The sequence below is a fragment of the Acinetobacter sp. YH16053 genome, assembly GCF_013417035.1.
Lineage (GTDB): Bacteria > Pseudomonadota > Gammaproteobacteria > Pseudomonadales > Moraxellaceae > Acinetobacter > Acinetobacter towneri.
Map to the genome: position 1 here is coordinate 1 of NZ_VPEP01000015.1, position 56,694 is coordinate 56,694.

Here is a 56,694-nt window from a genome sequence, read left to right on the forward strand (position 1 = left end):
TTGTGCTGGCGACAATAGCAAGAGTGAACCACCTGATCCCTTCCCGAACTCAGAAGTGAAACCTCTTCGCGCTGATGGTAGTGTGGGGTTACCCATGTGAGAGTAAGTCATCGCCAGCTCATTATTCTAAACACCCTCAACTAACGTTGAGGGTGTTTTTTTATGGAGGAATAAAGTGAAGGAGATAATAGTAAAAATAAGATATTTAAAACAATAAATCATGTGAAAAATAAAATAACTAGCAAATTATAAGAAGTGTATTCAAGTCTATTTGGTCGAGTTTATCTACAACTTTAGTCTAAGTTTTTGAGAAAAGTATTCAGAGTTAAGTTTTTGCTGTAGACAAAAAATGAATAATGATTCATTTTATATACAAAAGTGAATAATCATTCATTTTTTATAAAATAAAAATCTCACAATTGGAGGTGAGGGAAAAATGACAGCAACAACAATGAATGTGAATGCTGTAGTGGATCAAGCAAAGTTTAAACCTTTTCATTTAAAAATTGTACTTTGGTGCGTATTTGTCGTTATTTTTGACGGTTATGATTTGGCGATTAACGGTGTGGCTTTACCACTACTGATGCAAGAATGGAATATGACCGCTGTGCAAGCAGGCATGCTTGCCAGTACTGCCTTGGCGGGTATGATGTTTGGTGCCATGCTATTTGGTATGTTGGCAGACAAAATTGGCCGTAAAAATGTCATTCTGATCTGTGTGACTTTATTTAGTGGCTTTACCTTTTGGGGAGGCTTTGCTTCTACCCCAACAGAATTTGGTATTTTACGCTTTATTGCAGGCTTAGGGATTGGTGGTGTGCTGCCAAACTTGGTTGCCTTGACTTCTGAATATGCACCGCAAAAAATGCGTAGTACTTTAGTTACCACTATGTTTAGTGGTTATGCAGTAGGTGGTATTTTAGCTGCTTTACTAGGTGCTTGGTTAACCCCAAGTTTTGGTTGGGAAATCATGTTCTATATTGCAGGACTGCCTTTATTGGCATTGCCTTTATTGTGGTTTTTCTTACCAGAGTCATTAATATTTTTGGTGAAAAAGCAACAACATGAGCGTGCACGTCATATCGTTCAGCAGATCAGTCCGCAAGAAAATATCAGCAGTCAAACACAGTTTGTATTAAATGAAGTACAAACCGCAGATGCCTCAATTGCAGCCTTATTTAAAAATAACCGTGGCATGAGTACTTTGCTGTTTTGGTGCTGCTTCTTTATGTGTTTGTTGATGGTTTATGCTTTGGGCAGTTGGTTGCCAAAACTGATGATGGCAGCGGGTTACTCGTTAGGTAACAGCTTAATGTTCCTGATGGCAATGAATATTGGTGCTGTAATTGGTACTATTGGTGGTGGTATTTTAGCAGACCGTTTCCATCTAAAGCCTGTGATTATTGGCATGTTCTTGCTAGGTGCTTTCTCGCTAGTCGGATTAGGCTTTAACTCACCACAGCCTGTAATTTACCTATTGGTTGCAATGGCAGGTGCTTCGGCGATTGGTAGTAGTATTTTGCTGTATAGCTTTGTTGCGCAGTATTATCCACTGACCATTCGCTCTACAGGGATTGGCTGTGCTTCGGCTGTTGGTCGTGTTGGTGCGATTGTAGGACCAATTATTATTGGCATTCTTTTAGGCATGGATTTGCCGCATAAAATGAACTTCTTGGCGGTCGCAATTCCAGCAGTCATTGGTGCGATTGCTGTGGCATTGATTCGTTTACAAAGTGCATCACAGGTAGTGACTGAGCCAAGTGTGGTTAAAAAAGCCAGTCGATCTTATAGTTAATGACGCATGAATGTCACTGAACATTAAAATTAAGGAGCATTGCTCCTTAATTTTTTGCTTTTAATATCTGAAATTTAAAATTTTTCCTACATTTGGCCTAAATAAGGTTTGGTATTTATGGACTATCATGTCATGTGATAAGAATACAATAAACAATACAGGTGCTAAAAATGCGAAACATATATCAAAGCAGCAGTTTATGTGCATCGTTGTTATTACTGTGTTTTACGACAGGATGTAGTGCACAGATAGATACTGAGCAGCACAATAAGGCGGTTGCTGCAGCATCTAACTCTCCGCAAAGCTTACAAAGCTATCAAGTACACGCTATTGCAGATTTTAATGAACCATGGGCGTTCGTAGAATTACCCAACGGCCAGTTATTAATTACAGAGAAAGCAGGAAAATTAAAACTTTTTAATCCCAAAACCCGCCAAATTTTAGATGTTCAAGCTGTGCCTCGAGTGGCCTATGGTGGTCAGGGTGGTTTGGGGGATGTCGTATTAGACCCCGATTTTCAGCAGAATCAGTTTATTTATTTAAGCTATGCTGAATCAGGCATGGGTGGCTACGGTGCTGTCGTGATTCGAGCCAAGCTTTTATTGGATGTAAAATCTGCCCCAAAATTAACTCAAATTCAGCGAATCTGGCAGCAAACGCCTAAAGTATCTGGGCAGGGGCATTATGCACACCGTATGCAATTCGGTGCTGATGGTAAGTTATGGATTAGCTCTGGTGAGCGGCAAAAGTTTGAACCTGCTCAAGATTTAAAAGGTAATTTAGGTAAAATTTTGCGCTTAAATGCAGATGGCACATCACCCAGAGACAATCCATTTCAGCAACATGGAGAGATTGCTAAGCAAGTCTGGAGTTTAGGGCATCGTAACCCTTTAGGTATGGCGTTTGATGCTAAAGGACAGCTATGGGTTGCAGAAATGGGTCCTAAGGGCGGTGATGAGCTGAATGTAATTGTAAAAGGCGAGAATTACGGTTATCCCTTGGTGTCAAATGGTGATCATTATAATGGCTTGCCTATTCCAGACCATGCTACACGGCCTGAGTTCAAAGCCCCAGTGTTGGATTGGACCCCAGTGATTTCACCTTCAAGTTTGATTTTTTATACGGGGGATGTGTTTCCACAATGGAAAGATAAAGCTTTGTTAGGTGGCTTGTCATCTCAAGCAATCATTGTGGTTGACACACATACAAAGCCTGTGCAGGAAATACAACGTTTACCAATGGGACAACGAATTCGTGGGTTGTTACAAGCCAAAGATGGCAATATTTGGGTAATAGAAGATGGAAAATCTGCCAGATTACTAAAATTAACAGCCAAATAAGCCCAAAAATCAAATTTGGGATAGAAAAAAGCCCCAACTTCATGTCGGGGCTTTTTCAGATTTATTACTCGGTATTACTCCTGTTATACCTTTCAGCGTCCTGCCGTTATATTGATTTATTATTGTTATTCTTGCTTTTAGAAACTTCCTGTTTCTGTATGACTTAAATATAAAATTAAAACTGTGATTTGCCAAGCGTCAATTTTCTGCAGTTATTGTAAGCTAAAACGTACAACGGTATATTCGTAAAATGAAGATCAATAAAGAGGGTTATTAAAATTTAAGTGATTGATTGTATTTAATAATTGTCTTATTTAATAGACTTTTATCATCAATCCTTTTAAGAGCATAATTTAATACTCCCTCATCTTAGCCTCCTCTCAAGGAGAAGGGATTTTCAATACTAATTTGATTGATCATTTATGATCAATTTTTGATTTATGAAAGCGTGTTAATAAAAATACCCCAAGTAAAAAATCATTCACTTAGGGTATATTTTGCAGGATGGGTTTAAATTGAGTTCAATTACATCAACTTAATGCCTTGTTGTCCTGCTGGTGTCACTCTAAAAATTTCGACTTCAAAGGTAATATTTTTACCTGCTAAAGGATGGTTAAAGTCTACTTCTGTCACATCATCGTTTACAGATTTAACCACGCCATACAGACTTTGTTTGGCTTTATCTTCAAATTCAATCATGTGCCCTTCAATTGGGCGCTGTTCAAATTTAACCGTATCAAATGTTTGGACATTTTCAGGGTTCCACGGGCCAAAAGCTTCTTCTGGTGGAAGGCTCACGGTACGACGGTCACCTGCACGTAAGCCAAATAATGACTTTTCAAAACCTGGTAACAAGCTACCATCGCCCATTACCAAGCTAACAGGTTCAGCACGGCTACGGGTGTTGTCAATTTCTACCCCATCTTCAATGGCCACTGAAAAGTGCAACTCGACTTTTGAGCCATCTTCAATACGGGTTTCGTCATTTGGGTTAATTAGTTCAGTCATGTTGCGCCTGCGCACGTTCAATTCGGTGTTTTTCTAGGAAAAACGTATCAATTAACAACAGAATGGTGCCAAGGGTGATGGCACTGTCTGCAATATTAAAGGCAGGGAAGTGGCTGTTGTTGTAATACACGTGAATAAAATCGACCACGTAACCGAGGCTGACCCGATCAATTAAATTCCCAATCGCACCGCCTAAAATTAAGGCAATTGCCAAAGGCAGCACGATGATGTTTTTTGGCATACGCATCAGCCAAAATACAAAAATTACAGACACTAAACCTGCCAGTGAGGTAAAGAAATAGCGCTGCCATCCACCTGCATCGGACAAGAAACTAAAGGCTGCGCCATAGTTATGCAATAACGTCCAATTCAAAAAGGGCAATACAGGTACAGGGTCTGCATAGTTTAGATGCGAGACTGCAATCCATTTGGTCCATTGGTCGAGAATAATCGCGACAATGGACAAGCCAATCCACCATAAATTGTGCGGATAAAACTGGAATAAGCCCTTTTTGTGTTGTGGATTAGGCATATTTTCTCTCTTCGCCTTGACCTGTTGGAAGGTTGATAATACAACGTGAGCATAAGCCTGGATGTGCAGAATGTGTATTCACATCTGGTAAAACGTGCCAGCAACGTACACATTTTTCACCATCTGCCGCAGAGACTTTCACATTTAAACCTTCAAGGTCTGAAGCTTCGCCTTGTGCTGTATCAAAGCCATTCACAATCACTTGAGAGGTAATGAGGACAAAACGCAATTCATCGCCCAGTTTATCCATGACGGCTTTTAGTTCATCACTAGCCCAAAGTTCAACTTTTGCAGACAGATTTGAGCCGACTGTTTTAGCCGTACGTGCTGCTTCAATGAATTTGTTCACCGCAGATTTTACGGCAATCAGGGTTTGCCATTCGGCTTCTGCTAACATGTTTGCTTCAGAAGCTACAGGAATTTCGTACCATTCTGCTGTGAACACATATTTTTCTGATTGCTCAGGAATTAGCGGCCATGCTTCTTGAGCAGTAAAGCTTAAGATAGGTGCCATCCAGCGTACGAAAGCCTGAACCAAGTGATACAAAGCTGTTTGTGCAGAATGACGTGCTTGAGAATCGGCTTTGGTGGTGTACTGACGGTCTTTGATGATGTCGAGGTAGAAGCCACCCAAATCGTTAATACAGAAGTTAGTCAGCGCACTGGTTACGATATGGAAGTTCATATCTTCATAGGCTTGCTGAATGGTTTTTTGCACTTCAGCGGCACGTTGTAGGATGTATTGATCTAAAGCAATCAATTGATCTACAGGAAGCGCATCTGTTGACGGTTTAAAGCCATTCAAGTTGGCCAACAAGAAACGCAAGGTATTACGGATACGACGATAACCATCTGATGCGCGGCTAAAGATTTCCTTACCTGCGGTCATTTCATAGCGGTAATCTGCAGATGCGATCCAGAAACGTAAGCCGTCTGCACCCATGTCTTTAATGATGTCTTGTGGGGTGATGATATTGCCCAATGACTTCGACATTTTACGGCCTTTTTCATCGACCACGAAACCGTGTGTCAACAAGCCTTTGTATGGTGCACGTTCATTGATAGCAATTGAGGTCAGTAATGAAGACTGGAACCAGCCACGGTGTTGGTCTGAACCTTCAAGGTAAAGATCGGCAGGGTCTTGTAGTTCTTCACGCTCACGTAGTACGGCGTAGTGGGTTGTCCCTGAGTCGAACCATACATCTAATGTATCGCGCACTGCATTGTAGTGCTCGGCATCATCACCAATGAAGTCTTTGGCTTCACGGTTGTACCAGCCATCAATCCCTTCTTGCTCGATCAGTTTCGCGACTTCTTCAATCAATTCAGGTGTGCGAGGGTGTAATTCGTTGGTGTCTTTGTGAACGAAGAATGGAATTGGCACACCCCAAGTACGCTGACGTGAAATACACCAGTCTGGACGGCCTTCAATCATGGCTTGAATACGGTTTTTACCCCAATCTGGCACGAAGCTGATCTCATTTTCGATCGCATTCAATGCACCTTGACGTAAACCTTGGTTATCCATGCTGATAAACCATTGTGGTGTGGCACGGAAAATAATTGGGGTTTTATGACGCCAGCAGTGTGGGTAGCTGTGCTTGATTGGGTGATGTGCCCAAAGCTTATTGCTTTCTGCCAAAGCAGCAATAATTTGTGGATTGGCTTTGTAAATGTGCTCGCCTGCAAAAATTGGTGCAGTTGGTAAATAAACACCATTGCCACCAACCGGGTTATCGACTTTTAGGTTGTATTGTAAACCGACTTTATAGTCGTCCACACCGTGTCCAGGTGCGGTATGTACTGCACCAGTACCGCTGGCAGCGGTGACGTGTTCCCCTAAAATGACAGGTACTTGACGCTCTTGAATCAGTGGATGTTGCAAGATCAGGTTTTCAAGTTTGTCACCAGTAAAGTCTGCCAACACTTCATAGCTGCTAAAGCCATAGCGTTCAGTTACAGACTGTACTAATTCTTTGGCCAAAATAAAGTTTTGTGCTGCTTTTTCGTCGCTACGTGCTTTTACCAATTGATATTCAATTTCGGCATGCAAAGCAACAGCTTGGTTGGCAGGCAATGTCCACGGTGTTGTGGTCCAAATCACGATATCTGTTGCATCGGTAATTTGAACGCCCAAACGTGCAGATAAATCGGCTAAATCAACAACAGCAAAACCGACGTCAATCGCATCGGATTTTTTATCTTCATATTCAACTTCGGCTTCTGCCAGTGCAGAACCACAATCTAGACACCAATTCACAGGTTTTAGACCAGGTTCAATATGGCCTGCTTTGGCAATTGCACCCAATGAACGCACGATGTCGGCTTCTTGCTTGAAATTCATGGTGAGGTAAGGGTTATCCCAATCACCAAATACGCCCATACGCACAAAGTCTTTTTTCTGTAATTCAACTTGGGTGTAAGCATATTCACGGCAGGCTTTACGGAAAGTTGAGGCATCAACTTTAACGCCAACTTTACCGACTTTTTCTTCTACTTTGAGCTCAATTGGTAGACCGTGGCAGTCCCAGCCTGGAACATAAGGGGCATCATAGCCATCCAAGACACGGCTTTTAATGATGATGTCTTTGAGGACTTTATTGACCGCATGACCTAAGTGGATTTGACCATTGGCGTATGGAGGGCCATCGTGAAGCACATATTTTTTCTTGCCAATACGCGATGCACGAATCTGCTGATAAATGTTGTCGGCATACCACTCTTCTAACCATTTCGCTTCACGTACTGCCAGATTTGCTTTCATTGCAAATTCAGTACCTGGGAGGTTCAGCGTGGCTTTATAATCCACTGCATTTTCAGGAGTTTGCTTATCGCTCATGCAAGTTGTCTTCCAGTTGAATCAGCCCATGGACTGACGCGTTTTACATTAAATATTCAGGGTAAAATTAAAAAGGGAAATCGGGATGATCTTGTCGAAATTCAAGAAGTTTTTCAACATCATCATCAATTCCCGCTTTGAGTGCTTCAAGCGAAGGGTAGTTTTTTTCGCCATGTAAATAGTTTAAAAACGTGACCCGCATTAACAAGCCATACAGATTAGCAGAAACATTGGGGAAATGTACTTCTAATCGCCATTCGGGATGTTCTTGCTTGATGGCAGGTCGTGTTCCGACATGCCCTGCACCAAATAAACTGTTTGGGCTGTAGCCTACAACACCTGTTTTGCTAGGATGTGCATTGCTGACTGTGTCGGTTAAGGAGGTGGTTTCACAGACCACTTCAACACCATAAATACCGTTCAAACAAGGACGATGACGGTTTAAGCGTACGTTAATGGTGGGGAAATCCAGGGTACGACCAATTTGATCGCCATATTGTATGCGCCCCGTAATACTATAAGGACGTCCGAGCAGTTGGGCAGCGAGAGCCAAGTCACCTGCTTGTAGGGTTTGGCGAATACGTGTAGAGCTTACCCGTTCACCCGATAAATTTACGGTGCTTAAATTGGTAACTTGAAAACCAAAGTCGCGTAAAAAATCACTGTTGCCTTGACGGTTTTTGCCAAAATGAAAATCATCACCCAAAACCAAATGTGTGGCATTTAAACTATTTTTTAAAAGGTGGGCAAAGGCTTCAGCACTTAAACTGCGGAAGTGATTGTCAAACTTGGCCACGGCAATATAGTCGATGCCCAATTCGGTCAGATATGCAACTTTTTCCCGCAAAGAACTGATACGTGGCGGGGCATCATAACCTTTAAAAAATTCCAGTGGTTGTGGTTCAAATAGCATCACCACAGTTTTTAGTTGTTGTGCGGCAGCCACTGCTTTGAGTTGTTGAATCATCGCCTGATGACCGACATGCACGCCATCAAAATTGCCAATGGTCACGGCAGTTTGAGCTAAGTCGGTGGTAGAAGATAAAGCATTCAGGCGGAGCAGCTGCATGGTCGAATGAAAGTTGAAAATTTGTAAGAGCTATATATTGCCATATTCTCGCGCTTTCGTCTTGCTGTTGTGTTTTTAACCTGAAAAATTATCTGAAAATCAGGCAAAATCCGACTATTTGAGCGCGAAAGGTGAACTGGATTTGCACCGCACCAGATTTTCTTTTCTAATGTGCTCAGTTTCAATGATCTGCACGAGTAAATAGTGATGAATTCTGATTTCGCTTTAATTATGGCATTGCCCAGTGAGTCTAAAGGCTTGTTTGAGCAGGCTGGGATTCAGGTGCATTACAGTGGTATTGGTAAGGTCAATGCTGCATTTAAAGCCTTTGAAGTGATTCAAAAGACTGGTTGTAAAACTTTATTGAATTTAGGCACAGCTGGCAGCTCACATTTTGATGCACATGCTTTGGTGGAAGTGTGCCAGTTTGTGCAGCGCGATATGGATGTTTCTCCGTTGGGTTTTCAGGTGGGAGTCACGCCAATGGATCAGGAACATCCTGCAGAAATTCATTTGGAACGCTATTTTGAGCATTTGCCGAGTGGCATTTGTGGTACGGGGGATAGTTTTGAAACGGGTACGCCCAAAGTGCCATGTCAGTTGGTTGACATGGAAGGCTATGCGATTGCCAAAGTCTGTAAAAAATTAGGGGTGCGGATGCTGTCGGTGAAATATATTACCGATGGTGCCAATGATACAGCGCATTTAGATTGGGAAGAAAACTTGTTGTTGGGTGCACAAAAACTATTGTCTTTGTATCAGGGTCTTAAATAATATCGTTACCAAAACGCCACGACCCTAGTCATAACTAGGGTCGTGAGTAAAAGTGCGTATCTTAGTTAGTGCTGTGCAATTAGTCTTCTGATTCTTGTTCATGTGTGGCTGTGACCACAGCGGCTTGAGGTGCATCCACTTCGTCCTGACGCGGCATAATACCGTAGAGCATCATGTGAACCGTATGTTGCAAGACACGTTGCAGCATACTGCGGTTACGCAAGGTTTTACCTGTCACCATTTCCATTTGCGTTGCAAAGTCGGCATAGTTTTGGGTAATCGCCCAAATATTCAAAATAAGCAATTCAGGATCAATCTGCTTAGACAGTTTGCCTTGCTCTTGCCACATGGTAATGACTTTGGCTTTGCGTTTGACCAGTTTTTTCAGAGGGCCTTTTAAAATTTCCTGAATATGTGGTGCACCTTGAATCACTTCTAATGCAAATAGACGTGATGCTTTCGGTTGAGTACGTGAAACCTCAATTTTCTGCAGCAGATAATTGGTAATTGCTTCATCAGGCTCGAGTTCAGCTTCGAGCATTTGCAAAGGTGCAAGCCATTTTTGTAGTACTGTAGTTAGTACTTCAACATATAAGGCTTCTTTATTTTCATAATAATAGAAAATATTCGACTTATGCATCTCTGCAATTTGTGCGATTTCGTCCAAACTCGCGCCGCTAAATCCGTATAAAGAAAATACGTCGAGTGCAGCATTGAGAAGCTGATGGCGTTTTTGTGTACTCTTTTTTTGTTCCATTCGTAATTTTAAAACAATGAAAAAAGGGAATTATTAATTGTACGGCAAATCATCAGGCTTGTGCATCCTTTAAAGATGTATTTTTAAAATATTTTTAGTTTATTCTGTAGCTTAGCTATTAAATCCGTTAAAAGCATAGTTACAGAGGGGGAGTATCTTGCTTTTGTATTTTTTGACTGAATGAATAAGTTTTTTGAATTTTTTATATAAATGATAAAAGTAAAGTTTCTTCCTGCCTTGCATCAATTTTATTTAAAAAAACTAAACAGTGGTGTGGATGCTGCCAATTTTGATCATCCGTACAATGTCGTGCTGACAGATATAGGTGTGATGACCTGATTTAATCGGCAGCATGTTCCACGTGAAACATGTTTGGATTTTGGTTGTGCAGTATCATTCAACCTGTCAAAAAACCTCACTTAGAGCCGTTTTTTACACACAATTGAGTTGCGTTGATAGTTATATAAAGCCTGACGTGCATCGGGTAAATCATCGACACTGGCAGGAGCAAAGCCCTGTTCTAGAAACCAGTGTGCGGTGCGGGTAGTTAAAATAAATAATTGCTGAATGCCCATGGCTTTGGCTTTATCTTCTAAATAATCCAAAATTTGGCGGCCACGGTTGGATTTACGATAAGCAGGATGAACCGCGACACAGGCAATTTCGGCAGACTTGAGTTCATGACCTGTGGTTGGAATTGGATATAGGGCGGCACAGGCGAGAATCATGCCGTCACGTTCAATCACTGCAAATTGTCCAATTTCATTTTCTAGACGCTCACGTGAACGATAGACCAACACGCCTTCTTCTTCTAAAGGACGTAATAAACGAATCAAGCCGCCCACATCCTGAATATTGGCCATGCGGACTTCTTCATAGTGTGCATCACTCACCATCGTCCCTGAGCCATCGCGGGTAAACAGTTCTTCGAGTAAAGCACCATCGTAGGCATAGGAAATGAGATGTACCCGATGTACGCCGTTTAATGAGGCATCTTGGGCTGCATCTAAGTGTAAAGCCAACTCTGGATGATGTTGCTGAGCATCTTCAATATAGGGATTTAAATGTTGAGGATGAACTTCACGTTGCAATTGACCTTCGGCATTTTGTAAGCCGTGCTGCGCGCCTAAGAAAATCAGTTTGTCGGCTTTTAATTGAATAGCAGTTTTAGTCGCCACTTCTTCGGCTAATAAGTTAAATACTTCACCTGTGCTGGAATAACCTGTCGGGCCGAGTAACACAATATTATAATTTTCTAAATGGCGTTGAATAGCATCTGCATCTACCGTGCGGACTTCACCTGTGAGTTGATAATCGACCCCATCACGAATACCATACGGTTTGGCGGTAATAAAATTGCCCGAAACCACATCAATCCGTGCGCCGTACATCGGAGAGTTGGCCAGCCCCATCGACAATAAGGCTTCAATTTGCAGACGAATTGAACCCACCGCATTCATCACACAGGATAATGACTCACGTGTGGTGACACGACGTTGCAAATGAAAAGGGGTGTCAATTTGGCTGAATTTCAGATTTTGATTAATTTGTGGACGTGCGCCGTGGACCAAAATCAGACGAATTCCCAGCGAATGCAGCAGGGCAATATCGTGAATAATATGCTGAAAATTTTCATGCAGCACCGCTTCGCCATCGAACATGATCACGAAGGTTTTATTGCGATGGGCATTGATATAAGGCGCAGAATGTCGAAACCAATGCACATATTGTAAGGTTGTGCTGTGAGGGTTTTCTGCTGAAGTCATGCGCTGGCCTATTTCGATGATCGAGTGCTGTCTTTGATTCTAATCAAAAAAATCTGTAGCGGAAGTCTAAATATAAAAAAACACCTGAATGGTGATTCAGGTGTTGGGAATATGCGAACTCATCGTTGAGGCTGAAATATGCTTTTAGCCAATAATACGAATAATACGCTGGGTACGTTCATTAATCAGCACATAGTCACCGTTGACTTTATACCACTGCTGATAGCGGCCTGTGTTAGGTAAACGACGTGCTTCACGATCACTGACTTTGTAGCGGTTTGCATCATATCCGCGTGGGAGGTTTTGACCTACACGCCAGTCACGGCTTGGATTCACACGTTTTTGATCATAACGCTTTTGTTCCCACTGTGCAGGATGACGTGGATTGTCCCAGCGCTTGTCTTGATGTTTATATGCTGCACTCGCTTGATGACGACGATCATCATAACGATGGTCGGGTGCTGCCATGGCCGATGTTGCGATAATTGCGCTTAAAGACAGTGCTAAGGTGCTGAGTAATTTTTTCATGGGATTTACCTTCAGTTTTAAATATGGGTTGATGTGTCCAAATTAATCAAATACTCAAGATAAACGATGGTGGAAATTGAGGTGAATTGTGAATTTTATGGAGAAAACAAGGAGAGCCCGAGCGGGATATTTCACAGCAATGTGATGAGTGTGGGACATCACTCTATAAAAAAAGCCCAAAGTGGACTTTGGGCTATGGATTTAGAGCTTGTGTACGTGTAACAGTAGATCTATAAACCTGCGATACGCAAAATATGGTGGTTTTCGACATCGACCAAAATGTAGTCTTGGTTGATTTTATACCATTGTTGTTTGCGTTCAGGGCGGGGCAAGTTATGTTCCTGATAATCGACTTTATAACCATTGCCACGATAATGCTGCGGCATGACATAACCCGTTTGCCATTTATGTTGCTGTAGACGTTTTACACCACGTTCTTCACGCATGCGGCGTTTGTCTTGCATACGCTCTTCAGCATCGGCACGAAATTCACGTTTATTGTGTGCTTGGTGACGAGGATGGTCAGCTGAGTCTCGATCAAATTGAGGAGCAGCAGTTGCTAAATTACTGCCAAGTAAAGCACTGAAAGACATTGCCAGAACTGTCAAAATCTTTTTCATGTAAACCCCTCATTTCTCATCTCTATTTCACAGTTCATACTTTAGCCATTAAATGCAGAGAAACTGTGAAGAAAGCACATGAATTTTTTAAATAAAGCCTGATGCTACAGTATAGAGTCTATTCTATTATGCGACAAAAAAGCATTTTGAATGTATGTGCATGCAGAAAATATAGGGGAAGGGGTTGGGGTATTATATTTTAGATCGAGCATGACCATAGCAGCGAGCTGCTATGGGATGCATCAGTTCCACTGATCTGCCAAACCTTGTAAAGACTGCACTGCGCTCGCTACACATTCGGCTTTTTCTTTGTCATCTAAGGCAACAATCAAATGTTGGCTCAGTTGTAAAGTTTCAATACTTTGAATCACGGCTGTTTTTCGTTTCATATCCGTCATCGCAATCTACCTCAATACTGTTGAAGATGGATTTAGAATAAAGGATTTACATTAATTTGAAAAACAGTTTAGTTTTATAATTTCAATCCAATAAATCGATTGATGTATTGCCCCTGAGTTTGGTAGCTTCACTGGATTTTAGTAAGCGTAGTTTAAGTCGGTATAGTCGGTCAGTGATTTTTGAATATGTGCATTGATAAATTCGCGTACATCTTCAGTACCCATTGGCGCACCTTGTTTGGTAATCACGTGTTCAATTTCAGGTTGCCCTTCAATTTTAATACGATAAACAAAGTTTTTAACTACTTTGTAGGCATCGTCCAATTTTTCAATGCCTGTGACATAGTGGTAAGCATGTTCAAAATTAAGATCGGTATGTGAAAATACAAACTGATCAAACAGTTTGATTTTCTGACCATTGTCGAGTGCCTGAATGTCATCTACGATGCTGGCTTCAAACTTCATGCCATATTTTTCAGAAATAGGCTGACCATCAATCAGTAAAGACACCATACCATCTTCAAGTGGTGTCACGGTGATGTTGTTTAATTCAGTCATGTTGCTCTCTGCATCGTTGAGGTTGAATTGAAATGTGAAGCATGGCAATCAGGCTTTGTGCTGCCAAAAATAGGCAGGGTAGAAACCTGAAGATGCTTGTGCGATGCCATTTTACCGCAAATCCATGCGCAAAAATTGGCAATATGCTAGGTTAAGTCCATAAAAAAGGAAGCAAGCGCTTCCTTTCTTCGGATCAAACCACAGGACTAATCCTGTGCATCAATACTCTGACCATTCATGTGCAAGCTGTCATCGCCCATTAAATATAAATAGGCAGGCATGATGGCATCGGGTGTAGGTAAAGTTTTTGGATCTTCATCTGGATAGGCTTTGGCGCGCATGGCAGTACGGGTTGCGCCTGGGTTAATGCAGTTGTAGCGAATATTCGGATGCACCTGTTCTTTGGCAAATAACTGGCTCACCGCTTCAATTGCAATTTTAGATACCGAATAAGCACCCCAGCGTTCACGTGCTTCACGACCTACACCAGAACTGGCAAACACCACTGAAGCATGTTCCGATTTTGCCAAAAGCGGCAATAATTCCTGAGTGAGTACAAATGGCGCACGTAAATTCACGGCCATGACATCATCCCAAACATCGGCAGGGTAATTTGCCAACTCAGTTCGTTCACCTAAAATGCCTGCATTATGCAAAATACCATCCAAACGTCCGAATTGTTTGTCTAGGGTATCGACCAGTAATTCATAGTCTCGTGGTGAAGCACTCGAAAGCTGTAGCGGCAAAATAGCAGGTTGCGGTGCGCCTAAACTTTCGATTTCATCATAAATCACTTCAAGTTTATTTAAGGTACGACCATGCAGCACTACGGTTGCTCCGTGTAGCGCATAACTGAGGGCAGCCGCTCGTCCAATACCATCACCCGCACCTGTGATCAGGATAATACGATCTTTGAGAAGATCGGGGCGAGGTTGATATTCTGAATATTTCATGGGCATCCCTCCTGTTCATTTCTTATTGCTTATGGGTTGAGTTTCATGTCATTGCTTTGCAAGACTGATTCAAGCATGGGCACTGCTGTTTTGCGTGGCAGCTTGTAGCACCAATTTGTCCAGAACCGTATGTAATTCAGCGACTGAATCCACTATACAATCTGCTTGCCATGCTGTTAAGTCATCTTTGTGTTGCAAGGGTAAATAACCGTATGCTGCCAAAATGGTATACATATTGGCGTTACGACCTGCATCGATATCACGTGGATGATCGCCCACATAAATAAAATGTTCTGGGGCAATTTCAATCTGTTTGGCCGCCAAATACATAGGTTCTGGGTCTGGCTTGGTACGGCTAACATCTTCAGGGCAGACCAAAACTGCACAGCGTTCAGTTAAATTCAGTGCTTTGAGCAGTGCTTCGCTGAGCCAGCGCGGTTTATTGGTGACAATTCCCCACGGAATTTGACGCTGTTCCAACGCATCAAGCAGTGGATACATGCCTTCAAACAGATCAGTTTCGACTGCAATATCTGCGCCGTACAGGTCTAAAAAGCGTTGTCGATGCGCAAGAAATACAGGGTCATCTACTTCAAGTTCTGGATAGACCAGTTTTACCATCGCCCGCGCACCTTCAGATACCTGTGTGCGAATGGCGTCTGCTGCCACAATCTCACAGCCTTTATCGCGGCACATATCTTGAATGATGCGAATAAAATCTGCAGCGGTATCAATTAAGGTGCCATCGAGGTCGAATAAAACGGCTTTCATTCTGTTGCCTCATTGACCGTGTAAACCATGTAGTTCACATCAACATTAGGTGCCAACCAATAGCGTTTAGTCAGTGGGTTGTAGTGTAAACCCGTCATATCTTTAAGTTTTAAACCCGCTTGGCGAATGTCGTGTGCCAATTCAGACGGTTTAATAAATTTATGATAATCGTGTGTGCCTTTGGCTAACATGCGCAGCACGTATTCTGCCCCAATAATGGCAAATAGGTATGATTTAGGGTTGCGGTTAATGGTCGAGAAAAATACATGACCGCCCGGCTTGACCAGTTTTTGGCAGGCTTGAATAATCGAGGCCGGATCAGGTACGTGCTCTAACATTTCCATGCAAGTCACCACATCGTATTGACCAGCTTGCTCATCTACCAATTGCTCAACAGGAATTTGGCGATATTCAATATTGTGTACGCCTTCTTGTTCTGCATGCAGGCGTGCCACGTTTAAAGGTGCTTCGCCCATATCAATTCCAAGCACATTGGCACCGCGACGAGCCATGCTTTCTGCCAAAATACCACCACCACAGCCGACGTCTAGCACTTTCTTGCCTGCCAAGCCGCCTGCGTGCTCATCAATCCAGTTTAAGCGCAGTGGATTAATCATGTGCAGGGGACGGAACTCGGAATGCTGATCCCACCATATGGCTGCAAATGCTTCAAATTTGGCAATTTCTTGTGGATCAACATTCAAATGCGACATGGGTGCCACCTCAATTGGGTCGTGATAATTGGAAAAATAGATATAAACCCTAGTGTAGCGTTAATTCTAAAAAAAGCGATAAAAGCTGTAAAAAAGTTCACAGAAGGAAAACGAAATCAGCATAATTGATTTATAGTGTTGCCATACACTAAACAGAATGATTTAGAGGATTATAAACGCAATGAAAAAATTCCTTTTAGGTAGTTTGGCAACTGCCATCTTTGCTATTTCTGGTAGCACTATGGCGGCAAATTTTTTAGCAGGTAAAGATTATAGCGTTGTCGCCAACCCGGGTAAGGTTGATGTACCAGGTAAAATTGAAGTGCGTGAGTTCTTTTGGTATGGCTGTGGTCACTGCTTTACTTTAGAACCATATATGCAAACATGGTTACGCCAGTTACCTAAAGATGTGAATTTTGTGCGTACTCCTGCAGCCATGAATCCTGTTTGGGAAATTAATGCACGTGGTTATTATGTGTCTGAAGCTTTGGGTGTGCGCAAGAAAACTCACTTGCCACTTTTCCATGCCATTCATGACAAAGGTCAGCAAATTTTTGACCAACAATCACAAGCTAAATTCTTTGTGAAATATGGTGTACCTGAAGCGAAATTTAACAGCATGTTTAACTCGTTTGCGATCACCTCTAAAATTTCACAAGCTAAACAATTGGCGCGTCAGTACCAATTGACAGGTGTACCTGCGGTGGTGGTGAATGGTAAATATATCGTTCAAGGCGATAACGGCAAAGTGATTCAAGTAGTGAACTACTTGGTTGATCAAGAGCGTAAAGCTAAGAAATAAGCAGATGCAATAACAAGATGATGCAAGGCTGAATCAGCAGCGCATCGCTAAAAACCGCAATGATTGCAACGTCATTGCGGTTTTTTTAATGCAGGTTAAAAGTGTGTTGTATGTTTAATCTGCGACAGGCTGCGGACGTTGCCAGTGGCAAATGCCACGAAATAATAAATGTACTTGAGTAATGGTTTGTTGAATAAAACGCTGCTGTTGTTCAGGTAATTTTTCGGCTTCAAATTGGCGTTCTAAACCAATCCAGCTCATTGCCCAATTTAACGATAAATTAATTAAAATATTGGCCAGAATGTGAAAATCTTCAGCATGCTGAAAATGTTGTACGCTTTCGACCCGCTGTAAATCATTGGCTAAATCTTCAATTAAAAAATCAATTTCACGGGCGATGGCTTGCCGTAAAATGGTCGAACCGCCCCAGCGTTCGGCAATTAAAAAAATCCATTGTTGTGGATGTTGATCGACAGATTTAAAAAATAGGGTCAATGCCTTTTCGGTCTGTGCATCGGGTTGGTATAAATAAGCTTGTCCCAACTGATACAAAATACCTTTAATGTGCAAGGCAACTTGATCGACCAAATCTAGCCCCAACTCATCCATATCTTGAAAATGCCGATAAAATGCGGTGGGCACCAGTCCAATCTGTCGTGAAATTTCTCTTAAGCTAATGCTGCTAAATGCACGTCCTGCGCTGCTGAGTTGCAGCACTGCATCCATAATTGCCTGACGACTTTGTTGTTTTCGTTCTTCCCGAATCGACATTGTATTTCCTGATTCTGCCAGTGCCGCGCAGTCTAACAAAAACCTGTGTTTCACGATAATACTAAAAGATGAATGAAGCCACTTTGTAAAAATACAGGCAAAATTTACCGAAACAGCACACGTCAAGCTTTGGAAAAGCGACCTGCGCTGTGGCATCTGTTATACTTGCGGGCAATTTATTTGAGCCAAAAATAAGGACACATTATGCGTATTGACCAACGAGCTTTAGATCAATTACGTGAGGTAAAAATTACCCGTAACTATACTCGCTATGCTGAAGGTTCAGTGTTGGTAGAGTTTGGTCATACCAAAGTTTTGTGTACCGCAAGTATTGATAACTCTGTACCGCGCTTTTTAAAAGGGCAGGGACAAGGTTGGGTAACTGCAGAATATGGCATGTTGCCACGTTCAACTCATACCCGTAGTGACCGTGAAGCGGCGCGTGGTAAACAAAGCGGACGTACACAGGAAATTCAGCGCTTAATTGGTCGTAGCTTGCGTGCCATGGTCGATTTGAAGAAACTGGGTGAAAACACCATTACCATTGACTGCGATGTGATTCAGGCCGATGGCGGTACCCGTACTGCAGCCATTACAGGTGCAGCAGTGGCATTGATTGATGCTATGAATGTGTTGCTGGAAAAGAAAAAAATTAAGCATGACCCATTAAAGGGTTTGGTGGCTGCAATTTCTGTGGGCATGTACCAAGACCAAGTGTTATTGGATTTGTGCTATGAAGAAGATTCAAATTGCCAAACTGATTTAAACGTGGTGATGACACAAGCAGGTGAATTTATTGAAATTCAGGGTACTGCTGAAGATAAGCCGTTTAATCGTGTGCAATGTAATGCCATGTTGGAAATGGCAGAAAAAGGTATTCAGGAATTGGTAAAAAAACAGCAGCAAGCTTTAGGTTGGTAAGCTAAGCTTTTTGATGTTTTTCTGCTGTTTAAGAGCGCATCTTCGGATGCGTTTTTTATGGATGAGATTTAGATTGCGATAGGAAGCGTGAAGCAAAAAGCTACAATATTGCAGGATGGGTTCTTTTAAGATGGAAAACTGTATGCAAAGAGCCTGAATGAAAAGAGGAGGAAAGCATGAAACTATTGATTATTTTAATGTCTGCCATGATGTTGTTTTTAACTGCATGTGATTCACGTACTGAGCGTGAAAATGAAGACAATCGTAGTGTACTCGGTCAAGCTTCTGACAACGACAACGACAACGACAACGACAACGACAACGACAACGACAACGACAACGACAACGACAACGACAACAAGGACGATGATTAAATTCAAAATTGAGGCATAAAAAAAGGAGGCTCATTTGCCTCCTTAAAATCAATTTTTGGAAAAAATTAAGGGTGCAGATTGCACCCTTAATTTTAAAAGTAATCGTTTACGCATTAAAACGCATTGATAAATCCACAGCTTTGACATCTTTGGTTAAAACACCCATCGAAATATAATCTACGCCTGTACTAGCCACTTCACGTAAATTTTCAATGGTGATGTTGCCCGACGCTTCAAGTTTACAACGACCTGCCACATGCTTGACCGCATCAATCATTTGTTGCTGGCTAAAGTTATCCAACATCACAATATCAGCTTTGGCTTCAAGGGCTTGATTTAGTTCATCCCAAGTTTCCACTTCAACTTCTACAGGTTTGCCCGGAGCAATGGCATGTGCTTTGGCAATTGCCTGAGTAATGCCGCCTGCTGCCATAATGTGATTTTCTTTAATCAAAAAGGCATCAAATAAGCCTAAACGATGGTTTTGTCCACCACCGACCGTGACAGCATATTTTTGTGCAATGCGTAAACCTGGTAAGGTTTTACGGGTATCTAGCAGTTTGGTATTTAAGCCTTCAAGTTGTTGCACATAGGCTGCGGTTTTAGTCGCAACAGCAGACAGGGTTTGCACAAAATTCAGCGCAGGGCGTTCTACCGTTAACAGGCTGCGTGCAGAACCTGCCAATTTCAAAAAGGCTTCATTGGCAGCAACGTGGTCGCCATCATTTTTTAACCACGTGACTTGCACATTGGAATCGTATGCTTGAATCAGGGCATTTACCCACGGTTGACCTGCCAAAATCATGTCTTCACGGCTAATAATGGTGGCAGTGGCCTGCTCATCTTCAGGGGTCAATAATGCGGTAATATCACCATCGCCAATATCTTCTTGCAAGGCTTGCTGAATATTGATTTGGATGGATTGTTCAAGCAAAGCTGGAGAGATGCTCATAAGATTTTCCGTGTCGATCTTGCCCATGAAAATTGCGCGTTATATTAACACTGTTCTGCGTCAGGATGTGTTTTTTAGCCACGTTCGGGTGTAATTTAAGATGTTCATTGTCACGCGTTGGCATTAAACTGAAATTTCTGTTCTATTTTTCTATTCTAATGGTTTGGGGATTGCCTTATGCAGCATGTGCCGTCGTTTCAGGTGGTTGAGGGTCAATTACAAGGGGCAAGACAAGTCCCATCTCCGAATTTCAACGCCCGTCCGACAGACCAAGAGATTCAATTGCTGGTCATTCACAATATTAGTTTGCCGCCGTCACAATTTGGTGGTGGTTATATTGAGCAATTTTTTCAGAACCAAATGGATTGGTCGCAGCATCCTTACTTTCAGACCATTCAGGGCCTGCAGGTTTCGGCACATTTGTTGATTTTAAGAACAGGCGAGGTGCTGCAATTTGTTAATTTTGCAGATCGGGCGTGGCATGCGGGGCGTTCTAGTTATTTGGCACAGCCTGAATGTAATGACTATTCAATTGGGATTGAATTAGAGGGCAGTGATGACTTGCCTTTTGAAACAGCGCAATATCAGAGTTTGGTGCAGGTGGTACACAGTTTGCAGCAGGCCTATCCGAGTATTCAACAGCATATTGCAGGACATTCCGATATTGCACCGGGACGTAAAACTGATCCGGGGCCGTATTTTGACTGGCAGTATTTTCGTGAACAGTTATCTCAACTTAAAGCTTCGACATCACAGGAAAAATTGATCAATCAATAACAAAACTTTGTTGATGCTTTGATTACAATAGCGACTAAATTTTTAATTGGGTGGTAACGATGGCGCTTTGGCGATCGACCTTTATTGTCAGTGCAATGACCATGCTGTCACGGGTGCTAGGATTAGTCCGTGATGTGGTATTGCTGAATGTGTTTGGTGCAGGTAAAGATTTCGATACCTTTGTGGTGGCGTTTCGTATCCCCAACTTTTTCAGGCGACTGTTTGCCGAAGGGGCGTTTTCGCAGGCATTTATTCCTGTATTGACCGAATATAAAACCAGCCGCACTCATGCCGAAGTACAAATTTTAATTAGTCGGGTTTTTGGCTGTTTAATGACGGTAATGACAGGGCTAACCTTTACCGCCATGGTGGCTGCGCCTGCGGTGATGTATATCTACGCACCAGGTTTCCATAGCGACCCTGAAAAGTTTGCGCTAGCCACCGATATGTTCCGCCTGACCATTCCTTATTTGTTGTTTATGTCGCTGACGGCATTTGCCAGCAGTATTTTGAACAGCTATGGCTCATTTACCACGCCTGCCTTTGCGCCTGTATTGCTGAATGTGGCGATGATTGCAGGTGCATTATGGCTCACACCGTACATGGCAGAGCCGATTATGGCACTGGGTTGGGCGGTGATTATCGCGGGTGCTTTACAACTTGCGATTCAAATTCCAGAACTATGGCGTAAAAAGCTGCTGATTCCCCCTAAAGTTGATTTCAAGCATGAAGGGGTGGATCGGATTATGAAGCTGATGCTGCCTGCTTTATTTGGGGTATCGGTCACGCAAATTAACCTGCTACTCAACACCATTTGGGCATCTTTTATGCAGGATGGTTCGGTGTCGTGGTTGTATAGTGCGGAACGTATGACAGAGCTACCTTTGGGCTTAATTGGTGTAGCGATTGGGACGGTCATTTTACCGTCACTGTCTGCGCGTCATGCAGAACAAAATATGGATAAATTCCGCGGCATGATGGACTGGGCTGCACGGGTGATTATTTTGGTAGGTGTCCCTGCCAGTATTGCACTGTTTATGTTATCAACGCCTATTATCCAAGCCTTGTTTGAGCGTGGTCAGTTTAGTTTTAAAGATACGCAAATGACCGCTTTGGCCTTGCAATGTATGAGTGCAGGGGTGATTTCATTCATGCTGATTAAAGTCTTTGCACCGGGTTTTTATGCACAGCAAGACACCAAAACACCAGTACGTGTGGGTTTAATGGCTGTGGCTGCCAATGCGATTTTAAACGTGGTGTTTATTGGCTTCTTTAAACTGATTGACTGGCAAGCTGAACACATGGCATTGGCACTGGCATCATCAGGTTCGGCTTTGGTGAATGCAGGCATGTTGTATTTCTATTTGCATCAACGCAAGATTTTCCGTTTTGGTGCGCACTGGAAAAAACTCATGGTGCAGTTTGCAGTGGCAAATGCCGTGATGATTGCTGCGTTGTGGTATGCCTTAACTTGGTATAACGGTGATGTATCACAATGGATGCGTGTGGCAGAAGTCACTGCGCTGTGTGTGGTGGGCGTAGTGGCCTATGGGGTTGGATTGTTGGCAACGGGTTTTAGACCACGTCATTTAAAACCTTAATGAAGCGAAGTTGATCTGAAAAAATACCGCAATTTAAATTGCGGTATTTTTTTGTTTAAAGATGATGCGGCTTTGGATTATTTTACAATTTCTAAAAGTTCCACATCAAAAATAAGCGTGCTGTTTGGCTCAATTGCATCGCCTGAGCCAATTTGACCGTAGGCTAGAGCAGCAGGAATAAAGAAGCGATATTTGGCACCAACTTTCATGAGTTGTAAGCCTTCAGTCCAACCTTGAATGACTTGGCTGACCTGAAATTCTGCAGCTTGATCGCGGGCGATAGAACTGTCAAATACCGTACCATCAATTAAACGACCTTCATAATGGACTTTAACGGTAGAGGTGGCTTTGGGTGATTTGCCCGTACCTGCCTGTAAGACTTGATATTGCAAGCCAGACTTGGTGACTTTGACCCCTGCCTTTTTGGCATTATTGTTTAAAAAGGCTTGCCCAATTTTAGCATTGCTATCGGCTACTTTTTTAAGCTCAATCAGTTGTTTGGCTTCGGCTTGCTTTTTGAATTGAGTCAGCACTCGTGCCATTTCTTCATCGCTTAAACTGGCGGCTTGGTCTTGTGTTGCCATTTTTAAGCCAGCAATGAAGGCTTCGAGATCAATATCTTTTAAGGTTTCCGCATTGCTGCGCCCCATTAAATAACCAAAGCTATAACCGACCTGATCTGCAACAGGACTTTTATTGGTCACGGTTTTGGCAAAACTGCCACTGCTGAGCAGTGCGATACACACAAGGGCAAGGTGTTTTTTCATTCTTTTCGTCCTAAGACCATACAGGAGAGCCAAGCTCTCCTGAAAGGGTGATGTTGTTATTTCACTTCAATCAGTTCAACATCAAAAATTAAGGTGCTGTTGGCAGGAATCATGCCTGGTACACCTTGTTCGCCGTAGCCCAGTTTCGATGGAATATACAGCGTAGCTTTACCGCCTTCCTTCATGAGCTGTAAACCTTCAGTCCAGCCCGGAATGACTTGATTCAGTGGGAATTCAATTGGCTCACCACGTTGTACCGAGCTGTCAAATACTTTGCCATCGACCAGTTTACCCGTGTAGTGCACTTTGACCACAGAGCTTGCCGTTGGCTGTTTGCCTGTGCCTTCTTTAATCACTTGATATTGCAAGCCAGAAGCTGTGGTTTGTACGCCTGCTTTTTTGCCATTTTCAGTTAAGAATGAATCACTGGCTGTTTGTGCAGCTTGCGCTTGAGTGGCTTGTTTTTGTTGCAACTCTTGCTGGAATTGCTCATAGGCTTTTTGTAATTCTTCTTCGGTGTAGGCAGGTTGTTTACGCGCATGACCTTCACGCACACCTGTTACAAAGCTGTTGATGTCTAGCTCTGGTGGGGTTTGATGTGCCACTTCATAACCCAAAGCGTAGCTGATTTTTTCAACCGCAGAAGCATTTGCCGACGCTTTAGAGGTCGCCACTGCTGGGTTTTGAGAGGCATAATAAACAGGAACAAGTGCAGCACCGCCTAAAATTACAGCAACAGCGATGGGTAAGGCTTTACTCATAGGTTTTCTCAAATTCATTTTATAGTTAAAAAAGCAGCATTCATCTTAGCAGACTTTTTCACAGACTTTTCTAGTTTGGCACGTGGCTTTGCAGCCTGTGTCGATTCAACTTTTTAATATATGCTGCTTACGCAGTTTATTCTATAACAGACTGAATATCTAAAACATTTTTTATACATAAATCTTATCAATTCAGGACTAGATGTGGGTCATTTAAGAAAAGTCAGATTGCGTTTGGGCTGTAGGTAAATTTTTATTGTAATCGCATAAATGATCAAGACAGCGTCCTGATGGGTTGTTGTCCAATAATAGGATTAACCTTCGGTTCGACCCACTTTTGTTTCGGCAAAAGTGGGCAAAACCATTGTCATCCACAAAACCTGTTTAATTCTTGTATCTCATTCATTATTTCGCAGAAACAATAATGGTCTAATGCTACGCAGGTTGTGGATGATACTTCCGAGTATCCTCATGTGATCTAGGTTTTTAGATGAGCGGTTTTACCTAAATAAAGATAGAAATATATTTGACTATCATGACTTATCTTAAAAGTCAGTCAAAGTCGGCCTTTAACACCACCCGATAGCGTGCCTTGCCCTGATGCAAATGTTCAATTGCCTGATTGATTTGTGACATCGGAAAAACTTCCACCTGTGGGGCAATCTGTTTGCGTGCGGCAAATTGTAGTAATTGACGCAGCGCTGCAGGCGAACCTGTCGATGAACCAGTAACCGATTTTGCACCGCCAATTAAGCTGCCCGCCTTAATTTGCATGGGTTCTAGCGCTACACCTAGCATGTGAATAGTGCCATGTGGTGCAAGCGTACTTAAATAAGCATTCCAGTCCAAGCTTACGTTTACCGTACTTAAAATCAGGTCAAACTTGCCACGCTGGGTTTTAAGGGCAGCAGCATCACGGCTGTTCACTACATGGTCTGCACCCATAGCCAGTAATTCTGCGGTTTTGTCTGGATTGGAACTGAACGCCGTAATTTCACAGCCCCATGCTTTTAATAATTTGATGGCGATATGCCCCAAGCCACCAATACCAATCACCGCAACATGATGTACTGCCTGAATTTGATGTTTCAAGATCGGATCAAATACGGTAATTCCACCACAGAGCAAAGGCCCTGCACTGACAGGATCGACCTCATCGGGTAATGGAATGACCCACTGCCAACCTGCACGGACTTTATCGGCAAAACCACCTGCATGTCCCACAATGGTTGCGGTGGTGCCATTGCTGCACAGCACTTGTTCGCCTGCAATACAGGCATCGCAGTGTTGGCAACTGTCTGCAGTCCAGCCAATGCCTACACGTTGCCCCACGGTTAAACCTTTGGCTTCACTGCCCAATTGAGTAATCGTGCCAATAATTTCATGTCCTGCCACCACAGGATATACTGAGGAATGCCAGTCATTTTGAATGACTGAAAGATCGGAATGGCATAAGCCACAATATTCGACTTTGACTTCTACCTGATGCGCCTGCAGTTCACCCGCATCAAATTGATAGGCTTGCAGGGCTTCACCTGCCTGCATTGCGGCATAGGCTCGAATGGTATTACTCATATTGCACCGTCCTTGTCATAAGGCTGACTGTATTGATTGGTGATCTTGCTATTATGGGTTGAGCAGTTTTGAATACTAAAGCTTGGATGTTGCTTTAAGATGTTGTTTTAAAGTGACAGTGATTTTCATGATCATCGACCATGCCTACAGCTTGCATAAAAGCATAGCAGGTGGTCGGGCCTACAAATTTAAAACCATTTTTCTTTAGGGCTTTCGACATGGCAACACTAGCGTCGGTTTGTGCAGGCGCAAGACGATAGTCAGGTACATCATTCCTAATAGGTTGCTGTGCAACAAAACCCCAAAGCCATGTCACGACGTTTATATCGGCGTCTTTTAGTTTTTGCCATGCACGTGCGTTGTCACGAATTGCTTGTAATTTACCTCGATGTCGAATCAATCCAGCATCTTGTAATTTGAGCGCAATATCATCATCACTGAAGGCGGCAATTTCAGCAATGCTGTATTGAAAAAAATGCTGACGATACGCTTCACGTTTTTTTAATACAGTAATCCAAGACAAGCCTGCTTGCTGTCCCTCTAAACACAGCATTTCAAATAAATGCACTTCGGCAAATACAGCTTGTCCCCATTCTAAATCATGATAGGCAATATAGAGCGGATCATCGGAACACCAGCCACAGCGTTGTATCGTCATGGGTCATGCTCCTTGTTGAATAGATAGCTGAATAGATGTGAATGGGACAGGCTTAAAGCTGAAATGCTGCCCATTGGTCATGTTGGTTATCCCAATAATATAGTTCTGCCTGTTGCAGATCGTGAAAGGAAATCCAGTTGTCTTTACCAACTTTATCTGAATAGCCTGTGCTGATGAGCAGGGCATCTTCAGTAATTTCCATGACCCAGCCTTGATGGACTTGTCCTGCCAATACAATTTTTTGTTGATTGCCAGATTCTGCAAATTCCACCAATCGATTTATCAAGGCTTCAGACATGAAATGTTCCTAACAAAATTAACGTAAATAAGGATAAGGATTGACCGCACCGCGTCCTTTACCATTTAAATAAAGTCCGTAATGCAAATGTGCGGCAGTGTGTCGGGCGTTGCCTGTATTGCCGACATAGCCAATATGCGTTCCTGCCTTGACATAATCGCCCACGTTTAAACCGCGTTTATGTCCATCCAAGTGTGCATAGTAATGCCAAGTGCCTGCAGGCCCTAATATCCAAATTACTTTACCACCTAAGCGATTATCGCGTAAGTCTGCAATTAAACCTTCTGTAGCGCTATACACTTTGCTGCCTTTGGCGGCAAGAATATCAATGCCTTCATGCAAACGTCCGCTACTACGAGATGCACCCCAAGTGTCATTCAACTGATGCGCTTTAATGCCCTGCACAGGAATGGGCAAGCGAGTTTTTAAACTCATTTGATTGAGTTTTTGCACCAAGGCAGGCGGGAGTGGGGTACTAGGACGTTTCGGTGCAGAACTACAGGCCGCAATCAATAAGGTAAAGAGTGACAGGCTTAAAACAGCAATCCATCGAAACATAAGACATCCTTGTAATGGCAGTGAAAGCAAAGATTTCATTCATCACGATGCTTGACTATGTCACAGATTGATTGCCGAGATCAATTTTTTCATGGCCGTCGGAATGCCCAAATCGCTGGCTTGTTGCGGACTATACCAATCTGCATTCAGTTCTATTGCCAAGTGTTCTTGTAGATCAGCATCGACCTGAAAACACAGTGCTTCAAGCTGCCAAGTGAAATGGGTAAAGCTATGTGAAATCTGTGCGCGTTGCTGTACCTGTTTAAGGCTCAAGCTTTGACACAGTTGCTCAAAAGCCTGTGCATCTTCAATGACAGGCAAACACCATAGTCCACCCCAAAGTCCTGTATTGGGACGTTGTTGCCATAACCACTGATCTGCGCATTGCAGTACTAAGACCTGTGCAGATTTAACGGGTACGGCTTTTTTCGGTTTTTTAAAGGGCAATTCCTGCTCTAAACCTTGTTGATGTGCTTTGCAGTGTTGTTGCATTGGGCAATATAAGCACAGTGGTTTTTTGGGGGTACAAATTGTGGCGCCCAAATCCATAATAGCCTGCGTATAGTCGTGATTACGCACTTCGGGGCAGAGCTGTTCTGCCAGTTGCCACATGGCACGTTCATGTACAGGTTTGGATAAATCATCTTCAATAGCAAAAAAACGTGCTAAAACCCGTTTGACGTTGCCATCCATAATGACGCCGTATTGGCGTAAACCCAGCGACATCATGGCACCACCCGTAGAGCGACCAATGCCCGGCAAAGCCATCCACTGTTCGAGCGTACTTGGAAAATGTCCTTGCTGTGCCACAATGGCTGCGGCTTTATGCAAGTTGCGGGCGCGGGCGTAATAGCCTAAACCTGCCCAATACGGTGCAACTTCATCCCAAGTTGCACGTCCTAAATCTTGCACTGTCGGAAAGCGCTGCAAAAAACGCTCAAAATATTGCAATACGGTTTTGACCTGAGTTTGTTGCAGCATGATTTCAGACACCCACACCGCATAGGGATCATCGGCGACTTGCCACGGCAGGTCATGGCGTCCGTGTTGATCGAACCACGTGAGGAGAGCATCGGAAAATGAAAAAGCAGTCATGCGAACCCAGTTTGTAAAGTAGCGGCTTAGTATAGCCAAACTGGCGTGGGAATTACGTGCATAAAAAAAGAAGATGAGCGTGCATCTTCTTCTTTAGGTTTGGTTTCACTTGGTTTGGGATAAAACGAGTCGTGGTTTAAATTTGACCGCTCATACCCCAACGGTTATCCAATTTTAAGGTCTGACCTTCATAGCGTGGAATAATGTGGATGTGTAAATGCTCAGATTTAGCATCAAACACATCGCCATCATTAAAACCCACATGGAAACCTGCAGGTTGATGACGCAATTGCAACTCATTGCGCGCCAATTCTAATAAAGACAATAAACTTTTACGTTCTTTGTCTGTAATGTCAAAAAAAGAGCCGACGTGACGTAGCGGAATGATCACGCAATGTCCTTTAGACAGGGCATTGGGTTCAGGCAAAATTACCCCAAATTCATTTTTTGCCAAAACATCATAATCATCAAAATTGCAATAAGGGCATTGCTCAGTCATTGTTATATCCTCTTCTTTAAAATTTTCTTGGCTTGCGTTGAGTATATGCTGCGTAATGTGAACAGCAGATTAATCTGCTAAACGACGATCTAGCACTTCATACATGGTAGCTAAACCTTGTTGCTCTGCCGATGCGTTATAGCCTAAATCGACCCCATTGGCTTTGGCACGTTCATCAGCTTGAGGGTTACTAAAGCCGTGTTTGGCATCTTCAAAAATAATCACTTCATGCTCTACTTGAGCCGCGTGCATTTCTTCACGGAAACTTGCGACGTCGTCTAAAGTCACCATGCTGTCCAGTTCACCATGCAACACCAAAATCTCGGCTTGTACCTGACCTTGTTGTGCAGGGGCTTTCGGGCTGAGGTTGGCGTGGAAGGTCACCACTGCTTTTAATGCTGCGCCAGAACGAGCCAAATCCAGAACGACTTTGCCGCCATAACAGAAACCAATTGCAGCGAGTTTATCGCGATTTACTTCAGGTTGGGCAGCTAAAGTGTCCAAAGCTGCAGACGCACGAGTCACAATTGTGTCAGCATCTGCAAAAGTTTGCATCATCCATTCATTGGCTTGGGCTGCGGTGGTGGTGACTTTTTTATCGCCATACATATCAATCGCTAAGGCTGCAAAACCATGTTCAGCCAATTCACGCGCGCGTTGTTCGGTGTATTCGTTACGTCCCCACCATTCAGGTGCGACAATCACCCCCGCGACAGCTTGTGCTGTTTCTGGTGCAGCAAAATAACCGATCAGTTTGCTGCCATCTGCAGCCGTATATTCAATTTCGCGAGTTTTGATTGCTAAAGCCATGCCTTATTCCTTATCGTTTTCAATGCCATGATTAAAGCATAATAATATGGCACGCATTTTTAAAAACAGGGTAAATACTGCCTATAAATGTGAGAAAATATTTTTAAAATAGCCAAATTGGCATTTGTTGCGTAAAAAGCGGACATAAAAAAAGAAGGAAAAATCCTTCTTTTTTATCTGATTTTTAGGAATTTATAGACGAGGTCACTAGATTTTTCCGCGAGAGAGGAAACCAACAATTGCCAAAATCACAGCAATCACCAATAAAATAATGGCAAAGTCTTTGGATAAACCTGCGACACCACCAAAACCAAGTAAACTCGCGATTAACGCAATCACTGCGAAGATTATAGCCCAACGAAACATAATTGTTCTCCATGTGTTTTTATAGCTTCTGAATTTAGTATAGGGAGCTGAACGCAGCACACTGTTTTGTTTTTGTGTATTAAATGTTCAGTTGTTTGAGTTAAGTGTTTGATTCATTTAAAGACTAAACAAAAGCAACAAGTTGAAACAAGGCTGTTATAATGACGCAGTTTTGTTATTTTCTGTGCGCTATGTCTGATCAATTACGACCTGAATTTTGGAAAAACTATCCGCTGAATGCCTTAAATACTGCGGAATGGGAAGCCTTGTGCGATGGTTGCGGTTTATGCTGTTTGGTCAAACTAGAAGATGAAGACACGCAAGAAGTGGCCTATACCAAAGTGGCGTGCAAGTTACTGGACTGTAACACAGCACGTTGTTCAGATTATGCCAATCGCTTTGACTTTGTGCCCGATTGCATTCAACTTACCCCCGAAAAACTAGAAAAAATTCACTGGTTGCCGCCAAGTTGTGCCTATCGTCGTTTAAAACAGGGCAAAAATTTGCCATCTTGGCATTACTTAAATACGGGCTCACGCCAAAGTGTGATTAAAGCCAAAAAATCTGCGGCAGGGCGTTGTATTTCAGAACTGGATGTTGCAGAAGAAGATATAGAAGATTATGTGGTGCGTTGGGTGCGTTAATTCATACTGCAGAATAAACTTTGAATCGTGTTTTAGCGATAAATCGGTACGATTAGAAATACTCCAAAGCTTGAGATCATAGTAGACTAGGTTGAAGTCAAGTATAGAAATAACAAGATGTCAGAGAGTCATATTCCACTGCCTGAGCGTTTGCGTCCACGCGATTTATCGCAAATTATTGGTCAAGATCATCTTTTAGGTGAGCAAGCGCCGTTACGCCAAATGATTGATCAGGGGCATTTGCCTTCAATTATTTTCTGGGGGCCACCAGGGGTGGGGAAAACCACCATCGCTTTGCTGTTGGCGCAGGCGGTAGATCGTCCTTTTATCAGCCTTTCTGCCTTGAATACTGGGGTCAAAGAGCTGCGTGAAATTATTGCCGAAGGCGGCGATTTGCTCACACCAGTGGTGTTTATTGATGAAATTCATCGCTTTAATAAGTCGCAGCAAGATGCCTTATTAAATGCGGTGGAAAAGGGCAAAATCACCTTAATTGGTGCGACCACGGAAAATCCATCTTTTGAAGTCAATAGTGCGCTGCTTTCACGTTGTCAGGTCTATACCTTAAAGGCTTTAGATGCCGATTCGATTCAGACTTTGCTTACTCAAGCCATTCAGCAAGATCAATTCTTAAAAGACCGTTATATTCAGATTGAAGAATTTGATGCTCTGATTCAGTTTGCTGCAGGTGATGCACGCAAGGCTTTAAACCTACTGGACTTGGTGGCAAGCACCTTTGAACCCGAGGTGGAAAATATCATCACCAACGCGATTGTGGTCAAGGTTGCGCAACAAAACATTGCCCGTTATGACAAGTCAGGCGAGCAACATTATGATTTGGTATCGGCTTTTATTAAGTCAATTCGTGGCAGTGACCCCGATGCTGCATTGTATTGGATGGCGCGCATGCTCAAAGGCGGTGAAGACCCGAGCTTTATTGCGCGTCGCATGTTGATTGCTGCTTCGGAAGATATTGGCAATTCAAATCCGAATGCCTTGTTATTGGCAGGCGAGTGTTTCCGCTCGGTACAAGTGCTGGGTATGCCCGAAGCGCGGATTATTTTAGGACAATGTGCAGTATATTTGGCAACCAGTGCCAAAAGTAACAGTACTTATTTGGCAATTAATAAAGCCATGGATTTGGCTGAAAAAACCGCCAACTTACCTGTGCCACTGCATTTGCGTAATGCACCGACCAAACTGATGAAAGAACAAGGCTATGGCGTAGATTATTTGTATCCGCACAATTACCCAGAGCATTTTGTGCTACAGAACTATTTGCCGCCTGAACTGAAAGGCACAAAGTTGTATGAGTCGGCACGTAATAAACGTGAAGTGGAAGGTGAGCGTTTACAACAACGTCGTTGGCAGCAGACTCAATCCTAAGCGATTTGGTATAGCTGAAAAGATATTTGTAAAAGTATTGGCATAAAAAAAGCTCAAGAATCAACTTGAGCTTTTTTAGATTTGTTTGCAGCCTTGAGTGCTGCATTCAAAGGTTTAAAGCGGTTTGATGTTTACAGCATTCGGGCCTTTTTGACCTTGCGCAATGCTGAATTCAACTTGCTGACCTTCGTGTAAAGTCTTGAAGCCTGAGTGTGCGATTTCGCTGAAATGCGCAAACACATCTGGACCAGATTCTGGTTGAATAAAACCAAAACCTTTAGTTTCGTTAAACCACTTTACCGTGCCTTTCATTGTCGGATTTGACATAGGGAAATATCCTGCTGAATTTTAATATGTTGCAATCTAAAAAAGATTTGGAATAACTGGGAAAAAGATGCGACTTAAAATCTGAACAAACGAAGGATTACAAAATAAAACTACGGACTTAGACGATTAAAACGAACTTCATATTTTTCTAGTATGACAACAAGCATACACGGAATTGCAGAATACACAATTTAAATTCAGATAAATTTAAAAATAGGCAGACAGACTGGGCATTGTGGATGGGGCGATTTTTTCAAAGATTTGGTTTGTAAACCCTGTTTGGTCTACAGCAAAATACAAAAAACCGAGCAATGTTGCTCGGTTTTGGGAATTCAGCTTTTAAAATTGAAAAGCTTGAATTAGATATTGTCTAAGTCGATGCCTAAACGTGCAGCAACTTCTTCATAAGCTTCAACCACACCGCCTAAACCTTGACGGAAACGGTCTTTGTCGAGTTTCTTCTTGGTGTCTTTGTCCCATAAACGGCAACCGTCTGGAGAGAACTCATCACCCAACACAATACGGTCGTGGAATACACCAAACTCAAGTTTGAAGTCGACCAAAATCATGTTACCTGCATCAAACAATGCTTTTAATACATCGTTGACTTGGTAAGTTAATTCTTTCATTTTTGCCAATTGTTCAGCATTGGCCCAACCTAAAGCAATCGCTTGAGATTCGTTTACCATTGGGTCGCCAAGAGCGTCATCTTTAAAGAACAATTCAAATGTAGGTGGGGTCAGTTCTTTACCTTCTTCTACACCTAAACGACGGCAGAGTGAACCTGCAGCGTAGTTACGAATAACGCACTCTACAGGAATCATGTCTAACTTTTTCACCAATACTTCGTTTGGTGTAAGTAGTTTTTCAAAGTGAGTTTCGATACCCGCTTCAGCCAATTTTTCCATGATAAAGGCGTTAAAACGGTTGTTCACCTTACCTTTACGATCTAGTTGTTCGATTTTTTCGCCATTGAACGCAGAGGCATCATCACGAAAGACTAAAATCAGGTGGTCTGCACTGTCTGTGGTATAAACAGATTTTGCTTTACCAGTATAGAGCAAGGTTTGTTTTAACATGAGGGAACCTTTTTCAAAAAAAATGCCTAGTACGGCTAGGCTGGCCAATTTTGGTAAATCTGGGCCAACAGATCTGCAGCTTTTTCTTGATCTGCAAAGCTGTTATCGGCATTGAATACAGCTAGGTTGTTGCTCGAACCGACAGAGGTCAATCTTAAGACATAAATCTGTTGATCGACCTTAATGGTTGCCTCGTAACGGTTCTTACTTTGACCAACAATGCTGTAATTCAGACTGCTGAGGGTGGCAAGTGTGTATTGCCAAATTGTAGCAGAATTTCCATCAATTTTGAGCAACGGATTTTGGTTTCCGTCAACTACGGGTTGAGGACGTCCAATTTGCGTACTGTCTTGAACTGTGTTGCTGCTGGCTTGCATGGCTTCAGGACGTGGCATCGCAAAACGGTTGCCACGTGCATTTTCAAGCTTAGGTGCATTTGCCGTTGCTAAAGGGTCAACGCTTGGTGCAGGATACAACGGTGTTGCAGGTCGAACCACAGAACCTTCTGGATATTGAAGTGGTGCTAAAGTAGCGGCGTCTTTATAGTCCAATGAACCATTGTTGATGGCAAGAGAACTACAACCAGCCAAACTCAATACTGAAAGTGCGGCGATAAAACCAAAACGTAATTGCATCATACTAAGCTCTTTTATTGAATGACACCCGCAGCCTGAAGGGCTTCGCGTAACGGTGCACGATATTGTTCTGCAAGCGGAGTTAATGGCAGGCGAATTCCTGTACCAATTAATCCCATTTCATGAAGTGCCCATTTCACAGGAATTGGGTTCGATTCACAAAATAGAATATTGTGTAAATTTGCAATCGCACTGTTTTGTTGCTCTGCACCTGCAGCATCACCTGCGATTGCAGCCGCGCAAACTTGGCTCATGGCTTTTGGTGCAACATTGGCAGTTACAGAAATATTGCCTTTTGCACCGTGCAGCATCAATTGATATGCCGTAGCGTCATCGCCTGAATACACCACCATGTTTTTGCCTGTTAAGCCAGCCAATAATTGCTGACCACGTGGCACATCGCCCGTTGCATCTTTTACGCCCACAATATTTGGGATGTCTGCAAGACGGATGACCGTTTCATTTGACATATCTACACCAGTACGACCCGGTACATTATATAAAATGATAGGTAAATCAACTGCTTCTGCAATTGCTTTATAGTGCTGGTATAAACCTTCCTGAGTTGGCTTATTATAATAAGGCGTTACCAATAAGGCCGCATCTGCGCCCAATTGTTGTGCTTCTTTGGTCAGTTCGATGGCTTCATGCGTTGAGTTTGCACCAGTACCAGCAATGACAGGAATACGCTTATTTGCGACGCGAATAATTTCTGCGATCACTTTGGTGTGCTCTTCCATACTTAAGGTCGATGCTTCACCAGTTGTACCTACAGCAACAATACTGTTGGTACCTTGTTCTATGTGCCACTCAACGAGCTTCTCGAGACCTTTCCAATCTACGCTGCCATCTTCTAACATTGGGGTGACAATTGCGACAATTGAGCCTTGAATGGTCTGTGCTTGCTGAGTCATTTTTTAAAAAGATCCTATTTTTCCATCCACAGAGGTGTAGAAAAGGTAGATGTGGATGGTTGCAGTATTTTGATTTGGGTCAAAATTCAATCAAATTGATTAAATAATGCTTAGCCAAATTATGACTGATTCAGTGTGTCAGAACAATATGCTTTCGTCAAAGCAATCATAAACTTTGTTTAATTTAGTATTTTAGGATCAGCAGCTTGTTGTTCAAAATAAAAAAATAATAACCATCTCCTTTGTACCCAAATTTTCATTGGTATGGCGCAACCCTCATCAGCACTTTTTTAGCCTCAAGTTTGAAATACAACGCTGAATATAGGGTCTGTTGACATTTCATAAATGGCTTGCGCTGTAGGCTAAAACTGAGCAGATCAGGCATGAAACGCAGGGAATAGCGAGACTATTGCCAAGTTTCATAACGCAATCTGAGAAAGTTTTAGCCACATGAGCAAGAACAAAGCGCTGCTTTGTTTGCTGCGCAAGGGGGCGAGCATATTTTTTGCTGCTATTGCGTTATGTGCCAGTCATTTAGAATGACTAAATTTCCTGTCTCATGCCTTATATCAGCTAAAAAATCTTGCGAGATATATCTCTCACGTCGCAAACATAGATGAATTGTCAACAGACCCTAGATATTTATATAAAAAAACGCTCAATTCAGACCTTATAGCTCTTATATCTGACTGTTTTAATCGGGATATTTTGATTTTTGATTCTTAAGAATAATAGCTTTTAAGTCTACCTATGTTGTCGCTGACTTCTTAAATGGTGAGAAATCTTGCGCTGAATTTACTGCTTTAAGCGGGAAAATAGCGTGTAATTTGCCAGATTTATTGTTTTTTTCGCTATGTTTTTTTCTACATGCTGCGCAACACGTTTGCGCTGATCTGAAAAAATTCACTTTGGTCTAACACTTATTGATAGCTATTGCTGCAGTTTAAAACTGCGCAAGATGCAGGCTTTCACATGGCTATCTAATTCTAGTAGAGGGACCCAATGGATAGATCAACACAACATAGCGATCAGCGGCATGCGGTTATTACCGTCGCGATCTGCTTTTTAATTGCAGTGATTGAAGGTCTGGATATTCAGGCAGCAGGTATTGCTGCGGCAGGTATCCGTGAGCATTTTGGTTTAGACAGCTCGCAGCTTGGGGTATTTTTTAGTGCGGGTATTTTAGGTTTATTGCCAGGTGCTTTGGTTGGCGGACGTTTTGCAGACCGTATTGGTCGTAAAAAAGTATTAATCTGGTCTACAGCAGTCTTTGCTTTATTTACCTTATGTACGGTGTGGGTGAATAGCTTTGAAAGCCTATTGGCGGTGCGCTTCTTGGCAGGTGCGGGTTTAGGGGCAGCCATGCCAATTTTAATTACTTTGGCATCTGAAGCTGTTTCGCCACAAAACCGTGGTCGTGCTGTGGGCTTGATGTATTGTGGTATGCCTGTGGGTGCAGCCATTTTATCTTTAATTGCCAGTACAGATTTTGGCTCAAACTGGAAAAACATTTTCTATTTGGGTGGTTTGCTGCCATTTATTGTCATTCCATTGATGATGTGGTTATTGCCAGAATCACGTGAATTCTTAAAAGCACAAGCGGCAGGTAAAGATGTCACAGCACAAAATGCTGCGCCAAAAGCATCTTTTAAAGATTTGTTTAATTCACAAAACTTATTGCGTACCTTATTTATTTGGGTGAGTTACTTCTTTACCTTGATGGTGGTTTACATCATGTTGAGCTGGTTACCATCTTTATTTATGGAATTAGGTTTCTCGCGTAAAGAAGGCAGTACTGCACAGTTCTATTTCATGGTGAGTGCGACAGTCGGTACTGTAATTTTGGGTATGCTGACCGACCGTTGGAAAAAAGCCTACGTGATTTTATTGATGTATGGTGGTATTTTGGCAGGTTTATTTGCTCTAAATGCAGCGGGTTCACTCATGCAAATGTATATGGCTTCAGCTTTGGTCGGTGCTTTTGTGATTGGCTGTCAGGGCGTGTTATATGCTTTTGGTAGTATTGTCTACCCAACCGAAGTACGTGGTACTGGGGTCGGTGTTGCCTCTGCTGTTGGTCGTGTAGGCGCAATGCTTGGCCCTGCTATTGCAGGTCAGTTGTTGGCAGCAGGCTTTGGTGCGGCTGGGGTTATTTCAGCAGCTATTCCATGTATTATTATTTCAGCCATTTTCATGTTGTTATTGGTACGTCGTATTCAAACTGTTTAAAAGGATGAGAACAGTTGAAAGACCAAATAGCCTGCACCTGCAGGCTGTTTTTTTGTATGTTGATCGCTGATTTTTGAGAGAAAATGCTCGAATGAAGTGTGACAAGTACTGTCGCAAAGCTGCCTGTTCTACTGGGTGGCAATGACGCAAGCAGGGTATAATAAGTCCTAAAAAACAGTAAATATAAGAGTATCATTTGAAGCAGAAAAAATTGATTGCAGAATTTCAGTTGGATCAACAGCAGTTTTCGCTGTATCTGATTGAATATGAATTTATTTTAGAACTGAAACGCCATTTTCGAGCAACACGGACTTCTCCAAAACAAAACGCGTGGCTGGCATTTGCCGATCAAGCTACTTATGAAGATGTCAACGCAGGTATTGATGCCTTTCAGGTGATGCGTTTAACCCGACAGCATTTGGTCAATTATTTAACTCGGCATCCACTGCCTTATTTTTATTTTCATGCCGCGACTGCACGCAAAGCCAAAATCTATCCACGTTTTGTACGGCAATTATTGTTACAGCTACCGAACTATCAACATTGTGCCGAAAACGATTCTTTTTATTTTTATCAAAGCGATACAACTCAGACTTAAATTTCAGCTATGCTGAGGGTAGCGTTTAAGATGGGAAAGGAAACAGCATGCAGCAGCTGAATAATGCCTTGATTGTGGTTGATGTGCAAAATGGTTTTTGTCCAGGAGGTAATTTGGCGGTTGCAAATGCCGATCAAATTATTCCCTGCATTAATGCGTTGGGACGTGTGTTTCAGAACATTGTGATCACCCAAGACTGGCATCCTGCAACGCATGTGTCCTTTGCTGCCAACCATGCAGGCAAACAGGACTATGAGCAGATTCAGCTCAGTTATGGCGAGCAAGTGTTGTGGCCTGTGCATTGTGTGCAAGGCACAGCTGATGCTGAATTACACCCAGATTTAGATTTGCCTACAGCACAATTGATTATACGCAAAGGTTTTCACGAGCAAATAGACAGTTATTCTGCCTTTATGGAAGCAGACCGCAAAACCACCACAGGCTTGGCGGCCTATTTAAAAGCCCGTGAAATTGATACGGTTTATATTGTGGGCATTGCCACCGACTTTTGTGTGGCGTGGACGGCAATAGATGCCTGTGAGTTGGGTTTTAGCACCTATGTGATTGAAGATGCCACCAAAGCGATTGATTTAAATGGCTCTTTAGAACAAGCATGGCAACAGATGTTGGCACAAGGAGTACAGCGAGTACAAAGTCAGCACTTACTTGGCTAAAACTAGATAACGAACTGGCCGCGAAAGGGAAGGGCGAAATCTTCCTTTTTGCTATAAAAATAGATTAAATGTAAAATAAAATAAATAAAAATCAATTTTTTACATATACCCAATTTTGACGAAATGTTCTGCGATTGATTGTGGGTGTAACATGATTGTCATAATCTCTACCTACCATGCCTTGCACAGAGGCGAAATAAGCAGACTGTCTTAAAAACAGCATAGAGAAGATATGGAACACTTTCAGCATTCATCTGATACTTATTTTAATCGTGAACTCTCTTTAATTGAGTTTAACCGTCGGGTCTTGGCGCAAGCTTTAGACCCAGAGTTACCTATTTTAGAGCGACTCAATTTTTTAATTATTTTTTCACGTAATTTAGATGAGTTTTTTGAAATTCGCGTTGCAGGTTTAATGAAGCAACTCGATTTGAATGCCATTACCCGTACCCCAGATGCCATTCCGACTGAACAGGTCTTGGTAGAACTGTCTGATAAAGTGCATCAGGCGGTGAAGCAGCAATACGACACTTTAAATTATGCCATTTTGCCGCAGCTGCAAAGTTTAGGGATTCACTTTATTCAATACCATGACATTGTGGATAAACATAAAGCGTGGATTGCCGATTATTTTGCCCGTCAGGTACAGCCTGTTTTAACGCCAATTAGCCTAGACCCATCGCATCCATTTCCGCGTTTGGTCAATAAAAGTCTGAACTTTATTGTCAGTTTACAAGGCAAAGATGCTTTTGGACGTGAAATTGAAATGGCGATTGTGCCTGCGCCACGCTCTTTGCCACGTTTAATCAATTTGCCAAAAGAAGTGGCAGGTAGTGTGACTGAACATATTTTCTTGACTGCGATTATTCAGCAGCATATCAATGATCTGTTCCCAGGCATGAAAGCCACAGGTTGCTATGCGTTTCGAGTGACCCGCAATGCCGACCTGATTTTGGCCGAAGATGTCGATGATTTGGCAGTTGCCTTAAAAGATGAATTATCGTCACGTCGTTTTGGGCGTGCGGTACGTTTAGAAATTGAAGATGATTGCCCGCAAGATATTATTGATTATTTGCTCAGAGAGTTTGATTTAGATGAGCAGCAATTATATCGGATTAGCGGGCCGATTAACCTGTCGCGTCTGACCAGTAGTTTTGACCGACCTGAATTGAAATATCCACCTTTTGCACCTGTGATTCCAAAAATATTTCGGAAGCAAAAACCGATGTTTGAGATTCTGAAAAAGCAGGATGTGTTGCTACATCACCCATTTGACTCTTTTCAGCCAGTGATTAATTTACTCAAAGAAGCGGCGAAAGACCCAAATGTGTTGGCGATTAAGCAAACGCTGTATCGTAGTGGCCCAGATTCTGAAATTGTGCAGGTACTTGCAGAAGCCGCACGTAATGGCAAAGAAGTCACTGCCGTGATCGAGCTACGCGCACGTTTTGATGAAGAATCCAACATTATGGTCGCCAACGTCTTGCAAGAGGCAGGCGCAGTGGTGGTGTATGGCATTGTCGGCTATAAAACCCATGCCAAAATGATTTTGATTGTGCGTCGTGAGCAAGATCAGTTGGTGCGCTATGTGCATTTGGGTACAGGCAACTATCATGCGGGCAATGCACGTATGTACACCGACTATGGTTTGATGACCACACATCCTGATATTTGTGAAGATGTGCATCGGGTGTTTCAGGAGCTCACAGGCATGGGCAGATCGGCAAAATTAAAAAACTTGCTGCATGCACCATTTACCTTGCACAGTGAATTGCTCAAACTGATTGAACAAGAAATCGGGTTTGCACAAGCAGGCAAAGCTGCCCGAATTATCATTAAAGTCAATGCATTGACTGAGCCTGAGTTAATTACGGCTTTGTACCGTGCTTCGCAGGCAGGGGTACAGGTCGATTTAATTATCCGCTCGATTTGTTGTTTGATTCCAAAAGTGAAAGGTATGTCTGAGCGTATTCATGTCCGTTCGATTGTGGGACGCTTTTTGGAACATACCCGCGTGTATTATTTTGAGCATGGTGGTGCAAAAAAATTGTACTGCGCCAGCGCAGACTGGATGGGGCGCAACTTATTTTCACGGGTGGAAACTTGCTTCCCTATTTTGGATGAGAAAATTAAACAGCGTATTGTAGAAGATGGCTTGCTGAGTTATTTGCATGACAATCAAAATGCGTGGGAGCTACAAGCCAATGGCGAATGGCAGAAAGCTGCTGTGGTGGGGCAGGCTGCTGTACACAATGCGCAAATGTATTTGGTCGAGCAGAAGCAGTTGAATGTGTAAATTGGGCTGCAGTAAATGGATGTGATCTAGCATCTGTGAGTATAAAAAACCTGAGTATGTGTGCATACTCAGGTTTTTATGCTTTTAAGGCATCTCATGGATTATTTTAAGAAGCTCTTGAATGTTTGCCTTTTAGAATTTCAGTTCGCAGGCTTTGCGCCAACTCAGCCGATTGGCTGTCCATGCCATTAACCATAAAGGCATGGCGCATCAGCACATTGGTCGGATTTGGCATACTCACCAATTCATAATGCGTAGACAGTTCATCTAGTAATTCATTCGGTAAATGCACTGCATTTTCACGAGCAGATAATTGATGCACCAAACGCTCTGCTGCCTGCACTGCAGATAACTGCATGGCTTCGACTGCGGTTGATAAACCACTGCGAGTTTGCAACACAAAACGCTTTTCTTCACGATAACGCTTATACAGCACTTCAGACAATAACTGGAACACCGTGCCAATCATGGCCATACAGGCTGCTGCATTTGGTGTATTGGCTGCAATACTGAGTGTTGCGCCATCTTCATGGAATGGTTGTACTGTTTGAATGTCGGAACGGTTTAACTTGTAGTGTTGTACGCACAGTTCAATGCTTTTATTTAGAAAAATTTGGCACAGACTAAAATATGGTACAGAAACAGTTTGATTGACGGTGTCTAATAACTGTTTTGGATCATAAAACTGAATATTGAGTGCAATATTATTTTCGGGTTGCGTAGGCTCAATGGCTTTGTTTGCTTTAGGCGACATCACAGGTTTAGGCTGTTGCTGTGCCTGCGCAAGTGCCAAAGCCGTTTGATGTTTTTCTTGTTCAAGGGCTTGCGTCAATAATTGTAATTCGTGTTTAAGGCGAGATTCATTATTAATGCGTGCTAAATATTCACTACGACTTGGACGGGCAATCGCGCGATAAGCCAACCATAACAAGCCATGAACCAATAATGATAAAAGTGTCGCTAACCATTGGGTACGCAGAATTTCACCAATACTTGGCTGAATTAAGGTAATTTCAATAGTGCCGACTTTCTTTTCATTGATGATTGCATCGCGGACAAAGACTTCACCTTCACGGGTACGTGACTGTCCACCTGTCGCCAAGACCTGATTTTGCGCATCTAAAATACGAATAGAAGCAATGCTTGGATTGGTGGCATAACGATTCACCAATAATGCCAGTGATACTGTATTGGCAGGTTCCAGCTCAGAAAGGCTGTCTGTGACCAGTTGGCTGGTCATTAACTGCCCCTGATTGGCGCGGTTTTCATTTAATTGGTGTGTTGTTGCAAGCACCAATAAAAAGGTGTGAAAAGCAAAACTTACAATCAATAGGCTAGCAAATAGCCCTTGTCTAGGCGCATTCAAGGTAAAACTTCCAAGGCATTTATATTCAATTTAGATTATGATTCTCACAATAGTTGTAGCTCAGACCCGAGTCAATTCATGCGAGAAATCATTCTTATATCATTTTTAGGACCTGACCAACCTAATCAGTTTACTCGATTAATGCAGGTATTGTCCGCTCATTCCTTACAAATCTTAGATGTTGGCCAAGCTGTTATTCATAATCAACTGACTTTAGGTATTGTTGTTGCATCAGAAGACCAGACTGCAACTGCTTTAGCCATGAAGGAGATTCTGATTTTAGCACATGATATTGGCTTAACTGTGCGTTTTAAACCAATCTCTGCAACTGAATATGAGCAATGGGTCAAAGAAGGCGGTCGTACCCGTTATATCGTGACTGCACTGGCACCAGAGCTGAAGGCCTCACATTTACAGGCGGTCACGCATATTGTATCTAGCCAAGGTTTTAACATTGAAACTGTAACCCGTTTGTCGGGTCGCCCACAGCTTAATGTAGCCGAAGATGAACCTAAACGTGCTTGCATTCAGTTTGGATTAAGTGGACAAATGCTAGATGCAGTTGCCATGCGTGCTGCGTGTTTAAGCCTGTCGAATGAACTGAGTGTGGATGTCGCGGTACAAGAAGACAATGCCTACCGTCGTAACCGCCGTTTGGTGTGTTTTGACATGGACTCAACGCTCATTGAACAAGAAGTGATTGATGAGTTGGCGATTGAGGCAGGTGTGGGCGATCAGGTGGCGGACATTACCGAACGTGCCATGCAGGGTGAACTGGATTTTCAGCAAAGTTTCCGCGCGCGCGTAGCATTGCTCAAAGGTTTAGATGCTGCTGTGTTGCCTAAAATTGCCGAACGTCTGACCGTGACCGAAGGTGCTGAACGCCTGATTTCAACCCTGAAATCTTTGGGTTATCGCACCGCTATTTTGTCGGGCGGTTTCCAATATTTCGCAGAATATCTGCAGGAAAAATTGGGGATTGATGAAGTGCATGCCAACATTCTAGATGTGGAAAATGGCATGGTTACAGGCGAAGTAAAAGGTCACATTGTGGATGGTGCGCGTAAGGCATTATTGCTACGTGAACTGGCAGACAAAATGGGGATTTCTTTGGAACAAGCCATTGCGGTGGGTGATGGTGCGAACGACTTACCAATGCTTTCTATTGCAGGTTTAGGTGTGGCGTTCCGTGCTAAACCGTTGGTACGTCAAAACGCCAATCAAGCCATTTCAAGCGTGGGCTTAGATGGTGTGCTGTACTTATTGGGCGTGCATGACAAAGACTTGAACCGTGCCTAATATGACAATTCAATGAAAAAAATGCAGCAGTCATGCTGCGTTTTTTGTTTGTATAATCAGCAGATAACGATGAACGGTAAACAAAAACTGTCGATAAAAACCGCAACAGCATTGAATGAAAAAAATATTTTTTAAGGCAAAAAAATAAGGTGTTTTTTTGTAATGACACGCGAATAAAGAGCTAGCTTAGCTTCCCGAAAACTACAAAATTTAAAAAATGTAATGACAATATAATATTGCGACAAGGTGTGTCGCTTTATAAAAATACAAGTCTTTTTTTATCTAGAAAACGCAGCATAATGCAGACATAGAATTTAAATCGACATCCATTATTTATTTAAACGGTATTTGAAGTCGCAGACCAATTCAAAAAGAGGCTGCATCTTTAGACGGAGGTTTTTATGCTAACAGCGAATTTAGCGACCATTGTAGGCTTAAGCCTCGTCGCAGCTGCGTTGATTGCTGTTTTCTTTTCGCCTTATCGTCGCTGGTTAAACTTTATGTTGGCAGGTATGGTGTTTTGGGGTTTATTGGAAGTGGTGCGCTACAGTGTGCAAAGCGTATTTGAACTGCCAATTACCTACAGTTACTTGTCGGCAATTTTCTTGGCGATGACTTTGGTGACTTTATTATTATTACGAGAAGACCGTCGGGCAGAGCGTGCTTTGGCAAAACGTCGCTATATCGAACATACCCCAGTCTATGAAGACGATCAGCAGCAGTGCTCAAGCCGCTAAATCGTACAGACTAAATTCAAAAACTTTAAAAAGATGCAACTGGTTTGCATCTTTTTTGCTTTATCTGTACGGCAGTTTGCGCCATCCAAACAGCGACAAAATTTTAACACCCTCCTAAAGATTGTTATACAAAGCCTTGCAGCAAAAAGCGGGAGTTGTGATAGGATGAGTCTGTTCATTATCCAACAATTACAATAGGCTTCACTGTCATGAAACTTTCTGCAATTCCTGTGGTCAAACTTCCTTTGGTTGATGTCAGCACCGATCCACTTGACCTTCTCGTGGCAGGTTTGGCATTGCGTATGAAACAACTGGCACGTACCAGTCCAAAATTTATTGAGTTGGTGCATGAACGCCAGTTCCGTATTCAAATTGGCACAGACTTGGGTATGGCGCGTCAAATTATTGTCAACAATGGACATATTGACACTGTGGCAGGCGATGCAGAAAAAGCCGATTTTATTTTGCAGTTTGCAGACAGCGAGCAAGGCGTAAAAACCTTAATGAAAGGTGATCCAACTGCATTTATGACAGGCATGCAAAATGGCAGCATTAAAATGGAAGGTGATTTTGGCTTATTGGTGTGGTTTAACCAAGCAGCGAAATTGATTCCACCTAAACTACCAAAACCTGTAAAAGAAAAAATTAAAATGGCACGCCAGTTTATTAAACAAAAAACGGGTAAATAAGCTGCTCAGACCCAAACAAAAACCTCTGATCAATTTTTGACAGAGGTTTTTTTATATGTGATTTATTCGACTTCCAAACAAAAAGTCACAGGCCCGTCATTTACCAAATGCACTTTCATATCGGCAGAGAAAATACCTGTTTCCACCCTGTCAAACTGACTTTTGGCATAGTCCACCAATTGTTCATACAGCGCTTTGGCATCGTTTGGGGGCATCGCAGGGCCAAAATCAGGACGTAAACCTTTTTGAGTCTGTGCCATGAGGGTAAATTGTGAAACCAATAACACACTGCCATTGGCCTGACTGACATTCCAACCCATTTTGCCTTGTTCATCATCAAAAAAACGATATTTTAAAATTTTATCAATCAGCTTTTTGCCTTTCTCAAAATTATCGTCTTTGCCTAAGCCCAAAAATACCAAAATACCCTGTTGAATCTCGCCAGTGATTTCACCATCGACCACGACTTTGGCTTCAAGAACTCGTTGTAATAATGCGCGCATGGGGGACTAATTTTCTCAGTGTGGGGGATGGCTGCAGATTGTAGCAAACTTAGGCACTTTGGCGTGCATTAACATCAATCACGAAAGCATCAGAACGGTAGCTGCCCGCAGTGAGGTAAAATATCTTGGGAAGGCTACACTTCAGCAAAGTTGTAACAAGATTGTCGATAAAAGCCCTTTTTTGCTGAATAAAGTATGCTTTAATGCAAGAAGTACCGCGAAATGATGATCCCTATGACCCCCATTATTCAATCTCTGCTCGATACTGATTTATATAAATTCACCATGTTACAGGTGGTGCTGCATAAATTTCCACAAACGCACAGTGTGTATCAATTCCGCTGCCGTAATCTTGAAGATACCGCGTATCCACTGAGCGATATTTTAGCTGAGTTGAATGCGCAGCTTGATCATTTGTGTCAGTTGAAATTTAAAGAAGATGAATTGCAGTATTTGCGTAATTTACGCTTTATTAAAAGTGACTTTGTCGATTATTTAGAATTATTTCAGCTCAAGCGTCGTTTTATTCACGCCAGTATTGATGCGCAAGGTCGTTTGGATATTCGGGTAGAAGGCCCGATGGTACAGGCCATGATGTTCGAGATTTTTGTCCTGGCAATTGTCAATGAACTGTATTTTCAGCGCATCCGTAATGATGAGGTTTGGGCAGAAGGTGAGCGCCGTTTACAGCAAAAAATTGCCCTGATTCAAAGTTACCAACAGCAGCAACTGCCTGAAGATCCACCATTTTTGGTTTCAGATTTTGGTACGCGCCGCCGTTATAGTTTTGCATGGCAAAAGCACGTGATTGCGGCTTTTCATCAAGCTGTACCTGAAGTGTTTCGTGGTACTAGTAATGTACTGTTGGCTAAAGAATTAGGCATTACCCCAATTGGGACAATGGCACATGAGTTTTTACAGGCATTTCAGGCGCTAGATGTACGTTTACGTGACTTCCAAAAAGCCGCACTAGAAACTTGGGTGCAAGAATATCGGGGTGATTTAGGCATTGCCTTGACTGATGTGGTCGGGATGGATGCTTTCCTGCGTGACTTTGATTTGTATTTTGCCAAGTTATTTGATGGCTTGCGACATGACAGTGGCGACCCGTATGTGTGGGGCGATAAAGCTTATGCACATTATAAAAAGCTAAAAATTGACAGTAAAACTAAAATGCTGACCTTCAGTGATGGCTTAAATGTCGAAAAAGCATGGGCCTTGCATCAGTATTTTAAAGACCGTTTTCAGGTTAGTTTTGGGATTGGTACCAACTTAACCAATGATATGGGGCAAACTGCGCTAAATATTGTGTTGAAATTGGTGGAATGTAATGGTCAGTCGGTGGCGAAATTGTCCGATAGTCCGGGTAAAACCATGACCGATAATGACACCTTCTTGGCATATTTACGCCAAGTTTTTGAAATACAAACGCCTGTTTAAAACCTGAGCACATTGAAAAAACCGAAGAAAATCTTCGGTTTTTTTCTAGATTAAAGCATGTGATTGTTAAAATTCTGCGAAAGTTATGAAAAAAACAGCATGCTATCAAAAATGACCTATACTAAGTTAAAGTTGATTGCCAAACAGACTGAACCGCATAAAAATGAGCACTTCTCCATTCAATTTTGGACTGCTGATTGAAGCAGAAGATTTAGTTCCCTTTTTAGGGCATGAAAAATTGCGCATTGTCGATTTGAGCCGCAATTCGGTGTACGAGCAATTGCATCTTCCGCATGCTTTACAGGTCAAACCGAGCATGTTGCTACGTCAGGATGAAGATACATCGGGTTTATTGCCTGAACCCGAGGCTTTACAAGACTTGATTCAGTATTTGAGTATTTCCCCTGAGCATCATGTGGTCGCCTATGACGATGAAGGTGGCGCATGGGCAGGGCGTCTGATTTGGAATTTACACTGTTTAGGCTTTGAAAATACCAGTTTACTAAATGGTGGGATTCACGCATGGTTGGCAGCAGGTTTTCCAACTACTTCTGAGGTTGAACCGCTAACACCCGTCAGCATGCTTGTTCCTGTTGCCGAGCAAAATCAGTATCGAATTCAATATGATGAGCTATTAGAAAAGTGCCAAAACCAGTCGGTGCAACTTTGGGATTGCCGCACCATAGATGAATATACAGGGCTGCGTTTGGCTGCACGACGCGGCGGTCACATTCCTGGGGCATTGCATTTTGAATGGAGTACTGCCCTTAATCGTGAAAATCATTTAAAATTGCATCCCTTAGAACGCACACGACAGCGTCTGGAACAACTCGGATTCAATTTAAACGAACCTGTAGTGGTGTATTGTCAGTCACATCACCGTTCAGGTTTGGCCTACATTTTAGGGCGTTTATTGGGTTGGAAAATTCAGGCCTATGATGGTGCGTGGAGTGAATGGGGCAACCGCCCTGACAGTCCTGTTATTACTGGAGAGTTGCCGTCTTGAGCCTCACATCACGTTTAAAAAAACAAATTTTCATTCAGGCACAACGCGTTGTGCCACAACATCAATTATCACGTGTTGTGGGTAAACTTGCAGCCAGTGAGCATCCTGTGCTCAAAAATGCGGTGATCACTGCATTCAAGGCGCAATACGGCATTGATATGTCTTTGGCAGAACAAAGCAATGCCTTGAAATATAAATCTTTTAATGAATTTTTTACCCGTTCTTTAAAGCAGGGTGTGCGGGAAATTGACAGCAATCCGAACAGCATTGTATCGCCTGCAGATGGGGCGATTTCGCAGCTAGGTAAAATAGAAGATGGGGCAATTTTTCAGGCCAAAGGTCAGCAATTTACTGTTGAAAACTTAATTGCCGACCCGCAATTGGCTGAACCATTTAAAAATGGTCAATTTGCAACCGTGTATTTATCTCCGCGCGATTATCACCGTGTACACATGCCTTTTGCAGGCACACTCACCGAAACTTTATATGTGCCAGGTGAGTTGTTTTCTGTCAATCAAACCACAGCCGAAAATATTCCGGGTTTATTTGCCCGCAATGAGCGCATGGTGTGTTTGTTTGATACCGAACTGGGGCGTATGGCAGTTGTTTTAGTGGGTGCCATGATTGTAGCGGGCATTGAAACCGTGGCGACAGGCAAGGTCAAACCATCGGGGCGTTTGGAGCTGAATCAGCACCAATTATTCCTTGAAAAAGGTGCAGAATTAGGACGTTTTTATTTGGGTTCAACCGCGATTGTTTTGTTTGAAGAAAATAAAATGCAGTGGGATGCCGAATTCAAAGCCAACTCTGTGGTGGAAATGGGGAAAAAGTTAGGCTTTTTACTTTAATTTTCAATTTATAACGTTACAATTATCCCTCAATATTAAATATCTGCCTATTTTGTAGGCAGATGCATTATAAAGTGAGGGTTTTATTTATGTGGTTATGGATTTTACTTGCCTTAATTGCAGCGATTATTTATTTGGTTCTTACTTCTTATAATTCGCTGCAGCGTAAGGCGCATGATATTAAAGAGTCTTTATCCAATATTTCTGTCTCAATTAGTAAAAAAGTTAATTTAATTAATCAGCTTATGGATGTTGTTCGAGGTTATCAAGAAAGTGAGCAATTGACACATTTAACAGTAGTTAAAGAAACAGGAATGAATGCTATCTATTCTAGTTATCAAGATAGTAATATGATGTTAACGAACTTACAGGGTATGGCTGAGAGATACCCTGATTTAAAGGCAGACCAACAATACCATCGCTTAATTACAAATATTGAGCAATGTGAGCATGAAATTTCTCAATGGCGCAATGAATATAATGCTCGCGTGAAAGCTTATAACTCACATCGTTCATCTATCCCTACGATTTTTGTTGCTAACGGGATGGGTTTTTCTGAAGCACCATATCTTGATTTAACAATAGAAAATGCAGAACAAACTATTTTAAAAGATTTTAAAATGGATGATGGAGAGCGTTTGAATGCTTTATTTAAATCAGCAAAAGATAATATTGTAGATGGTTCTAAAGCCTTAGCCTCAACCTCTAAAGTTGTATTGGATAAAGCAGCAGATACAAGCAAAAAAATTGCGTCTAGTGAACAAGTACAAGGAATTGTAGATAAAGCAAATGTTTATATGGGGAAGCCAAGTACAACTAAATTCTTCTATTTATTATCTGATTCGACACCAAAAGGTCCTGTAAAAATAGAAGAAATTATTATGTTGGCTGAAGATCCAAATTGGGTTGAACAAGTGCGTTTATCAGAAGTCGGGACAGAACAGTGGATGAGCTTTGAAGAATGGACTACGCTTCATACACAACCAACACTGCAATTACAACAACGTGATATATAACTAAATAGACCCTCCCTTCTTATATTATCAGAGGGGAGAGTTTTCCTATTAAATCTCGTAATACAAACGTTCTTTCGGGAACACAGCTTTGAATATAGAGCCTTGATTTTCTTTAGATTCGACTTCTAAGTGTGCATTATGCTGCATCAAAACGTGCTTCACAATTGCCAAACCTAAGCCTGTACCACCAGTTTGTCGGCTACGTGCGCTGTCTACACGATAAAAGCGTTCGGTTAAGCGTGGTAAGTGTTTCGGATCAATCCCGATGCCTGTATCTTCCACAGTAAAATAACCTTGATTGCCATCATCATGCCAGCCAATGGTAATTGTCCCGCCTTTCGGGGTGTATTTAATTGCGTTAGTGATCAGGTTGCTAAAGGCACTGGCCAGTTCTACGTCTGAACCAATCAGATCATAATGACTGTCAATATTTAAGTTGAGCGTATGTCCATAATCGACGTTATAGGCATGTGCATCGTCAAATAATTGATTCATTAAACTTGGCATTTCAATGATTTGATTTTTGGCGATGGTTTTTTCATTTTCCAGACGCGACAGCAGCAGCAGGTCATTTACCAAAGCGTTCATGCGTCGGGTTTGTGACTGCATTTGCTCAAAAGCACGTTTCCAACGCGGGTTAATATCTTCCTGATCGGTAAAGGTTTCGATATAACCACTCAGCACCGTTAGCGGAGTGCGTAATTCGTGTGAAATATTATCGACAAAGTCTTTACGCATTTGTTCTAGGTTATGCATACGCGTCATGTCGTAAGCAAATAACAAACGGCTATCACCACCAAACTGAGTCATTTTGACTTGCACATATTGCCCTTCATGCACGCTAGATTTCATTTTTAAACCGTCAGGTGCTTGATCAATATGATTAAAATATTCAATAAAACTAGGTTGGCGCAAAATAGTGAGGATGTTGCGTCCACGGTCTAAAGGCTGAATACCCAATAGCTTTTCAGCAGCAGGGTTCCACCATTCAATTTGATGATTTTCATCAATCAGCATCACGGCTTCATCCAACGCCACCAATGAAGACTGGGCGCGATCAATCAACCCGACCATTTCGGCCTGAACGATACGTTCCTGACGTTGTGAGCGATAAACATTGAACAGTAATGCACCCCAAATACCATGCAGATTTGGCGGCACATCATAAGGACGATTGGAAATCCAATCATTAACTAAATAGAGGGAGCGCATTTGCTGAAGAAAAAACAGCAAAAAGGCGAGGCTAATACAAATCCAAAAATACCCAATCCCAAAACCAATCAAGCTTGCAATAATTAGGAAAAAGGCCAATAAACGAAAATCTTGTTTGGCAAAAGTCCATAAACTGCTGTAACGAACTTGTTTGAGGTCACGGGCGAGTTCAGGGACTGGGTAAGGTTCGTACATAAAATAATTTTAGCCTAAAGCAACATCCGCACGTGTCGAGAAGCGATAGCCTGTACCACGTACCGTTTGTACAAAACGGTCTACGCCATACGGTTCTAAAACTTTACGTAAACGACGAATATGCACATCAATAGTTCGGTCTTCAATATATACATTGCCGCCCCAGACTTGGTCAAGCAATTGCGCTCGGGTGTAAGCGCGCTCTGGGTGCGTCATAAAGAACGCCAATAGACGATATTCGGTTGGGCCCATTTCTAAAATATTGTCACCAAAACTGACACGCTGGCTGACTGGGTCCAAAATTAAACCGTTGGCATCAATAGTTTTTTCACCGCTTAAGGCATTGGCACGACGTAAGACCGCTTTAATACGTGACACCAGTTCACGGGTCGAGAACGGCTTAGTCATGTAGTCGTCCGCGCCAGCATCTAAACCTTGAACTTTGTGATCTTCTTCGCCACGTGCAGTGAGCATAATCACAGGAATTTCAGCAAGGTTGTCATCGCGTTTTAGGCGACGGCACAAGTCTACACCGCTGACACCGCCTGGCATCATCCAATCAAGCAAGATAAGCGCTGGACGTTGATCGACAATCATCTGATGAGCTTGTTTTGCATCTTCTGCTTGTAAGCACTGAAAGCCTGCCATATCTAAAGAGGTATGGATCATCTCCCGAATTGGAAGTTCGTCATCGACGATTAAAATGTAGTCATCTTTCACAACGTAATATCCTATAGATGTTAACGGTGGACCGTTTTATTTATGACAGGCTTATTACAAAGATTAATTATGACAGTATCATTGCAGAAAGGGTTGAATGGGCTATTTTTGCAATAATTTGTGACAAAGTAGTGTCGATTTGATGAAAAAACTGAACAGATTCAGTCAAAGTAAAATAATGAAATTAAAAAATATTATGAATATTTTTCAGTTTTATGACAGGTAGCTGGAATCTTTATCAAGCACTTGCTCTTTGTCTGAAAAGGTTTGAAGCAGTGATAAAAATACAATACGGCAAGACGACAAAACATCTTCCATCGATTGTTTAAAATCACTCATGACCCAGCGAATTGCAATTTGGGTGACATACCCATTTAAGCCTGTGGCAACCAATGAAATTTCACGGTTAGGGCGGTCTAAATGCGGCATCATCAACATCACAAAGGCCTGAATCATACGGTCAAAACGTGACATGGTTTCGTGAATAGTGGCCTGATTATGCAGTTCCTGTACCAACATGGCATCTATATAAATAATACGTGCCATTTGTGGGTTGTTTTTTAGGGTGGTCAGCAAGGCGGTCAGGCCTGCATCAATCATTTTTTTCGGGTCGGTGGATGCCTGCATAATGGCTTGCATGACATTTTGCTGCAATTCATCAATCAGTTTTAAAAAAATAGTCTGAAATAGTTCTTCGCTTTTTTTAAAGGATTCGTAAAAGTAACGCTCGGTCAGTTTGGCTTCGGTACAAATATCTTTGACAGTCACGGCAAAAAAACCATGCGTACCATAGGCCTGAATACCCGCTTCAATCAGTTTTTCCCGACGTGCCTGTTTGCGTTCAGTTAAAGACAGACCTTTAAACTGACGTTCTTTTTGTTGTTTCTGGGTGGTTTTTTCTGTTTCTGCAGTCACGGGCAGTTGTTCTGTCATGTTCAGTTAAGCCAAATAAGAACCGTAATTAGGCTTTATACTAGCAATAATTATCTGTTAAACCTATGTTTTCAGATTCATTTGCGATATTCGTACTGGCTTATATTGACAATACTTATTGTCAAAATTATATTTAAACCACAGCGCATCGCACAGCCCTACAAAACAACAAGCAGGTCTGAACTGTGCACGCCACATACTCAAGGAAATCACATGAAAAATTTTAAAAATAAAGTTGCCGCAATTACAGGCGCAGGCTCGGGTATTGGGCAGCAATTGGCTGTTCTATTGGCGAAGCAAGGCTGTCATTTATCGCTCAGTGATGTGAATGAACAAGGTTTGGCGCAAACAGTGGATTTGCTCAAAGACAGTAATGTGCGCGTGACCATTAAAAAGGTGGATGTTTCTAAATTAGAACAAATGCGCGAATGGGCAGCTGAAACTGTACAAGATCACGGCTCGGTGAATATGATTTTTAATAATGCAGGCGTGGCTTTGGGTTCTACTGTAGAGGGTGCAACTTACGAAGAACTGGAGTGGATTGTTGGGATTAACTTTTGGGGCGTGGTGTATGGCACCAAAGAGTTTTTGCCTTTAATTAAACAAACAGGCGATGGCCATATTATTAATATTTCCAGTTTGTTTGGTTTAACCGCACAACCGACTCAGTCGGCCTATAACGCAACCAAATTTGCGGTGCGTGGTTTTACAGAGTCTTTGCGTCAGGAATTGGACTTGGAAAACTGTGGTGTGAGTGCATTGAGTGTACATCCAGGCGGGATTCGTACCAATATTGCCAATAACGCAAAAATGAATGACAGCATGCGCACGTTGGGTATGAATCCTGAAAAATCGACACGTGCGTTTAACAAATTATTGCGTTGCCCGCCTGAAGAAGCAGCGCGTCAAATTTTAGAAGCAGTACAAAAAGATAAACGCCGCTTATTGATTGGTAATGATGCGAAAACCTTAGACTTGATTCAGCGTATTGTTCCAACGGGTTATCAAAAAGTCACAGCATGGGCAACCAAGCTGGGTAAAAAACGTAGTTAATCTAATCTAGACTAAACCATTCAGACCAAAACCTGAATGGTCTTTTTCTTCCAGACGAATTGATAATACGCGCCTTGACCGATGCACAGGCTCACAAATGCCAAGGCATAGGCATACCAAATACCTTCCAAGCCCCAGCGTTGACTAAACAAATAGGCACATGGCACTTCAATCAGCACAATGGCTAAAATATTGATGATCATTGGCACATTGACCGTGCCACTGGCGCGCATAATAGAGGCAAAAATTGCACTGGCACCAAAAAATAAAATGGCCCATAGCACAATAAATAAGAGTTGCTGACCCAGTACCACCACTGCAGGATCGGTAATAAACAGCGCCATCAGATATTTAGAAAATAAATAACCCAAGGTGACTAAAATACCTGTAATTAGCAGATTCATGCCCAAGGCAGTACGGGTGACTTTGGCCAGTAATTCGGCTTTGCCTGCACCAATGGCTTGTGCTGCAAAAATTGAAGCAGCTATGGCAATGGATAGCGCAGGAAATTGAATATAGTTCAACACCTGATTAACTGCACCATAGGCAGCAGTGGCCTCAGCACCGTGGCGATTGACCAAACCGACAATCACCAAACCCGCCAGAGAGGTGGTGACCATTTGTAAGCCTGTAGGAATGCCTAAGCGTAAAATCATCTTGCTTAGATTGGGTTGATGCCGAATTTGACGTAGCAGATGCCTATCCATTTTTAGGGGATGGTTCTTTTTATTTAGATAAATCACCAAAAAAATTAAAACAGCCAGATAACCTAAAATGGTGGCAATGGCCGGTGCAATAATGCCCAAACGTGGAAAGCCAAAATAACCTGCAATCAGGATGGGGGTAATCACCAATCCCATTAAACTAGTCAAACTCAGGGCAATGAGTGGCGTAAGGCTATCGCCCACTCCACGTAAAATAGAGGTATAGATAATATAAACAAATAGCAGCGGACTGCCTGCCAGCATCCATTGCACATAAGGTACTGAAAGATGCATCACTTTCGGGTCAGTGCCCAGTAATAGTAGAATTTGCTTGGCAAAAATTACGCCCAAGCAGGCAATAATACTGCCCCCAATTAGGGTCATAAATAAAGTTGAACCCACAATACAGCGTACTTTTTCGACATTTTGTGCGCCCCATGCTTGTCCGACTAGCACGGTCGATCCTGCTGAGAGTCCAATCACAAAGGCCATCAGGCAAAAAATAATCGGAAAAAATACCGACACTGCAGCAATTGCATCGACCCCGAGCATTTGTCCCACAAACACAGTATTAATGGTGCCTGAGAGATTTTGCAAAATATTGGTGGCAATCAGCGGCAATAGAAACACCAAAAAGGTTTTCCAAAGCTGAGGGTGATCGACCAATGCCTGAGGTCTTGCCATGCCAAATCCTGCGTTTGAACTGCGGTTGTTTTATTCACCCTAGCATGATTCACTCCTAAAAAGCCTTAGCTTTTCAGTAACTCAGCGATGCTACTCCTGACTTAAACTGCCGATAAAATTTCCGCTGCACGTAACAGCGTCTCGGTTTTTTTGGCAAAGCAGAAACGAATTAAACGTAAGTCATCAGGCGGGCTTTGATAAAATGCAGACACGGGAATACCGACAATGCCATGTTGCTCGGCAAGGAAATGGCACATGTCTACGGCATTTAAATCAGGACGGATATTGCTGTAATCCAAATTTTGAAAATACGTGCCCTGTGCAGGACTCAACTGAAAACGTGATTGAGCAATACCATGATTAAATAAATCACGTTTGGCCTGATAAAAGCCTGCCAGCTCTGCAATATGTTCAGGATGCTGCTGCATATAGTTGGCCAGTGCCACTTGCACAGGCGTCACCCCGCAGAAATTCACAAACTGATAGGCTTGGCGGAAGAGCTGCATTAAAGCAGGTGCAGCTGCACAGTAGCCTGTTTTCCAACCTGTGACATGAAAGGTTTTACCAAAAGAACCGACAACGAAACTACGCTCTCTGAGTTCAGGAAAAGACAGTGCAGAACGGTGTTGTTGATCATCAAAGACCAAATGTTCATAGACTTCATCGGACAGTACCACAATGTTATGTGCCTGAATCAGGTGAATTAACTGTTGCCACTCTTGTTCTGACCATACCGTGCCTGTGGGGTTGTGTGGTGTGTTGATGATGATCATGCGGGTTTTGGCATGAATCGCATCTTTAGCCCTATTCCAGTCCACCTGAAAATGCGGAGCTTGCAATGGAATGTGCACAGCTTTTGCACCCAGCAGCTTTGCACATGGGGCATAGCTGTCATAACTCGGGTCAAAAATAATGACTTCATCGCCTGCTTGCAGCACGGTTTGCATAATGCTAAAAATGGCAAGGGTTGCCCCTGGGGTGATGGTAATTTCACTGACAGGGTCAAGCTGTAATTGATCGCGCTGCAAAAACTGCTGCGCCAGTTGTTCACGCAGTGGTAAGTAGCCATCACCTGAAGGATATTGATTGAAACCTGCATGTGTGGCGTGGCTTAAAGCATCTAGTAGTGCTGCAGGTGCAGGAAAGTCGGGAAAACCCTGCGATAAATTTAAGGCATTGAGTTGTTGTGCCAAGTTAGACATAGTACTAAAAATACTCAGACCTTGAGCAGGCAGTTTTGCGTGAATATCGAGCATAGAGAGTTCTGGTTATGGCAGCAGCTTGTTTTACATCGTAGCTTTTTCAGGCGTGAATGCAAATGGGGGTAAGTGCGGTGATGTAGCTTGAGTAGATCATTCGGGGCATTATTTTTATTTAATACCTCAAGATCGTCTTATCAAAAACTTGCATCTTAAATCCACTCCACCAATGCCCGAATAACCCCCAATCCTAGACCAATAAATGCACCTACGACCACACCATTGACCCGAATCATGTGTAA

General features: G+C 42.5%; 59 protein-coding genes and 1 rRNA gene (1 of these 60 only partly in view). 23 read left to right on the plus strand and 37 right to left on the minus strand.

The window, feature by feature from the left end:
- Positions 1-4 precede the first annotated feature (4 nt).
- The 3 genes from rrf (at position 5) to FTV43_RS10850 (ending at position 3,135) form a co-directional block, all read left to right on the plus strand.
- Positions 5-119, plus strand: a 5S ribosomal RNA gene (gene rrf, locus FTV43_RS10840).
- A 317-nt stretch (positions 120-436) separates the two neighbouring features.
- Positions 437-1,795: an MFS transporter gene (locus FTV43_RS10845; RefSeq protein ID WP_179995457.1), complete on the plus strand. Its 1,359-nt coding sequence runs from the start codon at positions 437-439 to the stop codon at positions 1,793-1,795.
- Positions 1,796-1,965: 170 nt separating this feature from the next.
- Positions 1,966-3,135 carry a PQQ-dependent sugar dehydrogenase gene (locus tag FTV43_RS10850; RefSeq protein ID WP_168542694.1) on the plus strand — a complete coding sequence of 390 codons (1,170 nt, stop codon included), beginning with the start codon at positions 1,966-1,968 and terminating at the stop codon, positions 3,133-3,135.
- A 525-nt stretch (positions 3,136-3,660) separates the two neighbouring features.
- On the opposite strand, the gene FTV43_RS10855 is transcribed toward FTV43_RS10850, so the two are convergent.
- The 4 genes from FTV43_RS10855 to ribF all read right to left on the minus strand — a co-directional run bounded on the left by FTV43_RS10855 (position 3,661) and on the right by ribF (position 8,583).
- Positions 3,661-4,143 carry a peptidylprolyl isomerase gene (locus FTV43_RS10855; protein WP_168419358.1) on the minus strand — a complete coding sequence of 161 codons (483 nt, stop codon included), beginning with the start codon at positions 4,141-4,143 and terminating at the stop codon, positions 3,661-3,663.
- The gene (gene lspA, locus FTV43_RS10860) at positions 4,136-4,675 is read right to left on the minus strand and encodes a signal peptidase II (RefSeq protein WP_168419357.1); all 540 of its coding nucleotides are present in this window, start codon (positions 4,673-4,675) and stop codon (positions 4,136-4,138) included. Before lspA ends, FTV43_RS10855 begins: the two co-directional genes overlap by 8 nt.
- Positions 4,668-7,514: an isoleucine--tRNA ligase gene (gene ileS / locus FTV43_RS10865; RefSeq protein ID WP_179995458.1), complete on the minus strand. Its 2,847-nt coding sequence runs from the start codon at positions 7,512-7,514 to the stop codon at positions 4,668-4,670. The genes lspA and ileS overlap by 8 nt, the downstream gene beginning before the upstream one ends.
- Positions 7,515-7,581: 67 nt before the next feature.
- On the minus strand, positions 7,582-8,583 hold the full coding sequence (gene ribF / locus FTV43_RS10870) for a riboflavin biosynthesis protein RibF (RefSeq protein WP_179995459.1): 1,002 nt from the start codon (positions 8,581-8,583) through the stop codon (positions 7,582-7,584).
- A 207-nt stretch (positions 8,584-8,790) separates the two neighbouring features.
- On the opposite strand from ribF, the gene FTV43_RS10875 reads away from it, so the two are divergent.
- Complete coding sequence (locus FTV43_RS10875; protein ID WP_136144516.1) at positions 8,791-9,357, plus strand: 5'-methylthioadenosine/S-adenosylhomocysteine nucleosidase; 567 nt, start codon at positions 8,791-8,793, stop codon at positions 9,355-9,357.
- A gap of 79 nt (positions 9,358-9,436) precedes the next feature.
- Here the strand turns inward: FTV43_RS10875 and FTV43_RS10880 are convergent, their stop codons facing one another.
- The 9 genes from FTV43_RS10880 to ubiG form a co-directional block, all read right to left on the minus strand.
- Complete coding sequence (locus FTV43_RS10880; RefSeq protein WP_167846424.1) at positions 9,437-10,114, minus strand: TetR family transcriptional regulator C-terminal domain-containing protein; 678 nt, start codon at positions 10,112-10,114, stop codon at positions 9,437-9,439.
- Between the two features lie 419 nt (positions 10,115-10,533).
- A complete protein-coding gene (gene argA / locus FTV43_RS10885; protein WP_179995460.1) occupies positions 10,534-11,880 on the minus strand; it encodes an amino-acid N-acetyltransferase in 1,347 nt (448 codons plus the stop codon).
- Between the two features lie 144 nt (positions 11,881-12,024).
- Positions 12,025-12,408 (minus strand): RcnB family protein, encoded by a 384-nt coding sequence (locus tag FTV43_RS10890; protein WP_179995461.1) that lies wholly within the window; start codon positions 12,406-12,408, stop codon positions 12,025-12,027.
- Positions 12,409-12,638: 230 nt separating this feature from the next.
- A complete protein-coding gene (locus FTV43_RS10895; protein ID WP_179995462.1) occupies positions 12,639-13,028 on the minus strand; it encodes an RcnB family protein in 390 nt (129 codons plus the stop codon).
- Between the two features lie 242 nt (positions 13,029-13,270).
- Positions 13,271-13,426 (minus strand): hypothetical protein, encoded by a 156-nt coding sequence (locus tag FTV43_RS10900; protein ID WP_165492522.1) that lies wholly within the window; start codon positions 13,424-13,426, stop codon positions 13,271-13,273.
- A gap of 138 nt (positions 13,427-13,564) precedes the next feature.
- On the minus strand, positions 13,565-13,984 hold the full coding sequence (locus FTV43_RS10905) for a hypothetical protein (RefSeq protein ID WP_179995463.1): 420 nt from the start codon (positions 13,982-13,984) through the stop codon (positions 13,565-13,567).
- 206 nt (positions 13,985-14,190) lie between these two features.
- The gene (locus FTV43_RS10910) at positions 14,191-14,937 is read right to left on the minus strand and encodes a YciK family oxidoreductase (RefSeq protein WP_004974058.1); all 747 of its coding nucleotides are present in this window, start codon (positions 14,935-14,937) and stop codon (positions 14,191-14,193) included.
- Between the two features lie 69 nt (positions 14,938-15,006).
- On the minus strand, positions 15,007-15,708 hold the full coding sequence (locus FTV43_RS10915) for an HAD family hydrolase (protein ID WP_179995464.1): 702 nt from the start codon (positions 15,706-15,708) through the stop codon (positions 15,007-15,009).
- Positions 15,705-16,421 carry a bifunctional 2-polyprenyl-6-hydroxyphenol methylase/3-demethylubiquinol 3-O-methyltransferase UbiG gene (ubiG, locus tag FTV43_RS10920; protein WP_004974063.1) on the minus strand — a complete coding sequence of 239 codons (717 nt, stop codon included), beginning with the start codon at positions 16,419-16,421 and terminating at the stop codon, positions 15,705-15,707. Before ubiG ends, FTV43_RS10915 begins: the two co-directional genes overlap by 4 nt.
- 181 nt (positions 16,422-16,602) lie before the next feature.
- Between ubiG and FTV43_RS10925 the strand changes: the two genes are divergently transcribed.
- Entirely contained in the window at positions 16,603-17,223 is a 621-nt protein-coding gene (locus FTV43_RS10925) for a thiol:disulfide interchange protein DsbA/DsbL (RefSeq protein WP_179995465.1), read from the plus strand.
- A 114-nt stretch (positions 17,224-17,337) separates the two neighbouring features.
- Here FTV43_RS10925 and FTV43_RS10930 read toward each other — a convergent pair whose 3' ends face one another.
- Positions 17,338-17,994, minus strand: coding sequence for a TetR family transcriptional regulator (locus FTV43_RS10930; protein ID WP_004974072.1), 657 nt, complete (start codon positions 17,992-17,994; stop codon positions 17,338-17,340).
- A gap of 204 nt (positions 17,995-18,198) precedes the next feature.
- Between FTV43_RS10930 and rph the strand changes: the two genes are divergently transcribed.
- Both rph and FTV43_RS10940 read left to right on the plus strand, forming a co-directional pair.
- The gene (rph, locus tag FTV43_RS10935) at positions 18,199-18,915 is read left to right on the plus strand and encodes a ribonuclease PH (RefSeq protein WP_004974074.1); all 717 of its coding nucleotides are present in this window, start codon (positions 18,199-18,201) and stop codon (positions 18,913-18,915) included.
- Positions 18,916-19,091: 176 nt separating this feature from the next.
- A complete protein-coding gene (locus tag FTV43_RS10940) occupies positions 19,092-19,289 on the plus strand; it encodes a hypothetical protein (RefSeq protein WP_042068620.1) in 198 nt (65 codons plus the stop codon).
- 106 nt (positions 19,290-19,395) lie between these two features.
- Here the strand turns inward: FTV43_RS10940 and nadC are convergent, their stop codons facing one another.
- Positions 19,396-20,241: a carboxylating nicotinate-nucleotide diphosphorylase gene (nadC, locus tag FTV43_RS10945; protein ID WP_154320159.1), complete on the minus strand. Its 846-nt coding sequence runs from the start codon at positions 20,239-20,241 to the stop codon at positions 19,396-19,398.
- Between the two features lie 177 nt (positions 20,242-20,418).
- Between nadC and ampD the strand changes: the two genes are divergently transcribed.
- Both ampD and murJ read left to right on the plus strand, forming a co-directional pair.
- On the plus strand, positions 20,419-21,018 hold the full coding sequence (gene ampD, locus FTV43_RS10950; protein ID WP_004974083.1) for a 1,6-anhydro-N-acetylmuramyl-L-alanine amidase AmpD: 600 nt from the start codon (positions 20,419-20,421) through the stop codon (positions 21,016-21,018).
- A 50-nt stretch (positions 21,019-21,068) separates the two neighbouring features.
- The gene (gene murJ, locus FTV43_RS10955) at positions 21,069-22,619 is read left to right on the plus strand and encodes a murein biosynthesis integral membrane protein MurJ (RefSeq protein ID WP_171287394.1); all 1,551 of its coding nucleotides are present in this window, start codon (positions 21,069-21,071) and stop codon (positions 22,617-22,619) included.
- Between the two features lie 77 nt (positions 22,620-22,696).
- On the opposite strand, the gene FTV43_RS10960 is transcribed toward murJ, so the two are convergent.
- From FTV43_RS10960 to FTV43_RS11005, 10 genes are all read right to left on the minus strand, one after another.
- Positions 22,697-23,386, minus strand: coding sequence for an FKBP-type peptidyl-prolyl cis-trans isomerase (locus FTV43_RS10960; protein WP_004974089.1), 690 nt, complete (start codon positions 23,384-23,386; stop codon positions 22,697-22,699).
- 56 nt (positions 23,387-23,442) lie between these two features.
- On the minus strand, positions 23,443-24,147 hold the full coding sequence (locus FTV43_RS10965) for an FKBP-type peptidyl-prolyl cis-trans isomerase (protein ID WP_004974091.1): 705 nt from the start codon (positions 24,145-24,147) through the stop codon (positions 23,443-23,445).
- A 552-nt stretch (positions 24,148-24,699) separates the two neighbouring features.
- Entirely contained in the window at positions 24,700-25,722 is a 1,023-nt protein-coding gene (locus FTV43_RS10970) for an NAD(P)-dependent alcohol dehydrogenase (protein ID WP_004974093.1), read from the minus strand.
- A 94-nt stretch (positions 25,723-25,816) separates the two neighbouring features.
- The gene (locus tag FTV43_RS10975; RefSeq protein WP_104852759.1) at positions 25,817-26,380 is read right to left on the minus strand and encodes a DNA-3-methyladenine glycosylase I; all 564 of its coding nucleotides are present in this window, start codon (positions 26,378-26,380) and stop codon (positions 25,817-25,819) included.
- A gap of 52 nt (positions 26,381-26,432) precedes the next feature.
- Entirely contained in the window at positions 26,433-26,678 is a 246-nt protein-coding gene (locus FTV43_RS10980) for a hypothetical protein (protein WP_104852758.1), read from the minus strand.
- An 18-nt stretch (positions 26,679-26,696) separates the two neighbouring features.
- The gene (locus tag FTV43_RS10985) at positions 26,697-27,236 is read right to left on the minus strand and encodes a M23 family metallopeptidase (protein WP_131261236.1); all 540 of its coding nucleotides are present in this window, start codon (positions 27,234-27,236) and stop codon (positions 26,697-26,699) included.
- A gap of 60 nt (positions 27,237-27,296) precedes the next feature.
- Positions 27,297-28,331: an A/G-specific adenine glycosylase gene (gene mutY / locus FTV43_RS10990; protein ID WP_131261235.1), complete on the minus strand. Its 1,035-nt coding sequence runs from the start codon at positions 28,329-28,331 to the stop codon at positions 27,297-27,299.
- A gap of 136 nt (positions 28,332-28,467) precedes the next feature.
- The gene (locus tag FTV43_RS10995; protein WP_070155794.1) at positions 28,468-28,830 is read right to left on the minus strand and encodes an HIT family protein; all 363 of its coding nucleotides are present in this window, start codon (positions 28,828-28,830) and stop codon (positions 28,468-28,470) included.
- A 69-nt stretch (positions 28,831-28,899) separates the two neighbouring features.
- A complete protein-coding gene (locus tag FTV43_RS11000) occupies positions 28,900-29,640 on the minus strand; it encodes a dienelactone hydrolase family protein (RefSeq protein ID WP_154320161.1) in 741 nt (246 codons plus the stop codon).
- A 207-nt stretch (positions 29,641-29,847) separates the two neighbouring features.
- Entirely contained in the window at positions 29,848-30,006 is a 159-nt protein-coding gene (locus tag FTV43_RS11005) for a DUF1328 domain-containing protein (RefSeq protein ID WP_004974108.1), read from the minus strand.
- A 191-nt stretch (positions 30,007-30,197) separates the two neighbouring features.
- Between FTV43_RS11005 and FTV43_RS11010 the strand changes: the two genes are divergently transcribed.
- A complete protein-coding gene (locus FTV43_RS11010) occupies positions 30,198-30,650 on the plus strand; it encodes a YcgN family cysteine cluster protein (RefSeq protein ID WP_136144131.1) in 453 nt (150 codons plus the stop codon).
- Between the two features lie 117 nt (positions 30,651-30,767).
- Entirely contained in the window at positions 30,768-32,036 is a 1,269-nt protein-coding gene (locus FTV43_RS11015) for a replication-associated recombination protein A (RefSeq protein WP_179995466.1), read from the plus strand.
- A 114-nt stretch (positions 32,037-32,150) separates the two neighbouring features.
- On the opposite strand, the gene FTV43_RS11020 is transcribed toward FTV43_RS11015, so the two are convergent.
- From FTV43_RS11020 to dapA, 4 genes are all read right to left on the minus strand, one after another.
- Positions 32,151-32,363, minus strand: a complete 213-nt coding sequence (locus FTV43_RS11020) for a cold-shock protein (protein ID WP_004974113.1) — start codon at positions 32,361-32,363, stop codon at positions 32,151-32,153.
- Between the two features lie 359 nt (positions 32,364-32,722).
- The gene (gene purC, locus FTV43_RS11025; RefSeq protein ID WP_004974116.1) at positions 32,723-33,442 is read right to left on the minus strand and encodes a phosphoribosylaminoimidazolesuccinocarboxamide synthase; all 720 of its coding nucleotides are present in this window, start codon (positions 33,440-33,442) and stop codon (positions 32,723-32,725) included.
- Positions 33,443-33,477: 35 nt separating this feature from the next.
- Entirely contained in the window at positions 33,478-34,077 is a 600-nt protein-coding gene (locus tag FTV43_RS11030) for a hypothetical protein (RefSeq protein ID WP_026438344.1), read from the minus strand.
- Between the two features lie 14 nt (positions 34,078-34,091).
- Positions 34,092-34,991: a 4-hydroxy-tetrahydrodipicolinate synthase gene (dapA, locus tag FTV43_RS11035; protein ID WP_131261232.1), complete on the minus strand. Its 900-nt coding sequence runs from the start codon at positions 34,989-34,991 to the stop codon at positions 34,092-34,094.
- 1,002 nt (positions 34,992-35,993) lie between these two features.
- Between dapA and mhpT the strand changes: the two genes are divergently transcribed.
- The 4 genes from mhpT to ppk1 all read left to right on the plus strand — a co-directional run bounded on the left by mhpT (position 35,994) and on the right by ppk1 (position 40,788).
- Positions 35,994-37,220, plus strand: coding sequence for a 3-(3-hydroxy-phenyl)propionate transporter MhpT (mhpT, locus tag FTV43_RS11040; protein ID WP_131261231.1), 1,227 nt, complete (start codon positions 35,994-35,996; stop codon positions 37,218-37,220).
- Positions 37,221-37,416: 196 nt separating this feature from the next.
- On the plus strand, positions 37,417-37,818 hold the full coding sequence (locus tag FTV43_RS11045) for a hypothetical protein (protein ID WP_131261230.1): 402 nt from the start codon (positions 37,417-37,419) through the stop codon (positions 37,816-37,818).
- A 47-nt stretch (positions 37,819-37,865) separates the two neighbouring features.
- Positions 37,866-38,492: a bifunctional nicotinamidase/pyrazinamidase gene (gene pncA / locus FTV43_RS11050; RefSeq protein ID WP_104852749.1), complete on the plus strand. Its 627-nt coding sequence runs from the start codon at positions 37,866-37,868 to the stop codon at positions 38,490-38,492.
- Positions 38,493-38,724: 232 nt separating this feature from the next.
- Entirely contained in the window at positions 38,725-40,788 is a 2,064-nt protein-coding gene (gene ppk1 / locus FTV43_RS11055; RefSeq protein WP_096901494.1) for a polyphosphate kinase 1, read from the plus strand.
- Between the two features lie 106 nt (positions 40,789-40,894).
- Here ppk1 and FTV43_RS11060 read toward each other — a convergent pair whose 3' ends face one another.
- Positions 40,895-42,154, minus strand: coding sequence for a hypothetical protein (locus FTV43_RS11060; RefSeq protein ID WP_179995467.1), 1,260 nt, complete (start codon positions 42,152-42,154; stop codon positions 40,895-40,897).
- A gap of 78 nt (positions 42,155-42,232) precedes the next feature.
- Between FTV43_RS11060 and serB the strand changes: the two genes are divergently transcribed.
- The 3 genes from serB (at position 42,233) to FTV43_RS11075 (ending at position 44,879) form a co-directional block, all read left to right on the plus strand.
- Positions 42,233-43,453 carry a phosphoserine phosphatase SerB gene (serB, locus tag FTV43_RS11065; protein WP_179995468.1) on the plus strand — a complete coding sequence of 407 codons (1,221 nt, stop codon included), beginning with the start codon at positions 42,233-42,235 and terminating at the stop codon, positions 43,451-43,453.
- A gap of 401 nt (positions 43,454-43,854) precedes the next feature.
- The gene (gene aciT / locus FTV43_RS11070) at positions 43,855-44,190 is read left to right on the plus strand and encodes a ciprofloxacin tolerance protein AciT (protein WP_004974137.1); all 336 of its coding nucleotides are present in this window, start codon (positions 43,855-43,857) and stop codon (positions 44,188-44,190) included.
- A gap of 209 nt (positions 44,191-44,399) precedes the next feature.
- Positions 44,400-44,879, plus strand: a complete 480-nt coding sequence (locus FTV43_RS11075) for a hypothetical protein (protein ID WP_004974140.1) — start codon at positions 44,400-44,402, stop codon at positions 44,877-44,879.
- Positions 44,880-44,941: 62 nt separating this feature from the next.
- On the opposite strand, the gene dtd is transcribed toward FTV43_RS11075, so the two are convergent.
- Positions 44,942-45,382 carry a D-aminoacyl-tRNA deacylase gene (gene dtd / locus FTV43_RS11080; RefSeq protein ID WP_004974142.1) on the minus strand — a complete coding sequence of 147 codons (441 nt, stop codon included), beginning with the start codon at positions 45,380-45,382 and terminating at the stop codon, positions 44,942-44,944.
- 234 nt (positions 45,383-45,616) lie between these two features.
- Between dtd and pncB the strand changes: the two genes are divergently transcribed.
- The 4 genes from pncB (at position 45,617) to FTV43_RS11100 (ending at position 49,692) form a co-directional block, all read left to right on the plus strand.
- Positions 45,617-46,822 (plus strand): nicotinate phosphoribosyltransferase, encoded by a 1,206-nt coding sequence (gene pncB / locus FTV43_RS11085; RefSeq protein WP_131261228.1) that lies wholly within the window; start codon positions 45,617-45,619, stop codon positions 46,820-46,822.
- A 163-nt stretch (positions 46,823-46,985) separates the two neighbouring features.
- Complete coding sequence (locus FTV43_RS11090; RefSeq protein ID WP_167846417.1) at positions 46,986-47,828, plus strand: sulfurtransferase; 843 nt, start codon at positions 46,986-46,988, stop codon at positions 47,826-47,828.
- The gene (asd, locus tag FTV43_RS11095) at positions 47,825-48,676 is read left to right on the plus strand and encodes an archaetidylserine decarboxylase (protein WP_104852745.1); all 852 of its coding nucleotides are present in this window, start codon (positions 47,825-47,827) and stop codon (positions 48,674-48,676) included. Before FTV43_RS11090 ends, asd begins: the two co-directional genes overlap by 4 nt.
- A gap of 89 nt (positions 48,677-48,765) precedes the next feature.
- Positions 48,766-49,692: a LemA family protein gene (locus FTV43_RS11100; RefSeq protein WP_158660398.1), complete on the plus strand. Its 927-nt coding sequence runs from the start codon at positions 48,766-48,768 to the stop codon at positions 49,690-49,692.
- Between the two features lie 48 nt (positions 49,693-49,740).
- Here FTV43_RS11100 and phoR read toward each other — a convergent pair whose 3' ends face one another.
- The 3 genes from phoR to FTV43_RS11115 all read right to left on the minus strand — a co-directional run bounded on the left by phoR (position 49,741) and on the right by FTV43_RS11115 (position 52,752).
- Positions 49,741-51,099, minus strand: coding sequence for a phosphate regulon sensor histidine kinase PhoR (gene phoR / locus FTV43_RS11105; RefSeq protein WP_179995469.1), 1,359 nt, complete (start codon positions 51,097-51,099; stop codon positions 49,741-49,743).
- 9 nt (positions 51,100-51,108) lie between these two features.
- Positions 51,109-51,819 carry a phosphate regulon transcriptional regulator PhoB gene (phoB, locus tag FTV43_RS11110; protein WP_004974162.1) on the minus strand — a complete coding sequence of 237 codons (711 nt, stop codon included), beginning with the start codon at positions 51,817-51,819 and terminating at the stop codon, positions 51,109-51,111.
- A gap of 213 nt (positions 51,820-52,032) precedes the next feature.
- Positions 52,033-52,752, minus strand: a complete 720-nt coding sequence (locus tag FTV43_RS11115) for a TetR/AcrR family transcriptional regulator (RefSeq protein ID WP_179995470.1) — start codon at positions 52,750-52,752, stop codon at positions 52,033-52,035.
- Between the two features lie 213 nt (positions 52,753-52,965).
- On the opposite strand from FTV43_RS11115, the gene FTV43_RS11120 reads away from it, so the two are divergent.
- Entirely contained in the window at positions 52,966-53,805 is an 840-nt protein-coding gene (locus tag FTV43_RS11120) for an SDR family oxidoreductase (RefSeq protein WP_179995471.1), read from the plus strand.
- A 20-nt stretch (positions 53,806-53,825) separates the two neighbouring features.
- On the opposite strand, the gene FTV43_RS11125 is transcribed toward FTV43_RS11120, so the two are convergent.
- From FTV43_RS11125 to FTV43_RS11135, 3 genes are all read right to left on the minus strand, one after another.
- Positions 53,826-55,193, minus strand: a complete 1,368-nt coding sequence (locus tag FTV43_RS11125) for an MATE family efflux transporter (RefSeq protein ID WP_179995472.1) — start codon at positions 55,191-55,193, stop codon at positions 53,826-53,828.
- Between the two features lie 101 nt (positions 55,194-55,294).
- Entirely contained in the window at positions 55,295-56,449 is a 1,155-nt protein-coding gene (locus tag FTV43_RS11130; RefSeq protein WP_179995473.1) for a methionine aminotransferase, read from the minus strand.
- A 155-nt stretch (positions 56,450-56,604) separates the two neighbouring features.
- Positions 56,605-56,694 carry the 3' portion of a DUF445 domain-containing protein gene (locus tag FTV43_RS11135; protein ID WP_179995474.1) on the minus strand. Its footprint extends 1,239 nt past the window's final position, so the window shows 90 of its 1,329 coding nt (coding positions 1,240-1,329); its start codon lies off the right edge, out of view; it ends in the stop codon at positions 56,605-56,607.

What these genes read in the sequence shown, in the direction of transcription:
- FTV43_RS10875 (WP_136144516.1), top strand. Translation starts at nt 8,791, where the DNA reads ATGAATTCTGATTTCGCTTTAATTATGGCATTGCCCAGTGAGTCTAAA.
- FTV43_RS10905 (WP_179995463.1), bottom strand. Translation starts at nt 13,984, where the DNA reads ATGACTGAATTAAACAACATCACCGTGACACCACTTGAAGATGGTATG.
- FTV43_RS11090 (WP_167846417.1), top strand. Translation starts at nt 46,986, where the DNA reads ATGAGCACTTCTCCATTCAATTTTGGACTGCTGATTGAAGCAGAAGAT.
- phoR (WP_179995469.1), bottom strand. Translation starts at nt 51,099, where the DNA reads ATGTACGAACCTTACCCAGTCCCTGAACTCGCCCGTGACCTCAAACAA.
- FTV43_RS10855 (WP_168419358.1), bottom strand. Translation starts at nt 4,143, where the DNA reads ATGACTGAACTAATTAACCCAAATGACGAAACCCGTATTGAAGATGGC.
- FTV43_RS10890 (WP_179995461.1), bottom strand. Translation starts at nt 12,408, where the DNA reads ATGAAAAAATTACTCAGCACCTTAGCACTGTCTTTAAGCGCAATTATC.
- dtd (WP_004974142.1), bottom strand. Translation starts at nt 45,382, where the DNA reads ATGCGCGCATTATTACAACGAGTTCTTGAAGCCAAAGTCGTGGTCGAT.
- FTV43_RS10895 (WP_179995462.1), bottom strand. Translation starts at nt 13,028, where the DNA reads ATGAAAAAGATTTTGACAGTTCTGGCAATGTCTTTCAGTGCTTTACTT.
- mhpT (WP_131261231.1), top strand. Translation starts at nt 35,994, where the DNA reads ATGGATAGATCAACACAACATAGCGATCAGCGGCATGCGGTTATTACC.
- mutY (WP_131261235.1), bottom strand. Translation starts at nt 28,331, where the DNA reads ATGACTGCTTTTTCATTTTCCGATGCTCTCCTCACGTGGTTCGATCAA.
- lspA (WP_168419357.1), bottom strand. Translation starts at nt 4,675, where the DNA reads ATGCCTAATCCACAACACAAAAAGGGCTTATTCCAGTTTTATCCGCAC.
- ampD (WP_004974083.1), top strand. Translation starts at nt 20,419, where the DNA reads ATGCAGCATGTGCCGTCGTTTCAGGTGGTTGAGGGTCAATTACAAGGG.
- ribF (WP_179995459.1), bottom strand. Translation starts at nt 8,583, where the DNA reads ATGCAGCTGCTCCGCCTGAATGCTTTATCTTCTACCACCGACTTAGCT.
- FTV43_RS11115 (WP_179995470.1), bottom strand. Translation starts at nt 52,752, where the DNA reads ATGACAGAACAACTGCCCGTGACTGCAGAAACAGAAAAAACCACCCAG.
- FTV43_RS10980 (WP_104852758.1), bottom strand. Translation starts at nt 26,678, where the DNA reads ATGTCTGAAGCCTTGATAAATCGATTGGTGGAATTTGCAGAATCTGGC.
- dapA (WP_131261232.1), bottom strand. Translation starts at nt 34,991, where the DNA reads ATGACTCAGCAAGCACAGACCATTCAAGGCTCAATTGTCGCAATTGTC.
- FTV43_RS10930 (WP_004974072.1), bottom strand. Translation starts at nt 17,994, where the DNA reads ATGTCGATTCGGGAAGAACGAAAACAACAAAGTCGTCAGGCAATTATG.
- FTV43_RS11005 (WP_004974108.1), bottom strand. Translation starts at nt 30,006, where the DNA reads ATGTTTCGTTGGGCTATAATCTTCGCAGTGATTGCGTTAATCGCGAGT.
- FTV43_RS11030 (WP_026438344.1), bottom strand. Translation starts at nt 34,077, where the DNA reads ATGCAATTACGTTTTGGTTTTATCGCCGCACTTTCAGTATTGAGTTTG.
- FTV43_RS11015 (WP_179995466.1), top strand. Translation starts at nt 30,768, where the DNA reads ATGTCAGAGAGTCATATTCCACTGCCTGAGCGTTTGCGTCCACGCGAT.
- aciT (WP_004974137.1), top strand. Translation starts at nt 43,855, where the DNA reads ATGCTAACAGCGAATTTAGCGACCATTGTAGGCTTAAGCCTCGTCGCA.
- FTV43_RS11020 (WP_004974113.1), bottom strand. Translation starts at nt 32,363, where the DNA reads ATGTCAAATCCGACAATGAAAGGCACGGTAAAGTGGTTTAACGAAACT.
- rph (WP_004974074.1), top strand. Translation starts at nt 18,199, where the DNA reads ATGCGTATTGACCAACGAGCTTTAGATCAATTACGTGAGGTAAAAATT.
- FTV43_RS10995 (WP_070155794.1), bottom strand. Translation starts at nt 28,830, where the DNA reads ATGACTGAGCAATGCCCTTATTGCAATTTTGATGATTATGATGTTTTG.
- FTV43_RS10900 (WP_165492522.1), bottom strand. Translation starts at nt 13,426, where the DNA reads ATGACGGATATGAAACGAAAAACAGCCGTGATTCAAAGTATTGAAACT.
- FTV43_RS11100 (WP_158660398.1), top strand. Translation starts at nt 48,766, where the DNA reads ATGTGGTTATGGATTTTACTTGCCTTAATTGCAGCGATTATTTATTTG.
- FTV43_RS10960 (WP_004974089.1), bottom strand. Translation starts at nt 23,386, where the DNA reads ATGAAAAAACACCTTGCCCTTGTGTGTATCGCACTGCTCAGCAGTGGC.
- ubiG (WP_004974063.1), bottom strand. Translation starts at nt 16,421, where the DNA reads ATGTCGCATTTGAATGTTGATCCACAAGAAATTGCCAAATTTGAAGCA.
- FTV43_RS11125 (WP_179995472.1), bottom strand. Translation starts at nt 55,193, where the DNA reads ATGGCAAGACCTCAGGCATTGGTCGATCACCCTCAGCTTTGGAAAACC.
- FTV43_RS11120 (WP_179995471.1), top strand. Translation starts at nt 52,966, where the DNA reads ATGAAAAATTTTAAAAATAAAGTTGCCGCAATTACAGGCGCAGGCTCG.
- FTV43_RS10975 (WP_104852759.1), bottom strand. Translation starts at nt 26,380, where the DNA reads ATGACGATACAACGCTGTGGCTGGTGTTCCGATGATCCGCTCTATATT.
- FTV43_RS10850 (WP_168542694.1), top strand. Translation starts at nt 1,966, where the DNA reads ATGCGAAACATATATCAAAGCAGCAGTTTATGTGCATCGTTGTTATTA.
- FTV43_RS10880 (WP_167846424.1), bottom strand. Translation starts at nt 10,114, where the DNA reads ATGGAACAAAAAAAGAGTACACAAAAACGCCATCAGCTTCTCAATGCT.
- FTV43_RS11000 (WP_154320161.1), bottom strand. Translation starts at nt 29,640, where the DNA reads ATGGCTTTAGCAATCAAAACTCGCGAAATTGAATATACGGCTGCAGAT.
- FTV43_RS10915 (WP_179995464.1), bottom strand. Translation starts at nt 15,708, where the DNA reads ATGAAAGCCGTTTTATTCGACCTCGATGGCACCTTAATTGATACCGCT.
- FTV43_RS10845 (WP_179995457.1), top strand. Translation starts at nt 437, where the DNA reads ATGACAGCAACAACAATGAATGTGAATGCTGTAGTGGATCAAGCAAAG.
- pncB (WP_131261228.1), top strand. Translation starts at nt 45,617, where the DNA reads ATGACCCCCATTATTCAATCTCTGCTCGATACTGATTTATATAAATTC.
- FTV43_RS10925 (WP_179995465.1), top strand. Translation starts at nt 16,603, where the DNA reads ATGAAAAAATTCCTTTTAGGTAGTTTGGCAACTGCCATCTTTGCTATT.
- nadC (WP_154320159.1), bottom strand. Translation starts at nt 20,241, where the DNA reads ATGAGCATCTCTCCAGCTTTGCTTGAACAATCCATCCAAATCAATATT.
- FTV43_RS10965 (WP_004974091.1), bottom strand. Translation starts at nt 24,147, where the DNA reads ATGAGTAAAGCCTTACCCATCGCTGTTGCTGTAATTTTAGGCGGTGCT.
- argA (WP_179995460.1), bottom strand. Translation starts at nt 11,880, where the DNA reads ATGACTTCAGCAGAAAACCCTCACAGCACAACCTTACAATATGTGCAT.
- ppk1 (WP_096901494.1), top strand. Translation starts at nt 38,725, where the DNA reads ATGGAACACTTTCAGCATTCATCTGATACTTATTTTAATCGTGAACTC.
- pncA (WP_104852749.1), top strand. Translation starts at nt 37,866, where the DNA reads ATGCAGCAGCTGAATAATGCCTTGATTGTGGTTGATGTGCAAAATGGT.
- FTV43_RS11130 (WP_179995473.1), bottom strand. Translation starts at nt 56,449, where the DNA reads ATGCTCGATATTCACGCAAAACTGCCTGCTCAAGGTCTGAGTATTTTT.
- purC (WP_004974116.1), bottom strand. Translation starts at nt 33,442, where the DNA reads ATGTTAAAACAAACCTTGCTCTATACTGGTAAAGCAAAATCTGTTTAT.
- FTV43_RS11075 (WP_004974140.1), top strand. Translation starts at nt 44,400, where the DNA reads ATGAAACTTTCTGCAATTCCTGTGGTCAAACTTCCTTTGGTTGATGTC.
- ileS (WP_179995458.1), bottom strand. Translation starts at nt 7,514, where the DNA reads ATGAGCGATAAGCAAACTCCTGAAAATGCAGTGGATTATAAAGCCACG.
- FTV43_RS10910 (WP_004974058.1), bottom strand. Translation starts at nt 14,937, where the DNA reads ATGAAATATTCAGAATATCAACCTCGCCCCGATCTTCTCAAAGATCGT.
- FTV43_RS10940 (WP_042068620.1), top strand. Translation starts at nt 19,092, where the DNA reads ATGAAACTATTGATTATTTTAATGTCTGCCATGATGTTGTTTTTAACT.
- FTV43_RS10985 (WP_131261236.1), bottom strand. Translation starts at nt 27,236, where the DNA reads ATGTTTCGATGGATTGCTGTTTTAAGCCTGTCACTCTTTACCTTATTG.
- FTV43_RS10970 (WP_004974093.1), bottom strand. Translation starts at nt 25,722, where the DNA reads ATGAGTAATACCATTCGAGCCTATGCCGCAATGCAGGCAGGTGAAGCC.
- serB (WP_179995468.1), top strand. Translation starts at nt 42,233, where the DNA reads ATGCGAGAAATCATTCTTATATCATTTTTAGGACCTGACCAACCTAAT.
- FTV43_RS11010 (WP_136144131.1), top strand. Translation starts at nt 30,198, where the DNA reads ATGTCTGATCAATTACGACCTGAATTTTGGAAAAACTATCCGCTGAAT.